Source organism: Rhodoblastus acidophilus, assembly GCF_025961575.1.
In the GTDB taxonomy this organism is placed as follows: domain Bacteria; phylum Pseudomonadota; class Alphaproteobacteria; order Rhizobiales; family Beijerinckiaceae; genus Rhodoblastus; species Rhodoblastus acidophilus_C.
On the sequence record NZ_JAOQNX010000006.1, the window covers coordinates 113,377 to 167,359 of the forward strand.

General features: G+C 64.7%; 59 protein-coding genes and 1 tRNA gene (2 of these 60 running past the window's edge). 30 read left to right on the forward strand and 30 right to left on the reverse strand.

Features of this window, described 5'->3' with window-relative positions:
* Both scpA and M2320_RS05930 read left to right on the forward strand, forming a co-directional pair.
* On the forward strand, positions 1-17 hold the final stretch of the coding sequence (scpA, locus tag M2320_RS05925; protein ID WP_184428569.1) for a methylmalonyl-CoA mutase. The gene continues 2,143 nt to the left of window position 1, outside the view; 17 of the gene's 2,160 nt are visible here — the last part of the coding sequence; the start codon falls outside the window, past its left edge; it ends in the stop codon at positions 15-17.
* Positions 14-466 (forward strand): GNAT family N-acetyltransferase, encoded by a 453-nt coding sequence (locus M2320_RS05930; protein ID WP_184428508.1) that lies wholly within the window; start codon positions 14-16, stop codon positions 464-466. The genes scpA and M2320_RS05930 overlap by 4 nt, the downstream gene beginning before the upstream one ends.
* A gap of 6 nt (positions 467-472) precedes the next feature.
* On the opposite strand, the gene murA is transcribed toward M2320_RS05930, so the two are convergent.
* Positions 473-1,768: a UDP-N-acetylglucosamine 1-carboxyvinyltransferase gene (gene murA, locus M2320_RS05935; RefSeq protein WP_264596485.1), complete on the reverse strand. Its 1,296-nt coding sequence runs from the start codon at positions 1,766-1,768 to the stop codon at positions 473-475.
* 53 nt (positions 1,769-1,821) lie between these two features.
* Positions 1,822-1,989 carry a hypothetical protein gene (locus tag M2320_RS05940; RefSeq protein WP_264596486.1) on the reverse strand — a complete coding sequence of 56 codons (168 nt, stop codon included), beginning with the start codon at positions 1,987-1,989 and terminating at the stop codon, positions 1,822-1,824.
* A 146-nt stretch (positions 1,990-2,135) separates the two neighbouring features.
* On the opposite strand from M2320_RS05940, the gene M2320_RS05945 reads away from it, so the two are divergent.
* Positions 2,136-2,210, forward strand: a tRNA-Thr gene (locus M2320_RS05945).
* 70 nt (positions 2,211-2,280) lie between these two features.
* On the opposite strand, the gene M2320_RS05950 is transcribed toward M2320_RS05945, so the two are convergent.
* A complete protein-coding gene (locus M2320_RS05950) occupies positions 2,281-2,622 on the reverse strand; it encodes a hypothetical protein (RefSeq protein WP_264596487.1) in 342 nt (113 codons plus the stop codon).
* A 153-nt stretch (positions 2,623-2,775) separates the two neighbouring features.
* On the opposite strand from M2320_RS05950, the gene M2320_RS05955 reads away from it, so the two are divergent.
* The 6 genes from M2320_RS05955 to M2320_RS05980 all read left to right on the forward strand — a co-directional run bounded on the left by M2320_RS05955 (position 2,776) and on the right by M2320_RS05980 (position 7,939).
* Entirely contained in the window at positions 2,776-3,864 is a 1,089-nt protein-coding gene (locus M2320_RS05955) for a sulfate ABC transporter substrate-binding protein (RefSeq protein WP_264596488.1), read from the forward strand.
* Between the two features lie 60 nt (positions 3,865-3,924).
* Positions 3,925-4,896 (forward strand): ABC transporter permease, encoded by a 972-nt coding sequence (locus M2320_RS05960; protein ID WP_264596489.1) that lies wholly within the window; start codon positions 3,925-3,927, stop codon positions 4,894-4,896.
* 14 nt (positions 4,897-4,910) lie between these two features.
* Positions 4,911-5,939, forward strand: coding sequence for a sulfate ABC transporter permease (locus tag M2320_RS05965; protein WP_264596490.1), 1,029 nt, complete (start codon positions 4,911-4,913; stop codon positions 5,937-5,939).
* Positions 5,936-6,955 (forward strand): sulfate/molybdate ABC transporter ATP-binding protein, encoded by a 1,020-nt coding sequence (locus M2320_RS05970; RefSeq protein ID WP_264596491.1) that lies wholly within the window; start codon positions 5,936-5,938, stop codon positions 6,953-6,955. The genes M2320_RS05965 and M2320_RS05970 overlap by 4 nt, the downstream gene beginning before the upstream one ends.
* 96 nt (positions 6,956-7,051) lie before the next feature.
* The gene (locus M2320_RS05975) at positions 7,052-7,492 is read left to right on the forward strand and encodes a YeeE/YedE family protein (RefSeq protein WP_264596492.1); all 441 of its coding nucleotides are present in this window, start codon (positions 7,052-7,054) and stop codon (positions 7,490-7,492) included.
* A 3-nt stretch (positions 7,493-7,495) separates the two neighbouring features.
* Positions 7,496-7,939 (forward strand): DUF6691 family protein, encoded by a 444-nt coding sequence (locus M2320_RS05980; RefSeq protein ID WP_264596493.1) that lies wholly within the window; start codon positions 7,496-7,498, stop codon positions 7,937-7,939.
* 142 nt (positions 7,940-8,081) lie between these two features.
* Here the strand turns inward: M2320_RS05980 and epsC are convergent, their stop codons facing one another.
* Complete coding sequence (epsC, locus tag M2320_RS05985) at positions 8,082-8,927, reverse strand: serine O-acetyltransferase EpsC (RefSeq protein WP_264596536.1); 846 nt, start codon at positions 8,925-8,927, stop codon at positions 8,082-8,084.
* 92 nt (positions 8,928-9,019) lie between these two features.
* Complete coding sequence (cysK, locus tag M2320_RS05990) at positions 9,020-9,997, reverse strand: cysteine synthase A (RefSeq protein ID WP_184428516.1); 978 nt, start codon at positions 9,995-9,997, stop codon at positions 9,020-9,022.
* A gap of 368 nt (positions 9,998-10,365) precedes the next feature.
* On the opposite strand from cysK, the gene M2320_RS05995 reads away from it, so the two are divergent.
* Positions 10,366-11,319, forward strand: coding sequence for a family 2A encapsulin nanocompartment shell protein (locus M2320_RS05995; RefSeq protein ID WP_184428517.1), 954 nt, complete (start codon positions 10,366-10,368; stop codon positions 11,317-11,319).
* Between the two features lie 67 nt (positions 11,320-11,386).
* The gene (locus tag M2320_RS06000; RefSeq protein ID WP_264596494.1) at positions 11,387-13,294 is read left to right on the forward strand and encodes a family 2A encapsulin nanocompartment cargo protein cysteine desulfurase; all 1,908 of its coding nucleotides are present in this window, start codon (positions 11,387-11,389) and stop codon (positions 13,292-13,294) included.
* A gap of 61 nt (positions 13,295-13,355) precedes the next feature.
* On the opposite strand, the gene M2320_RS06005 is transcribed toward M2320_RS06000, so the two are convergent.
* Complete coding sequence (locus M2320_RS06005; RefSeq protein ID WP_184428519.1) at positions 13,356-13,880, reverse strand: Lrp/AsnC family transcriptional regulator; 525 nt, start codon at positions 13,878-13,880, stop codon at positions 13,356-13,358.
* A gap of 165 nt (positions 13,881-14,045) precedes the next feature.
* On the opposite strand from M2320_RS06005, the gene M2320_RS06010 reads away from it, so the two are divergent.
* Positions 14,046-14,942, forward strand: coding sequence for a TonB family protein (locus M2320_RS06010; RefSeq protein ID WP_264596495.1), 897 nt, complete (start codon positions 14,046-14,048; stop codon positions 14,940-14,942).
* Positions 14,943-14,947: 5 nt separating this feature from the next.
* Here the strand turns inward: M2320_RS06010 and M2320_RS06015 are convergent, their stop codons facing one another.
* Genes M2320_RS06015 through M2320_RS06030 form a run of 4 tightly spaced genes read right to left on the reverse strand, consistent with a single transcriptional unit; the run spans position 14,948 to position 18,871 of the window.
* Positions 14,948-15,745, reverse strand: coding sequence for an ABC transporter permease subunit (locus M2320_RS06015; RefSeq protein WP_264596496.1), 798 nt, complete (start codon positions 15,743-15,745; stop codon positions 14,948-14,950).
* Positions 15,742-16,659 (reverse strand): ABC transporter permease subunit, encoded by a 918-nt coding sequence (locus tag M2320_RS06020; RefSeq protein WP_264596497.1) that lies wholly within the window; start codon positions 16,657-16,659, stop codon positions 15,742-15,744. Before M2320_RS06020 ends, M2320_RS06015 begins: the two co-directional genes overlap by 4 nt.
* A complete protein-coding gene (locus tag M2320_RS06025) occupies positions 16,656-17,774 on the reverse strand; it encodes an ABC transporter ATP-binding protein (RefSeq protein WP_264596498.1) in 1,119 nt (372 codons plus the stop codon). Before M2320_RS06025 ends, M2320_RS06020 begins: the two co-directional genes overlap by 4 nt.
* Complete coding sequence (locus M2320_RS06030; protein WP_264596499.1) at positions 17,774-18,871, reverse strand: polyamine ABC transporter substrate-binding protein; 1,098 nt, start codon at positions 18,869-18,871, stop codon at positions 17,774-17,776. Before M2320_RS06030 ends, M2320_RS06025 begins: the two co-directional genes overlap by 1 nt.
* A 189-nt stretch (positions 18,872-19,060) precedes the next feature.
* Here M2320_RS06030 and M2320_RS06035 point away from each other — a divergent pair, with 189 nt between their 5' ends.
* The 7 genes from M2320_RS06035 (at position 19,061) to M2320_RS06065 (ending at position 25,658) form a co-directional block, all read left to right on the forward strand.
* Entirely contained in the window at positions 19,061-19,249 is a 189-nt protein-coding gene (locus M2320_RS06035; protein WP_264596500.1) for a hypothetical protein, read from the forward strand.
* 188 nt (positions 19,250-19,437) lie between these two features.
* Positions 19,438-20,445: a hypothetical protein gene (locus M2320_RS06040; protein WP_264596501.1), complete on the forward strand. Its 1,008-nt coding sequence runs from the start codon at positions 19,438-19,440 to the stop codon at positions 20,443-20,445.
* Between the two features lie 217 nt (positions 20,446-20,662).
* Positions 20,663-21,730 (forward strand): hypothetical protein, encoded by a 1,068-nt coding sequence (locus tag M2320_RS06045; RefSeq protein ID WP_264596502.1) that lies wholly within the window; start codon positions 20,663-20,665, stop codon positions 21,728-21,730.
* On the forward strand, positions 21,730-22,836 hold the full coding sequence (locus M2320_RS06050) for an AAA family ATPase (RefSeq protein ID WP_264596503.1): 1,107 nt from the start codon (positions 21,730-21,732) through the stop codon (positions 22,834-22,836). Before M2320_RS06045 ends, M2320_RS06050 begins: the two co-directional genes overlap by 1 nt.
* Positions 22,829-24,160 carry a vWA domain-containing protein gene (locus tag M2320_RS06055; protein ID WP_264596504.1) on the forward strand — a complete coding sequence of 444 codons (1,332 nt, stop codon included), beginning with the start codon at positions 22,829-22,831 and terminating at the stop codon, positions 24,158-24,160. The genes M2320_RS06050 and M2320_RS06055 overlap by 8 nt, the downstream gene beginning before the upstream one ends.
* Before the next feature lie 130 nt (positions 24,161-24,290).
* Entirely contained in the window at positions 24,291-24,575 is a 285-nt protein-coding gene (locus M2320_RS06060) for a YARHG domain-containing protein (RefSeq protein ID WP_264596505.1), read from the forward strand.
* A gap of 264 nt (positions 24,576-24,839) precedes the next feature.
* On the forward strand, positions 24,840-25,658 hold the full coding sequence (locus tag M2320_RS06065; RefSeq protein WP_184428572.1) for a ferredoxin--NADP reductase: 819 nt from the start codon (positions 24,840-24,842) through the stop codon (positions 25,656-25,658).
* Between the two features lie 138 nt (positions 25,659-25,796).
* Here M2320_RS06065 and M2320_RS06070 read toward each other — a convergent pair whose 3' ends face one another.
* The 3 genes from M2320_RS06070 to mbfA all read right to left on the reverse strand — a co-directional run bounded on the left by M2320_RS06070 (position 25,797) and on the right by mbfA (position 28,256).
* Positions 25,797-26,204 (reverse strand): hypothetical protein, encoded by a 408-nt coding sequence (locus M2320_RS06070; RefSeq protein WP_264596506.1) that lies wholly within the window; start codon positions 26,202-26,204, stop codon positions 25,797-25,799.
* A gap of 208 nt (positions 26,205-26,412) precedes the next feature.
* Positions 26,413-27,285: a metallophosphoesterase family protein gene (locus M2320_RS06075; RefSeq protein WP_264596507.1), complete on the reverse strand. Its 873-nt coding sequence runs from the start codon at positions 27,283-27,285 to the stop codon at positions 26,413-26,415.
* Positions 27,285-28,256: an iron exporter MbfA gene (mbfA, locus tag M2320_RS06080; RefSeq protein ID WP_264596537.1), complete on the reverse strand. Its 972-nt coding sequence runs from the start codon at positions 28,254-28,256 to the stop codon at positions 27,285-27,287. The genes M2320_RS06075 and mbfA overlap by 1 nt, the downstream gene beginning before the upstream one ends.
* 97 nt (positions 28,257-28,353) lie before the next feature.
* On the opposite strand from mbfA, the gene M2320_RS06085 reads away from it, so the two are divergent.
* The 4 genes from M2320_RS06085 (at position 28,354) to M2320_RS06100 (ending at position 32,860) form a co-directional block, all read left to right on the forward strand.
* Positions 28,354-28,854 (forward strand): NUDIX domain-containing protein, encoded by a 501-nt coding sequence (locus tag M2320_RS06085; protein ID WP_264596508.1) that lies wholly within the window; start codon positions 28,354-28,356, stop codon positions 28,852-28,854.
* Positions 28,855-28,941: 87 nt separating this feature from the next.
* Positions 28,942-31,692, forward strand: coding sequence for a phosphoenolpyruvate carboxylase (ppc, locus tag M2320_RS06090; RefSeq protein ID WP_425540655.1), 2,751 nt, complete (start codon positions 28,942-28,944; stop codon positions 31,690-31,692).
* Positions 31,693-31,769: 77 nt separating this feature from the next.
* Complete coding sequence (locus M2320_RS06095; RefSeq protein WP_264596510.1) at positions 31,770-32,561, forward strand: DUF1217 domain-containing protein; 792 nt, start codon at positions 31,770-31,772, stop codon at positions 32,559-32,561.
* A 65-nt stretch (positions 32,562-32,626) separates the two neighbouring features.
* A complete protein-coding gene (locus M2320_RS06100) occupies positions 32,627-32,860 on the forward strand; it encodes a hypothetical protein (RefSeq protein WP_264596511.1) in 234 nt (77 codons plus the stop codon).
* A gap of 70 nt (positions 32,861-32,930) precedes the next feature.
* Here M2320_RS06100 and M2320_RS06105 read toward each other — a convergent pair whose 3' ends face one another.
* The 7 genes from M2320_RS06105 to M2320_RS06135 all read right to left on the reverse strand — a co-directional run bounded on the left by M2320_RS06105 (position 32,931) and on the right by M2320_RS06135 (position 36,447).
* Positions 32,931-33,218, reverse strand: a complete 288-nt coding sequence (locus M2320_RS06105; protein WP_184428536.1) for an HdeA/HdeB family chaperone — start codon at positions 33,216-33,218, stop codon at positions 32,931-32,933.
* A gap of 29 nt (positions 33,219-33,247) precedes the next feature.
* Entirely contained in the window at positions 33,248-33,556 is a 309-nt protein-coding gene (locus tag M2320_RS06110) for an HdeA/HdeB family chaperone (RefSeq protein WP_184428537.1), read from the reverse strand.
* A gap of 268 nt (positions 33,557-33,824) precedes the next feature.
* Complete coding sequence (locus M2320_RS06115; protein ID WP_184428538.1) at positions 33,825-34,301, reverse strand: ATP F0F1 synthase subunit B; 477 nt, start codon at positions 34,299-34,301, stop codon at positions 33,825-33,827.
* Between the two features lie 10 nt (positions 34,302-34,311).
* Entirely contained in the window at positions 34,312-34,866 is a 555-nt protein-coding gene (locus M2320_RS06120; RefSeq protein ID WP_184428539.1) for a F0F1 ATP synthase subunit B', read from the reverse strand.
* Between the two features lie 110 nt (positions 34,867-34,976).
* Positions 34,977-35,207, reverse strand: coding sequence for a F0F1 ATP synthase subunit C (locus M2320_RS06125; RefSeq protein WP_088519258.1), 231 nt, complete (start codon positions 35,205-35,207; stop codon positions 34,977-34,979).
* 51 nt (positions 35,208-35,258) lie between these two features.
* Positions 35,259-36,020: a F0F1 ATP synthase subunit A gene (locus M2320_RS06130; RefSeq protein ID WP_184428540.1), complete on the reverse strand. Its 762-nt coding sequence runs from the start codon at positions 36,018-36,020 to the stop codon at positions 35,259-35,261.
* A 70-nt stretch (positions 36,021-36,090) separates the two neighbouring features.
* On the reverse strand, positions 36,091-36,447 hold the full coding sequence (locus M2320_RS06135; protein WP_264596512.1) for an AtpZ/AtpI family protein: 357 nt from the start codon (positions 36,445-36,447) through the stop codon (positions 36,091-36,093).
* A gap of 296 nt (positions 36,448-36,743) precedes the next feature.
* Here M2320_RS06135 and M2320_RS06140 point away from each other — a divergent pair, with 296 nt between their 5' ends.
* Both M2320_RS06140 and M2320_RS06145 read left to right on the forward strand, forming a co-directional pair.
* A complete protein-coding gene (locus M2320_RS06140) occupies positions 36,744-37,322 on the forward strand; it encodes a TMEM175 family protein (RefSeq protein WP_264596513.1) in 579 nt (192 codons plus the stop codon).
* A gap of 153 nt (positions 37,323-37,475) precedes the next feature.
* On the forward strand, positions 37,476-37,907 hold the full coding sequence (locus M2320_RS06145; protein ID WP_264596514.1) for a nuclear transport factor 2 family protein: 432 nt from the start codon (positions 37,476-37,478) through the stop codon (positions 37,905-37,907).
* 10 nt (positions 37,908-37,917) lie between these two features.
* Here M2320_RS06145 and M2320_RS06150 read toward each other — a convergent pair whose 3' ends face one another.
* A complete protein-coding gene (locus M2320_RS06150; RefSeq protein ID WP_264596515.1) occupies positions 37,918-38,313 on the reverse strand; it encodes a NifB/NifX family molybdenum-iron cluster-binding protein in 396 nt (131 codons plus the stop codon).
* A gap of 78 nt (positions 38,314-38,391) precedes the next feature.
* Between M2320_RS06150 and M2320_RS06155 the strand changes: the two genes are divergently transcribed.
* Positions 38,392-38,682 carry an HNH endonuclease gene (locus M2320_RS06155; protein WP_425540652.1) on the forward strand — a complete coding sequence of 97 codons (291 nt, stop codon included), beginning with the start codon at positions 38,392-38,394 and terminating at the stop codon, positions 38,680-38,682.
* 14 nt (positions 38,683-38,696) lie between these two features.
* On the opposite strand, the gene M2320_RS06160 is transcribed toward M2320_RS06155, so the two are convergent.
* The 9 genes from M2320_RS06160 to M2320_RS06200 form a co-directional block, all read right to left on the reverse strand.
* Positions 38,697-40,385, reverse strand: coding sequence for a methyl-accepting chemotaxis protein (locus M2320_RS06160; protein WP_264596516.1), 1,689 nt, complete (start codon positions 40,383-40,385; stop codon positions 38,697-38,699).
* 65 nt (positions 40,386-40,450) lie between these two features.
* The gene (locus M2320_RS06165; RefSeq protein WP_264596517.1) at positions 40,451-43,903 is read right to left on the reverse strand and encodes a chromosome segregation SMC family protein; all 3,453 of its coding nucleotides are present in this window, start codon (positions 43,901-43,903) and stop codon (positions 40,451-40,453) included.
* A gap of 81 nt (positions 43,904-43,984) precedes the next feature.
* A complete protein-coding gene (locus tag M2320_RS06170) occupies positions 43,985-44,491 on the reverse strand; it encodes a DUF992 domain-containing protein (RefSeq protein WP_264596518.1) in 507 nt (168 codons plus the stop codon).
* Between the two features lie 62 nt (positions 44,492-44,553).
* On the reverse strand, positions 44,554-46,134 hold the full coding sequence (cysN, locus tag M2320_RS06175) for a sulfate adenylyltransferase subunit CysN (protein WP_264596519.1): 1,581 nt from the start codon (positions 46,132-46,134) through the stop codon (positions 44,554-44,556).
* 1 nt (position 46,135) lies between these two features.
* Positions 46,136-47,041 (reverse strand): sulfate adenylyltransferase subunit CysD, encoded by a 906-nt coding sequence (gene cysD / locus M2320_RS06180; RefSeq protein WP_184428550.1) that lies wholly within the window; start codon positions 47,039-47,041, stop codon positions 46,136-46,138.
* Positions 47,038-47,790 carry a phosphoadenylyl-sulfate reductase gene (locus M2320_RS06185; protein WP_264596520.1) on the reverse strand — a complete coding sequence of 251 codons (753 nt, stop codon included), beginning with the start codon at positions 47,788-47,790 and terminating at the stop codon, positions 47,038-47,040. The genes cysD and M2320_RS06185 overlap by 4 nt, the downstream gene beginning before the upstream one ends.
* Positions 47,783-48,304 (reverse strand): DUF934 domain-containing protein, encoded by a 522-nt coding sequence (locus M2320_RS06190; protein ID WP_264596521.1) that lies wholly within the window; start codon positions 48,302-48,304, stop codon positions 47,783-47,785. The genes M2320_RS06185 and M2320_RS06190 overlap by 8 nt, the downstream gene beginning before the upstream one ends.
* Positions 48,291-49,961 carry a nitrite/sulfite reductase gene (locus tag M2320_RS06195; RefSeq protein WP_264596522.1) on the reverse strand — a complete coding sequence of 557 codons (1,671 nt, stop codon included), beginning with the start codon at positions 49,959-49,961 and terminating at the stop codon, positions 48,291-48,293. The genes M2320_RS06190 and M2320_RS06195 overlap by 14 nt, the downstream gene beginning before the upstream one ends.
* A gap of 68 nt (positions 49,962-50,029) precedes the next feature.
* Positions 50,030-50,350 (reverse strand): DUF2849 domain-containing protein, encoded by a 321-nt coding sequence (locus M2320_RS06200; RefSeq protein ID WP_264596523.1) that lies wholly within the window; start codon positions 50,348-50,350, stop codon positions 50,030-50,032.
* A 264-nt stretch (positions 50,351-50,614) separates the two neighbouring features.
* On the opposite strand from M2320_RS06200, the gene hpnA reads away from it, so the two are divergent.
* The 4 genes in view from hpnA to hpnD are tightly spaced (at most 5 nt apart) and all read left to right on the forward strand, a layout consistent with a single transcriptional unit that may run on beyond the window.
* Positions 50,615-51,616 carry a hopanoid-associated sugar epimerase gene (gene hpnA, locus M2320_RS06205; RefSeq protein ID WP_264596524.1) on the forward strand — a complete coding sequence of 334 codons (1,002 nt, stop codon included), beginning with the start codon at positions 50,615-50,617 and terminating at the stop codon, positions 51,614-51,616.
* Positions 51,613-52,755 (forward strand): glycosyltransferase, encoded by a 1,143-nt coding sequence (locus M2320_RS06210; RefSeq protein WP_264596525.1) that lies wholly within the window; start codon positions 51,613-51,615, stop codon positions 52,753-52,755. The genes hpnA and M2320_RS06210 overlap by 4 nt, the downstream gene beginning before the upstream one ends.
* Positions 52,752-53,621, forward strand: coding sequence for a squalene synthase HpnC (gene hpnC / locus M2320_RS06215; protein ID WP_264596526.1), 870 nt, complete (start codon positions 52,752-52,754; stop codon positions 53,619-53,621). The genes M2320_RS06210 and hpnC overlap by 4 nt, the downstream gene beginning before the upstream one ends.
* A 5-nt stretch (positions 53,622-53,626) precedes the next feature.
* Positions 53,627-53,983 carry the beginning of a presqualene diphosphate synthase HpnD gene (gene hpnD, locus M2320_RS06220; protein ID WP_425540654.1) on the forward strand. It continues 465 nt past the right edge of the window, so 357 of the gene's 822 nt are visible here — the first part of the coding sequence; it begins with the start codon at positions 53,627-53,629; the stop codon falls past the right edge of the window.

Sequence of the window (53,983 nt, forward strand, 5' to 3'; positions counted from 1 at the left end):
AAGCCGCCGCGGAATGAGCGAGAGCGCCGCGGCGCAGGACCATGAATTTGTCGTCGCCTCGGAAAAGGACGAGGCGGCGCAAATCATTCTGATGGCGGGCCTCAACGCGTATAACGAGGCGCAGGTCGGCCCGGACCCGGTGCGCGACCCAGACAATCATGTCTATATCGTCGCCCGCGATCGAAACGGCCGCGTGCGCGGCGGCGCCCAGGGCGTGGCGGTCGGCGCCTGGCTGGCGCTGGACACGGTCTGGGTCGAGGACGCGTTCCGCATGCGAGGTCTCGGCACGCGCGTGCTCGACGCCGCAGAGGCGGAAGGCCGCCGGCGCGGCTGCAAATGGGCGGTTCTCGCCACTTTCGACTACCAGGCGCCGGATTTTTATTCGCGGCGCGGCTATGTCGAATATGCCCGCATGGAGGATTTTCCCTGGGGGCACACGCGCTTTCAGTTGCGCAAGGAACTTTGACGGCGTTCAGCCGCCGGCTGAAATCCGCTCCACCTCGGCGCCGCACAGGCTGAGCTTGCGCTCCAGCGCCTCGAACCCGCGATCCAGGTGATAGACGCGCTGGATCATGGTTTCGCCTTCTGCGGCTAGCGCCGCGATCACCAGCGAGGCGGAAGCGCGCAGGTCCGTCGCCATCACCGGCGCGCCCTTGAGCACCGGCACGCCCTCGACCACGGCGCTGTCGCCGTCGAGTTTGATCCGCGCGCCGAATCGGGCGAGTTCCTGCACGTGCATGAACCGGTTTTCGAAAATCGTCTCGGTGATCCGCGACACGCCGTTGGCGCGCGTCATCAGCGCCATGAACTGCGCCTGAAGATCGGTGGGGAAGGCGGGGAAGGGGGCGGTTTCGACGTCCACCGGCAGGATCGGCCCGCCATTGCGCGAGACGCGCACGCCCTCATTGGTCGATTCGACATGCGCGCCGCTCTGGACGAGCACATCGAGCGCCGCCTGGAAATCATGCGCCTGCGCGCCTTCGAGCAAAACATCGCCACCGGTCATGGCGACCGCCATGGCGTAGGTGCCAGCTTCGATTCGGTCGGGCAGGACGCGGTGCTTGGCGCCGTTCAGCCGCGCCACGCCGGTGATTTCCACCGTGGACTGGCCTGCGCCGGTGATTTTCGCGCCCATTTTGTTGAGAAGTTCGGCAAGGTCGATCACTTCGGGCTCGCGCGCGGCATTGTGCAGCACGGTGGTCCCCTGCGCCAGGGCGGCGGCCATCAGCGCCACATGGGTGCCGCCCACGGTCACCTTCGGAAAGGTGATCTCGGCGCCGCGCAGGCCCTTGGGCGCCTTGGCGACGGCATAGCCGCCTTCGATCTCGATCTGGCCGCCGAGTTTTTCGAGAGCCATGAGCAGCAGGTCGACCGGGCGGGTGCCGATGGCGCAGCCGCCAGGCAGGGAGACCCGCGCTTCGCCGCAGCGGGCGAGCAGGGGCGCGATCACCCAGAACGAGGCGCGCATGCGCGACACCAGTTCGTAGGGCGCCGTGGTGTCGACGATCTCGCGCGCGGTCATATGCACGGTTTGGCCGGCCTCGCGGCCCTCGCCCTGACGGCGCCCGTCGATGGAATAATCCGCGCCCTGATTCGAGAGAATGCGCACCAGCAGGCTGACGTCGGCGAGTCGGGGCAGGTTTTCCAGCGTGACGGTGCGGTCGGTGAGCAGTGAGGCGATCATCAGCGGCAGGGCCGCGTTTTTGGCGCCGGAAATCGGAATGGTCCCGTTCAGTTTCGCGCCACCGACAATGCGTATGCGATCCATCCGTCCTCGCTCACGGCGCTTTTGCGCCTCCAAATTTTGGGGCTCTATAGCGGCTATTCGCTCTCGGGGCCAGAATTTCCGCTCGATTCGGGTCGACGCCCGCGCGCCTGCGCCTTGCGGCGCTTGAGATTCTCGCGCAGGGCTTCGGCGAGTCGCTGCTGTTGCGCCGCTTTTTGCGGCGAGAGGGGCGGCGTCTGTTTGGGTTTGTCGGGATCGGACATGGCCTGACTTTCTGGGCGTTTCATAAGCCGGCGTCCAGCTTTGTTCAAGGAAATGCAGAAAAAGGCGAAACCGGCGCTTGCCATGACGCTTTCGCTATGGCAGAAACCGCGCACTCCGGGGCGCACACAACGCGACCGAGACATCAGCTGCCGTAGCTCAGTGGTAGAGCACTCCCTTGGTAAGGGAGAGGTCGAGAGTTCAATCCTCTCTGGCAGCACCATCTTTCCACTTTAGAAAAGACAATCGACCGAAGGATCTGAGTTGCACGGTTCCTTAGCCCTGTGCGCGCCTCATTCGCACAGCGCGTAGCTCGAAGACCGAATGCAGGCGCGATAGGCTTCCTGCCGTGCGAGCGCTTCCTTTTGCAGGCATTGGTTGAATTCGGTCGAGCCTTCGGTGAGTCCGGAGGAGGCGCATTTTTTTGCGTCTTGTTCGTGTGCGATCTTTTCGCGGTCAGCGAGCGTGGTCGAGTGACAGGCGGCCAGCGAAGCCGCAAGCGAGGCCAGCAACGAAAGCTGCACAACGCGCCGGGCCTTATCATTCGTGAAGAAACGCATCGGCGGCTCCCGTCCAACGACGCCGTGACCGGACAAACTTTGATGGAGCTTAGCAGAATTTTCGCGCGAGTTCATTGATTGCCGTCGGGCGAGAGGCCCGGTCGGTCGACCGAAGAGCGGGAAAGGAGGTCGTTGGCGGGCTTGAGTTTTTGAAGTTGACTTTTTTTATAGACAAAATAAATTTCTTAGACCAAGGCAAGACTCTCCCTCTCACGACAAGGATCGCCCATGCCGATTGGTCTCAAGAATCGTCTCGCCGGCGCCGCGCTGGGCCTGCTGGTCCTCACCGGCGCCGTCTCCGCCGCCGACGTTCGCCTCCTTAACGTCTCCTATGATCCCACCCGCGAGCTTTACGCGGCGATCAACTCCGCATTCTCCGCCAAATGGAAGCGCGAAACCGGCGACAACCTTACGATCGAGCTGTCCAACGGCGGGTCGGGCAAGCAGGCGCGCTCCGTCATCGACGGGCTCAATGCGGATGTCGTCACCTTGGCGCTCGGCTCCGACGTTTCCGCGGTCGAAAGGGCTGGTCTGATCCAGCCGGGCTGGCAAAGCCGTTTCCCGAACAATGCCGCGCCCTACACCTCGACCATCGCCTTCCTGGTCCGCAAGGGCAATCCCAAGAACATCAAGGATTGGAGCGACCTGCTGCGCCCCGACGTGCAGGTGATCACCGCCAATCCGAAAACCTCGGGCGGCGCGCGCTGGTCGTTCCTGTCGCTGTGGGGCGCGTTCGCCAACGCGAAGACGCATGATTTCTCCACGGCTCAGGGCCAAGCGGAGGCGCAGGCCGCCGCCGCGCAGGCGAAGGACTTCCCGATCTACAATGACGCGCAGGCTCGCGCCAAAGTCGCCGAAATCTTCAACAAGCATGTGCCGGTGCTTGACACCGGGGCGCGCGGCTCGACCGTGACTTTCGCGCAAAAGCAGATCGGCGACGTGCTGCTCAATTGGGAAAACGAGCTTTGGCTCGCCAAGGACGAATTCGGGCCGGAGAAATTCGATATCGTCTATCCCTCGGTCTCGATCCTCACGGAGCCTCCGGTCGCGGTGGTGGACAAGGTCGTGGACCAGCGCGGCGCCCGCAAGGTGGCGGAAGCCTATCTCGCCTACCTCTACACGCCCGAAGCCCAGGATGTGATCGGGCAGCTGCACTATCGGCCGCGCGATCTCGCCGCCTTGGCCAAATACAGCGCCGACCTGCCGAAGATCCCGTTCTTCACCATCGACGAGACTTTTGGCGGCTGGACCAAGGCGCAAAGCACGTTCTTCGCCGACGGTGGCGTGTTCGACCAGTTCTACAAGCCGACGAACTGATCGCCGCATCGGCGCGCCGGCCGCATCGTTCGGCCGGCGCGCAGGCTGGAGCCCTTTTATATGACCTTTGAAACGGAATTCGCCCGTGAGCCGGTCGCGCCGGCCCCGCGCGCCCGCAGCATCTTTCGCCGCCGAACCACGCGCGTCATTCCCGGTCTGCCGCTGACGCTCGGCTACACGCTGTTCTATCTTTCGGCCCTGGTGCTGCTGCCGCTGGCGGCGCTGGCGCTGAAGGCGGCGCAGATGAGCCCGGCGGAATTCATCCGCGTGATCAGCGATCCCGTGGTCACCGCCTCGCTGCGCCTGACCTTCTTCGCTTCGACCACGGCCGCGCTGATCAACGCCGTGTTCGGCCTGATCGTGGCCTGGGTGCTGGTGCGCTATGATTTCCCGTTCCGCCGGCTGTTCGACGCCATCATCGACTTTCCCTTCGCCCTGCCGACGGCGGTGGCCGGTCTGACTTTTGCCAGTCTGTTTCTGAAGGACGGCTGGCTCGGCGGTCTTGGTCCGCGCGTGGTCGCGGGCGTCAACGCGCTCGCGGGATGGCTCGGCGCCGGACCTCTGCTTAATCCAACCGCGCTGGACTGGCTGACTTTTCCCTATACCGGGCAGACCGCGGGCATTGTCATCGTGCTGGTGTTCGTCGGGCTGCCCTTTGTCGTGCGCACGGTGCAGCCGGTGCTGCTGGAATGGGACCCGGAATACGAAACCGCCGCGCGCAGCCTGGGCGCCTCGCCCCTGACCGTGTTTCGGCGGGTGATCTTTCCGGAAATCCTGCCGGCCTGGGTCTCGGGCGTCGCCCTCTCTTTCGCCCGCGCCGTCGGCGAATATGGCTCGGTCATCTTCATCGCCGCCAACATCCCCGGCAAGTCGCAGATCGCGCCCTTGCAGATCGTCACGCGGCTCGATGATTTCCAATACGCGCAGGCCGCCGCCATCGGCGTGGTCCTGCTGGCGATCTCCCTGTTGGTCCTGCTGGTGATCAACGGACTCGAATCCTTCTCCCGCCGCCACGAGCGGGCGGCGGTCTGACCCGGAGTTTTGATATGGCCGGCGCCCCTATCGCCAAGACCGTTCTGACATCGGCGAGACCCGCGCCGCCCGCCCATCCGGCGGTGCGCGCGACGCTGATCGTGCTCGCGGTCTCGTTTCTCACCATCTTCATCCTGCTGCCGCTGATCAATGTCTTCGTCCAGGCCTTCGCCAAGGGCTGGGAAGGGTATCTCGCGGTGTTCTGGCCGCCGTCGCCCCCTGAAGGCGCGACTCTCACCGCCGTCCAGACCCGCAAGCTCGCGGAGGCCGCGGTACAAACCTCGCGCACCTGGAGCGCCATCGGCCTCACCCTGCAGGTGGCGGCCATCGTCGTGCCCCTCAACATCGTCTTCGGCCTCGCCGCCGCCTGGGCGACGACCAAATTCCAATTTCGCGGCCGCGCCCTGCTGCTGTCGCTGATCGACCTGCCCTTTTCGGTGTCGCCTGTGGTCGCCGGTCTCGTCTTCGTGCTGCTGCTCGGCCGCAACGGCATTTTCGGCGACTGGGCGACGCATCTCACCTGGCCCGACCCGTTCTCGCTGCGCTGGGTGGGATTTGAAAACGGCTTTCCGCTGGCCTTCGCGCGCGATTTCACCGGGGTGATCTTCACGCCTTTGGCCATCGTGCTGGCGAGCATTTTCGTCACCTTCCCCTTCGTCGCGCGTTCGCTCACGCCGCTGATGGAATCGCAGGGCGCGGAGGAGGAGTTGGCGGCGCTGTCGCTCGGCGCCTCGGGCTGGCGCACGTTTTGGAAGATCACCGTTCCCAATGTGAAATGGGCGCTGCTTTACGGCGTGATCCTGTGCACAGCGCGCGCCTTCGGTGAATTCGGCGCGGTCTCCGTGGTGTCGGGCCATGTCGACGTCAACGACACCATGCCGCTGCGCATCGAAAAACTCTGGAACGAATACAACAACCAGGCGGCCTTCACCGTGGCCTCCGTGCTGGCGCTGCTCGCCGTCTTCACCCTGATCGCCAAGACCGCGATCGAATGGAAGACCGCGCGCGACCTCCAGCAGCAGCATCAAGGGCAGGCGCAATGACCATTGAAATTCGCGACATTTCCAAGAGCTATGGCCAAAACCAGATTCTCCGCAACATCGACTTGAAGATCAATTCCGGCGAGCTCGTCGCGCTGCTCGGCCCCTCGGGCTCCGGCAAGACCACGCTGCTGCGGGTGATCGCCGGCATCGAACAGGCGGATGCGGGCTCCGGCCCCGTGCTGTTCGACAATGTCGACGTGTCCGACGTCGACCTGGGCAAGCGGCGCATCGGCTTCGTCTTCCAGCACTACGCCTTGTTCAAACATCTCAACGTTTTTGAAAACGTCGCATTCGGCCTGCGCGCCAAACCGCGCCGCGAGCGGCCCAACGAGGCGCATATCCGGGAAAAGGTGCAGTCGCTGCTCGACCTGATCCAGCTCGGCAATATGGCGCAGCGTTTTCCTTCGCAGCTTTCGGGCGGGCAGCGCCAGAGGGTGGCGCTGGCGCGCGCGCTCGCGGTGGAGCCGCGCGTTCTGCTGCTCGACGAACCGTTTGGCGCGCTGGATGCGACGGTGCGCCGCGAGTTGCGCCGCTGGCTGCGCCGCCTCCACGACACCATCCACGTCACCACGATTTTCGTCACCCATGATCAGGAGGAAGCGCTGGAAGTGTCCGACCGGGTCGCGGTGATGAATGGCGGGCGCATCGAGCAATATGGGCCGCCGCAGGAAGTCTACGAGAAACCGGCGAGCGCCTTCGTCTTCAAGTTCCTCGGCAATTACAATTTGTTCCAGGGACGCGGGCAGGGGGCGGGCGGAGAGGCGCTTGTGCGTCCCCATGACATCGTCATCCATCGCGACGCCGATGCGGCGGGCGAGGGCGCGCAGCCCGGCGTGGTCGCCCATATCGGTTTCGGCGGCCCTGTGGTGAAAGTGGAGCTGGAGACCAGCGACAAGTCGCGTGTCGATGTCGAGGTGACCGCCCCGACCTTCCGCGACCTCGATCTCAAGCGCGGCGAACGCGTGTTTTTCGCTCTGCGGACGCAGCAGGAATATGCCCACGATTTCGTCATCTGATGCACCGGCGTTTGCGAGATCACGGAAACTGTGCTGACGGCAGGGGCTTGTCGCTCCTGATCACATAGTTTAGTATTTCCGTAGAAAATCTCTAACGTGAGCGTTCTCTTGCAGATCGACTGGGCGCATTTCACTCCCCTTTCCGCTCTGGCCGGCGGCGCGCTGATCGGGCTGGCGGTGGCGCTGCTGCTGTTGCGCGAAGGCCGCATCCTCGGGGCCTCCGGCATTTTCGCCGGCTTGGCGCAGCCGCGAGCCGATTTTGACTGGCGGTTGGCGTTCCTGGCCGGTCTGGTGGCGGCGCCCGCCTTGGCCGGGCTGCTGTTCGGCGTCAACGCGCCCCGCATCGCCGCCTCGCCCAATGTGCTGATCGTCGCCGGCTTTCTGGTCGGGTTGGGCGCGCGGCTGGGCAATGGTTGCACCAGCGGCCATGGAATCTGCGGACTGGCGCGCCTGTCCAAACGCTCACTGGCGGCGACGGCGACTTTTATGGCCGCTGGTTTCGCCACGGTGTTCGTCTTCCGCCATCTCTTGGGGTGACCGATGAAACTGCTCGTCCCCTTGCTGTCCGGCCTGTTGTTCGGTCTCGGCCTGTGTCTCGCGGGCATGACCGATCCGCAGAAAGTTCTGGCTTTTCTCGATATCGGCTCCGCGTTTGGCGGTCCGGGCTGGGACCCCTCGCTGGCGCTCGTGATGGGCGGGGCGCTCGCCGTGGCCTTCGTCGCCTTCCGTCTCGCCGGGCGCGGATCTTTTGCAGCGGCGCCGCCTGTGCTCCAGCGTATCGATGGCCGGCTTTACGCCGGCGCCGCGATTTTTGGCGTGGGCTGGGGGCTGGTCGGCCTGTGCCCCGGTCCCGCCCTCGCGGACCTGGGTTTTGGCGACGTCCGCGCGGCCTTGTTCGTGCTGGCGATGGCGGCTGGCGTTCGCGCCGCCCATTTCGTGCTGGCCCACGCCAGGAGCGCGCGGCTGGCGGCCGAGGACAGCTGATGGCCTTCGAAATCCTCGACCCGCTGCCGCCGTTGAAGGACATGTCGCCGGCGCGGCGGGCTCTTTGCGCGCTCGTCGTTGTCGCCACCCTGGCTTTTCTGGTCTGGGCTTGCGCGACCGTGCGCGAGGCGCGGGAGAAAACTCAGATTCCCGCGCCGTCGACGAAAATGTCCTCGGTCGCCTTGGCCTGCATGATGACGGCGCCTTCCGGCACGCTGTGCGTCAGCCAGACATTGCCGCCGATCGACGCGCCCTTGCCGATGGTGATGCGCCCGAGCACGGTGGCGCCGGCGTAAATCACCACATCGTCCTCGACGATGGGATGGCGCGGATAGTTTTTGAGCAGCTGCCCCTCGGCGCCCGTTTCAAACCTTTTGGCGCCAAGCGTGACCGCTTGGTAGAGTCGCACATTTTTGCCGATGATCGTGGTCTCCCCGATCACAACGCCGGTGCCGTGGTCGATAAAAAAGCCTTCGGCGATCTGGGCGCCGGGATGAATGTCGATCCCGGTCTCGGAATGGGATTTTTCCGCGATGATGCGGGCCAGCATGGGAACGCCGAGCCGGTAAAGCTCATGGGCGACGCGATGGCGGATGATCGCGGCGACGCCGGGAAAGCAGAACACCACCTCGTCAACGGTTTTCGCCGAGGGGTCGCCGTTGAAGGCGGCGAGCACGTCGGCGTCGAGCAATGCGCGCAGGCGCGGCAGGCTTTCCGCGATTTCGCGGATGATGTGGGTCGCGTGACGGGTCAGCGCGTGCGCGGCGCCCTCGCGCTCGCCGGCCAGCCGCAGCTCCAGCTCGATCTGCCGGCGCAGCAGCGACAGGCTTTCCGAAAGTTTCAGCGCGACGAAGGAATCGACCTCCCGGGCGCGCAGGCCCGGGGGACCGAAATGTCGGGGAAACAGGGCCGAGACGATGCCCTCCACCGCCGCGACCGTTTCGGCGCGCGACGGCAGGTTGGGAGGAGTCCCGCGGTAACGCCGCATTTGCGACGTCGCCCGCAAGGCCTGGAGTTCGGCGACGATCCTTTCGATCGCCAGATCGTCGCCGCCGTCTTCGAACCCGGTTTCGACGCGATTCACGCGGCCAGACCCTTCTCGTTGAACACCCCTTCAAACAGGGCGGACGTCAGATAACGCTCCCCCGAGTCGGGAAGAATCACGACGATGGTCTTGTGGGCGTTTTCCGGCTTCTTCGCCAGCCGCGCCGCCGCCGCGACCGCCGCGCCGGAGGAAATGCCGGAGATGATGCCTTCCTCGCTGGCGAGGCGGCGCGCGTAGCGGATCGCTTCGTCATTGCCGACCTGCTCGACCGCGTCGATCAAGGAGAGGTCGAGCACGCCGGGAATGAAGCCGGCGCCGATGCCCTGGATCTTGTGCGGGCCGGGCTTCAGTTCGAGGCCGCTGCGCTTCTGCGTGATCACCGGGCTCGCCTCGGGCTCGACCGCGACCGACTGGATCGCCTTGCCCTTGGTCAGCTTGATGTAACGGGAAACGCCGGTGATGGTGCCGCCGGTGCCGACGCCGGACACGACAATGTCCACGGCGCCGTCCGTGTCGTCCCAGATTTCCGGGCCGGTGGTCTTTTCGTGGATGGCGGGATTGGCCGGGTTCTTGAACTGCTGCAGCAGCACGTAGCGGTTCGGGTCGGACGCGGCGATTTCTTCCGCTTTCGCAACGGCGCCGGACATGCCGCGCGGGCCCTCGGTGAGCACCAGCTTGGCGCCGAAGGCGGTGAGCAGTTTTCTGCGCTCGAGGCTCATGGTCTCCGGCATGGTGAGCGTGAGCGGAATGCCGCGCGCGGCGGCGACAAAGGCCAGCGCGATGCCGGTATTGCCGGAGGTGGGCTCGACCAGCTCCTTGCCCGGGCCGAGCAGGCCCTTCTGCTCGGCGTCCCAGATCAGCGCGGCGCCGATGCGGCATTTCACTGAGTAGGCGGGGTTGCGGCCCTCGATCTTGGCGAGAACCGTGGCCGGGGCGTGGTCGATGACGCGGTTGAGACGGACCAGGGGCGTCTTGCCGATCGAGAGGGAGTTGTCTTCGAACCATTTGGGCATGTCGGACTCCAATGCGACGGTGGGAGGATGAAATTATTCTATGGACTTTATCAACTGTAATGGCAAAGGCAAAGCCCCTTCTGCGCATCCCCGGTGCTCCCGGCCGCAAAGCAAAGGAGCGCGGCGCCTGAAAGGCAAGCGCGACGAAACGTCGCGGTCATGAAATAGTCGCGACACATTTTCTCAATTTCATCGGCTTGATAGAATTTATTTTTTGTATTTGTCCATCAGAAAACGGCTTGTCCGAGGAAAAAAATCGAACTAAACCTCTGCTTCAGGCAGATGAATCGCAAAGGAGAATGATTTTTTCTTTTAATGAAAAAATTTTCTCTTACATCGCCGCGTCTTTGCTTTAGCGCGAGGATCATATGTCCGACGACGTCGAAATCCGCAGAACCTTAAGCGAGTCCGCCGCACGGCAACTCGCCAACGCCACCAAGACACGAGCGCAATGGTCGGGCATCACCCCGCGCTGGCTGGTCTCCTTCCTGCCCTGGACCCCGGTCGAGGCCGGCATCTACCGCCTCAACCGCGTCAAGGAAGGCGCGGTCCTCACCGACGCCGACGTGCAGTGCTCGCCCGCCCGCGACCGTGACGCCGACCTGCCCGAGACCTTTGTCGATTACGAGGATGCGCCGCGCGAATATTCGCTGAACGCGGTCACCACCGTCCTCGACGTGCAGACCCGCGTCTCCGATCTCTATTCCCACCCCTACGATCAGATTCAGGAGCAGTTGCGCCTGCTGATCGAGAAGGTGAAGGAAAAGCAGGAAAACGAGATCATCAACAACGCCGACTACGGCCTGCTCGCCAATGTCGATCCGCGCCAGATCATCAAGACCCGCACCGGCGCGCCGCAGCCCGACGATCTCGACGAGCTCATCACCAAAGTGTGGAAGGAGCCGGCGTTCTTCCTGGCGCATCCACGCGCCATTGCGGCTTTCGGGCGCGAATGCACCCGCCGCGGCGTGCCGCCGCCAACCGTGACCCTGTTCGGCGCGCCCTTCGTCACTTGGCGCGGTCTGCCGCTGGTTCCCTCCGACAAGCTGCCCATCGACGAGAACGGCAAGTCGAAAATCCTGCTGCTGCGCACCGGTGAAAAGCGCCAGGGCGTCATCGGCCTGTTCCAGCCGGGCATTCCCGGCGAGGTCGCGCCGAGCCTGTCGGTGCGTTTCATGGGCATCAACAGGAAGGCGATCGCCTCCTACCTGATCTCGCTCTATTGCTCGACCGCCGTGCTCACCCACGACGCGCTGGCCGTGCTCGAAGACGTCGAGATCGACAAATATCACGACTACAAGGACACTTACGCCAAGAAGTGAGTGTGACGGCGGCGCGCGTTCGCGCGCGCCGCCTTTCCTTCCGATCGATTCGATGCAGGACAGAACAATGCCGCTCGGCCTTTCCGCGTCTGAACTTTCTCCCGGCGACGCGCCGGACTCGCCCGCTTCCGGCTTTCCGGATCCGGCCCTGATCGCCCGCATGGCCAACGCCTTCTTCCAGGCGCCGCCGACCCCCGCCGGCGCCGATCCCGGCGTTCCCGTGGCGCCGCCGAGCCCGTCGATGATTCCCGCGCCCGATCTGGCGACTTCGGTGGCGCCTTTTACGCCCGCCAATCCGCTGGTGGGGCCGCCCGACCTGCCGCCCTCGACCATTCCCTCCATCGTCCCGACGCCGAACCTGACCCTGCCGCATGCGCCGAGTTTTTCGGCTTTGCCGGGCGGCTATGGCGAGCCGCCGCTGCCCGGCGCTTCCGTGGGCGCCGTGGGCGCGCCGTTCCAGCTTGGCGAATCAGCGCAACTGGTCCCCGAGGCGCATCGCGCCAACCCGGGCGGGTTGAACGCCGACTCACCCTATTTCCTCTCCGAAACCGCGTTTGCGCAGGCGCCCGCCGCCTCGGCTCCCGCGCCCGCCCCGGCCTCGGCTGCGGCCGAACCGCCGGCGGCCTCGGTCCCCGCCGCGCCGGCGTCGGGCGGTTCGCCGGAGAGCGTCGCGCCCGAGAGCCTCGCGCCAAAGGGGAGCTATTCCTTCCTCGAACTCGATCTGCGGCCGCTCGTCGCGCCAACGCGCGGCGCGGTCGGCTTTCCGCTTGATCCCGAGACGATCAAGCGCGATTTCCCGATCCTCAACGAGCGGGTGCATGGCAAAAGGCTGGTTTGGCTCGACAATGCCGCGACCACGCAAAAGCCGCTCGCCGTGATCGAGCGCATCTCGGATTTTTACAAGCACGAGAATTCGAACATTCACCGCGCCGCCCATGCGCTGGCGGCGCGCGCCACCGACGCCTACGAAGCCGCGCGCGAAAAAGTGCGCCGCTTCCTCAATGCGCCTTCAGCCCGCGATATCATTTTTGTGCGCGGCGCCACCGAAGGCGTGAATTTCGTGGCGCAGAGCTGGGGGCGGGCCAATGTGCAGGAGGGCGACGAAATCCTCGTCACCCATCTGGAACACCACGCCAATATCGTGCCCTGGCAGCAGCTTTGCGCGCAGACCGGGGCGAAGCTGCGGGTCGCGCCGGTGGATGACGACGGCCAGGTCGATCTCGCCGCCTATGAAAAACTCTTGGGGCCGAAAACGAAAATCGTCGCCTTCACGCAAGTCTCCAATGCGCTGGGCACGGTGACGCCGGTCGCGGAAATGACCGCGCTGGCCCATCGCCACGGCGCCTGCGTGCTGGTCGACGGCGCGCAAAGCGTGTCGCACATGCCGGTGGATGTGCAGGCGATCGGCTGCGATTTCTTCGTCTTCTCCGGCCACAAGGTTTTTGGGCCGACCGGCATCGGCGCGGTCTACGGCCGGGAGGCCGTGCTCGAGAAGAATCCGCCCTGGCAGGGCGGCGGCAACATGATCGCCGACGTCACGTTCGAGCGCACCCTGTTCAACCCGCCGCCGGAGCGTTTTGAAGCCGGCACCGGCAATATCGCCGACGCCGTCGGGCTGGGCGCCGCCATCGACTACGTCGAAAACCTCGGCATGGCCAATATCGGCGCCTATGAGCACGGGTTGTTGGAATATGCCACGGCCAAGATGGTCGCCGTGCCGGGCCTGCGCATGATCGGCACGGCGCGCGAAAAGGCCAGCGTGTTGTCCTTCGTGCTTCAGGGCAAGGAGCCGATCGAAGTCGGCAAGGCGCTGGACAAGGAGGGGATTGCGGTGCGCGCGGGCCACCATTGCGCGCAGCCGATCCTGCGCCGCTTCGGCCTGGAGGCGACGGTGCGGCCGTCGCTCGCCTTCTACAACACGTGCGAGGATGTCGATCTGCTCGTCGACGTGCTGCACGCCCTGGCGCGGAAGTAAGCGCCTCAAAAGCCCGTTCGGTGAACGCCGAACGGGCTTTTCGTTCGAAAGGTTTTGGGACTCAGACCGGCCGCAGGGCGATCACCCGCTCCGGCTGCCGGCTGAAATTCTCCGCGACCGGGGCGTCCGGGGCGAGATCGAGCGGCAGGGCGGTGGTCGACTTGATCTGCTGCAACTCGAATCGCGAGGTCACGCTGCGCAGCGGCATGATCGCGGTGAGTCGCTTGTAGAAGGCGTCGTAAGCGGAAATGTCGGTTGTGACCACTTTCAAGGCGTAATCGACTTCGCCCGCGAGTCGGCTGAACTCCAGAACCTCGGGCATGGCGGCGACGGCGCGGACGAAGGCTTCGAGCTTCTCCGTCGAATGCTCGCCGGCCTGGATGGAAATGTGGACGGTCAGACCCAGGCCGACCTTCGCCGGGCAGAGCAGGGCGACGCGCTTCCTGAGAATTCCCAGCGTTTCCAGCTTTTGAATCCGCTTCCAGCAGGGGGTCGCCGACAGCGCCACCCGGGCGGAGATGTCGGCGACGGTGACGGTGGCGTCCTCCTGGAGAATTTTCAGGATATGAAGGTCGATGCGGTCCATGGAAACGGCTCCGGAGCAATGCAGTTTATTTAGTCTATGAATTTAGTATAATATGTCAAACGGAAACGCCAGGGATTCCTTTCGTCGTGCGCCGAAACCGGCGCCGCAATCGCTCTCAATCGAGAACCGGATTTGCCTCTCGGCTGATCCGTGGCAAAGTCGGCCATGACTTTTTCAGCATCTCCCGACGAACGTTTGTTCGAGCGGCCACGGCCCACAGGGCTGGCGGCCCGGGGCCGCTTCGCCTTGATCGTCGTGATCTGCTTTCTGCTTCACGCCACCCCGATCTGGTATTTCATCCATTTCGACCGCTCGCAGGAACCGGAGCCGGCCGAGCAGGAGATTCCCGTCGAGGTCATCGTCGAACCGCCCAAGGAGCCGGAGCCGCCTCCGCCGCCGCCCGAGAAGGAGAAGGAGAAGAAGCTCGACGAGACCATCGCCACCGACGCGCCGCGCCCGGCCAATGAAGAAAAGGTCGAGCGGAAGGACGCGCGCGACGACGTCTCGCATTCGCCCAAGACCACGAGCACAGAGCCCGCCCCCAGCCCGCCAGCCGCCGCTCCCGCAAAGACGGAGGCCGCGCCCGCGGCGGAGCCGATGGAATTGGACCCCAATGGCGCGCCGGTCGCGGCCAAGCCCGCGCCCGAGCCGCAGGAGACGCAACAGGCGCCTCAGCCCGCGCCCAAGTCGGAGACGCAAAAGAAGCCGGCGAAGGACCCGATGTCCGCTTTCGCCGCCTTGCCGGACTACAGTTTCGCGCCCGTGTCCAAAAAGACGCCCGTCGCCACGGGCAAGGCGGCGTCGACCTATCTTTCGATCGTCTACGGCATGGTGATGTCGCGCATTCATTACCCCGAAGGTGCGGCCGGTCATGGGCGCACCATCGGCGAGATTATTTTCGGGGTCGACGGCGCCGGCCGTCTGGTCGGCCAGCGCGTCATCAAGTCGAGCGGGTCGCCGGAACTGGATCTCGCCGCCCTCGCCGCCATCCGCGCCGCGGCGCCCTATCCGCCGCCGCCGACGGGAAGCGGGATCACCCTGAACCTTCATTTCCGTAGGTAGCGGCGTCAGGCTCCGCGCCGGCGAAACATGGTGCGCAGCAGCGACAGCGCGGCGACGAGGCTGACGATCAGGATGATGAGCGTTCCCAGGGCGTTGATCTCGGGATTGAGGCCCAGCCGCACTTTTGAGAACACCACCATGGGGAGCGTGGTCGAACTGGGGCCTGAGACGAAGGAGGTGATGACGAGATCGTCGAGGCTCAGCGAAAACGCCAGCAGCCAGCCCGAGAGCAGGGCGGGCGCAATCAGCGGCAGGGTAACGAGGAAAAACACGCGCAATGGCCGCGCGCCAAGGTCAGCGGCCGCCTCCTCGAGCGACACGTCGAGTTCGCTGACGCGGGTCTGGACCACCACGGCGACAAAGGCGGTCGAAAACGTGATATGCGCCATGACGATGGTTTGGACGTCACGATGCGGCCAGCCCGTCGCCGATTCCAGCGCCACGAACAGCAGCAGCATGGAAATCGCCATGATGATTTCCGGGATCGCCAGGATCGCGATCACCAGGCCGGAAAACAAGGTGCGTCCCGGGAAACGGCCGAATCGCGCCAGCGCATAGCCGACCATCGTCCCCAGCACGGTCGCGCCTGTGGCGCTGAGCAATGCGACTTCGAGCGAAATGCGGGCGGCGCGCAGGATTTGCTCGTCCTGGAGCAAAGCGGCGTACCATTTGGTCGAAAACCGCGACCAGACCGTGACGAGTTGCGATTCGTTGAAGGAATAGACGACGATCCAAAGGATCGGGGCATAGAGGAAGATCAGCGCCAGCGCCGACATCCCCTTGACGATCTTTCCCGCGCTCATGGCTTGTCGCTCATGGTCTTGACGCCCTTGGCGCGGTGGTGTTGCAAGGCCAGCAGCGGCGCGACCAGCAAGGCGATCAGCGCCACCGCCACGGTCGAAGCCACCGGCCAGTCGCGATTGCTGAAGAATTCGTTCCACAGCGTCGCGCCGATGGTGAGCGTGTCGGGACCGCCGAGCAGCGCCGGGACGATATATTCGCCGACCGCCGGGATGAACACCAGCAGGCTGCCCGCGACGATTCCCGGCGCGGAGAGCGGCAATGTCACCTCGCGGAACACGCGAGCCGGTTTGGCGCCGAGATCTCTGGCGGCTTCGAGCAGCGACCAGTCCATTTTTTCAAGATGCGCATAGAGCGGCAGAACCATGAAGGGCAGGTAGCCATAGACCATGCCGACCGCGACGGCGAAATTGGTGTTGAGGATCATCAGCGGCTTGTCGATCAGGCCGAGCCAGATCAGGACGCCGTTGATCACGCCATTGGGCTTCAAAATGCCGATCCAGGCGTAGATGCGGATCAGGAACGAGGTCCAGAACGGCAGCATCACCAGCAGCAGCAGCGGCGCCCGCCAGTTCTCCCGCCGCGTGGCGATGAAATAGGCGAGGGGATAGCCGAGCAGCAGGGTGAAGACGACGGTCACCGCCGCATTGCGCAACGACGAGGCGTAGGCGATGAGATAGACGGGATCGCTGAAGATGAGCTTGTAATTGCCGACATGCAGGGTCAGCACCAGCGCGCCGTCCTCGGCCCAGGAGATCAGCGGTTCGTAGGGCGGAATCGCCACAGCCGCGGTGGACAGGCTGATCTTGGCGACGATCAGGAACGGCGCCAGGAACAGGGCCCCAAGCCAGATGAAGGGAATGGCGATGACGAGGAAGCGCCCGAGCGCGCGCTTTCGCGTTTCCGAAACACTCATTTGTCGAGCGCCACGCCGGCGCCGGCGTCAAAGCCGATGCGCACCGTTTGTCCCGGCGAAAACCGCGTCCCGACATTGGGCGCGGCGACCCGCACCAGAAAACCGCTCGGCAACGCCACGCGGTAGAGCATGGACTCGCCGAGATAGGCGACTTCCCGGACCACGCCGTCGGAAAAATTGTCGGCGGCGAGATGTTCGTCTGGCGGCGCGATGCGGATTTTTTCTGGCCGCACGCCGAGCGCGACCTGATGGTGGTCGAGCGCCGCCAGATCCTGCGCGACGCGCAAGGGACCGCCCCAATGCGCGCAATCCACGCGCCAGCCGTCCGGGCCATGCGCCGCCATGCCCTCGAACAGGTTGATCGAACCGATGAAGGTGGCGACGAAGCGGGAGTGCGGATATTCGTAGATTTCGTGGGGCGCGCCGACCTGCACGACCCGGCCCTTGTCCATCACCGCGATGCGGGTGGACATGGCCATGGCCTCCTCCTGGTCATGGGTTACCATGATGAAGGTGACGCCGACCTGTTTTTGGATGTTGATCAGCTCGAACTGGGTGGCTTCGCGCAATTTCTTGTCGAGCGCCGACAGCGGTTCGTCCAGCAGCAGCACTTTGGGCCGCTTGACCAGCGCCCGGGCCAGCGCCACCCGCTGTTTCTGCCCGCCGGACAGCTGGTTCGGCTTGCGTTGCGCAAAGCCCGACAATTGCACCAGTTTGAGCGCATTGGCGACGCGCTCCTCCAGATGGTCCCGCGAAAGCCCTTCGCTGCGCAGCCCGAAGCCGATGTTCTGCGCCACGCTCATGTGCGGGAACAGCGCATAGCTCTGGAACATCATGTTCACCGGCCGCTCATAGGGCTGCAATTTCAGCAGGTCGATCCCGTCGAGTTCGACCGCGCCCCGGTCGGGGAATTCAAAGCCTGCGAGCATGCGCAACAGAGTGGTCTTGCCGCAGCCTGAGGCGCCGAGCAGCGAAAAGAATTCGCCGCGAAAAATGTCCAGGCTGACGTCGTCGACAGCGGCGAAACTGTCGAACGACTTCACCACATTGCGGATGCGCAGTTGCGGGACCGCGGCGGCGTCGGCCCACGGGCTGTCTTGAGGCGCAGGGATCATCAATGTCCGGTCTTGATCTCGGTCCACAGCCGGGTGCGCAGGCGATCCGTGGCGGGATCGGAGGCCGTGATCGTGAACAGGGTCTTTTCCACCTCCGGCGAGGGGAAGATCACGGGATCGGCGGCGGCCTCCGGCGAGACGAACGGCTTGGCGTCGGCATTGCCGCTCATCGCGTAGACTTTTGACGAGGTTTTTGCGATTTCTTCCGGCTGCATGATGAAATTTATGAATTTAAGGGCGGCTTCGGGATGCGGCGCGTCCTTGGGGATCGCCAGCACGTCAATGTAGCGCTCGGCGCCCTCCTTGGGGATGACCACGGAAATGTTCACCCCCTTGCCGGCCTCGATGGCGCGATGCTTGGCGACTTCCATGTCGGACGAATAGCCCCAGGCGAGGCAGATATCCCCGTCGGCCAGCGCATTGATATATTCGGAACTGTCGAACCGGCGCACCGAGGGGCGGATCTGCTTCAGCAGATCGGCGGCCTTTTTCAAATCCTCGGCTTTTTTGGAGTCCGGGTTGAGCCCGAGCCACAGCAGCGCCGGCGGAAACACCTCGGTCGGCGAATCCATGATGGAGACGCCGCATTCCTTGAATTTCTCAACCACTTTGGGGTCGAACACCATGCGCAGGCTGTCGAGCGGCGCTTCGGGCATGATCTGTTTGATCTTGTCGACATTGTAGCCCATCACCACAATGGCCGAGAGCCATGGGACGAGATGGGCGTTGCCGGAATCCTGCGCCTCCATCCGCGCCAACAGGCCTTTGTCGAGATGGCCGTAATTGGGGAGTTTGGATTTGTCGAGCGGCTGGTAGAAACCGGCCTTGATCTGGCGCGCGGCGAAGGGAACGAGGGTGGGGACGACGATGTCATAGCCGGAATTGCCGGCGGATAGCTTGCCTTCCAGCGTTTCGTTGGCGTCGTAGAGGTCGTAGCTGACCTTTATGCCCGTGGCTTTCTCGAAGGCCGGCACCGTGTCGGGTGCGATATAGTCGTTCCAATTGTAAATGTTCAGGACGGCGTCGGCGGCGCTGCCGGGCGCCGCGCCGACCATGAGCGCGGCGACGCCAGCGAGAAGGGTTTTTGTGATGTTCATGTCCGACCTCGTTTGATGCGCGCGCCGCGCGCGGCTTGACAATATGAGGGTATAGCCGATCCCGTCGAGCCCGATTTTCAGTGTTTCCCGCAAGGGCAGGGGGTGCGCGAATCTGTCCAATCGAATTTTAACGATTGATTCGCTACAGGGGCCGCCAAACCGAGATAAAATCAATTTTGGGGAACCGACGTGTTGAATTCCGACATCCGCGACCGTTTGGCCGCCGCACAGGCTTTCCGCTGGGAGGTCGCCCAGACCCTGTCCGACATGGCCGAACGCTTGCGCAATTCCGACGGGCGCGAACAGGAGGACGAGGGCCCCACTCTTTTCGCCGAATGGCTGCGGCGCGGCGCCGAGGGCGGCCGCGACATCGAGTGAGTCGAGGGAACTCCAGAGCGCCGCGTACGTTTTGCGCTTGAACGCGACGCTCTTGCCGATCAGGTCGATCTCGGACAGATTTTGCTGGCATGGGGCGTGAAGCGAGCCGGAGACGATCGCTTGACAGTCTGCACAGCAACAACAGCCTTGGCGACGCGGTCCCGCCGCACATTCCGGGAATTGGCGTCGTGACAGAGCGCCGTCCCCTGACCCATCACGAAATCCTGCGGCTGATCGAGCCCTTCACCCGGCGCGGCCGCCATGTCGATCTCGCCGCCAGCGACCGCGGCGAGCGCCGCCTGGTCTTCAAACCGGTTGCGCATGACAGTGAAGCCGACGCTTGCGCCGGGGCAAGCGAGGCGCTTATGCTCGAAGACCTGCGGCCCAATGTCTGGCGGCTGACGCGCACAATGATCCTAAAGACGGGCGAGGCGGCCAGGCTCGCCACCGAAGGTTCGGACCTCGCAGAGTTGCTGGACCGGATCGAAGCCGTTGCGCCTGAAAAGCATTTCAAGGACGTCGGCGGCGTGCGGCTGGCGCGCAGCTACCGTCTGGACCCGACCGCCCGCACCCCGAGCGCTCCGGTCGTGATGGCGCTCACGGCGGCCGAAGCGCGCTTGGACGGCGTCACCCTGAAAATGAAGAGCAGCGCCGCGGAAGGCTATCCGGCGGAAATCGAACTCCTGCCGCAGGGCGCCCAGCCCCATGACCTGCCCGACGATCTGCTCGCGGCGCTGGGCTGGGACTGGAAGGTGCTGCGCCGGCGCGGCGCCGGCTGGATCGGCGCCCTGCGCGCGCCGGGTCGCGAACCCGAACGCAGCAAGCGCGTCGAGATGGCTTTGGAGGCGGGCGTGGCGCATCTGACCCGGACTCTGGCGGAGCCGCCGCGCCTTTTTCACGAACGGTTCGTTTGGGCGCGCTGGCTGGTGGTGATCAGGCGCATGACCCCGGCGCTGCTGCTTGCGGCCCTGCTCGCCGCGGGCGTCGCCTTGGCCTTCGCCGACATTCCGACGGACACGCCGCTGGCGCGGTTCCTGTTGGCCATGCCGGGTTTCATGTTCTACGGGATTTTCGCCCTGCGGGAATTGCCGCGGCTCGAAGTTCCGCCGCCGCCGCGTCCGTCCAGCGCGCCCTCATGGTTTCCCACGCGGGCGAGCCTTGAGGCCCCGGAGGTGGCGGGGGCTCAAAACGCCTGAGCGACGGCGCCCGCGGCCTCCGGGGAACCTTACGGCGACGCGGTCGTTCTCACACTGAACCACCGCGACGCACTTGCTCAAAAGGCCGAAATCAGACAGATTTTGCTGGCATGGGGTGTGAAGCGAGCCGGAGACGACCGCTTGATTTGCACAGCAAAAAAACCACAGCGAAATCGCGGACGTGCAGAGCGGGCCGCCTGTTCAGGGACTTGGCGGCGTGACTGAGCGGCGCCCCCTCACCCACCACGAAATCTTGCGGCTGATCGAGCCGTTCACCCGGCGCGGCCGCCATGTCGATCTCGCCGCGAGCGACCGCACCGAGCGACGCCTGGTTTTCAAGCCCATCGCGCATGGCGACGATGCCGCGCTTCGCGCCACGGAAGTGCTTCAGCTCGACGACCTGCGCCCGAATGTGTGGCGTCTAACCCGCAAGACGGCGCTGCCGACCGGCGAGACTGCAAAACTGGTCGCCGAGGGCCCCGACCTCGGCGAAGTGCTGGAGCGCATCGAGAGCGTTCCCCTGCAGGCGCATTTCGTGGAGGTTGGCGCGGTCGTTTTTGCTCGGAGCTATCGCCTGGAGCCGGCCGACTCTTCTTCCGGCGCGCTAAAAGTGCTCACGACGGCTGAAGCGCGTTTGAACGGGCTCACTTTGTCGGTCAAGACCAGCACCGCGAAAGGCTATCCGACTGAAATCGAGCTGTCGCCGCAGGAGGATCAGCCCGAGGAACTGCCAGACGACCTTCTCGCGGCCCTCGGCCGGGACTGGAGCGTGCTGCGCCGTCGGGGCGTGGCTTGGGTCGGAACCCTGCGCGCGCCGGGCCGCGAACCGGACCGCAGCCGCCGCATTGAAGCGGCGCTGGAACGGGGCGTGGCGCATCTGGCGCAGACGCTGGCCGAGCCGCCGCGCCGGTTCCACCAGAAATATGCGCGCGCGCGGTGGGGGGTGGCGTTCCGGCGCACGATCCCGCTTCTGGGCGCCACGGCGCTGCTCGCCGGCGCCTTGGCGATGGTGTTTGTCGACCTTCCCCAGGACTCGCCGCTGGGCTTGATGATGTTTAACGCGCCGCCGATCCTGCTGGCGACGCTGTTCACCATGCAGGAAATCCCGCGGCTGGAAATTCCTGCGGCGCCGCGCGCGTCCAGAGCGTCCTCCTGGTTTCCCCAACGGGGTCAAAACCCGCCCCAGAGCCCCGAAGATCTCAACACGCCCGAATCCGTCAAGAATTCTGAAAACGCCGAGAGTTGTCAAAATGTAGATCGAAACGTCTTGCCAAGCGAGGTCTGATGCGCGGAAATCCGATGAATATCCCTCCGGTCTCGATCGCCACGGCCAAGGCCGCCCTGATCGAGCAATATGCCGACCCGGTGCTCCGCCGCCGCGCCACCATGCTGTGGGGCACGCGCGGCGTCGGCAAATCGTCGATCGTTCGTCAGGTCGCCGACCATTTCAAGATTCCGCTGATCGACTTGCGCCTGACCACGATCGAGCCCGTGGACATTCGCGGCGCCATCTATGCCGACGACGCCTTGGCCAAAACCGTTTGGTTCCCGCCAGAATTCCTGCCCAATGCCGAGACGCCGGAAGGCATATTGTTTCTCGACGAACTGACCGCCGCCGACCAGCGGCTGCAGATTTCGGCTTATTCGCTGATCCTCGACCGCCGGGTCGGCAATTATGTCCTGCCGGAGCGTTGGCAGGTGGTCGCCGCCGGCAACGCCAGTTTCCACGGCGCGGTCAGCCACGACATGGGCACGGCGCTGGCCGACCGCATGTTCCACTTCAACGTGCAGACCGCGATCGACGCGTTTCTCGACCACGCCAGTTCGAAGAATTTCGCGCCGGAGGTCATGGCTTATCTCAAGGTGCGGCCGGACAAGCTGGACGACACCCAGGCGCAACTGGCGGCCGACCATCTGATCGGCGCGAGCCCGCGCGGCTGGGAGGATATTTCCAATGTGCTGAAGTCCGGCCTGTCCAATGCGGCGAAACGCGTGTTCGTCCAGGGCCGCATCGGCGCCGCCAACGCCGCCGAGTTTTTTGGCGTGCTCAAGGAAATTCAGGCCGGCGCGGACGTGATGCGCCTGCTGGCGGCCCGGCCGGGCGCGGAAACCGTCGCTTTGCTGCCCAAGACCCTCGACGCCCTCTATGGCATGATCTACGGCCTGCTCGCGGCCAGTACCGACGAAACGATCCTTGCGCGCGCGGTGGAGATCGTCGGGCAATTGCCGGAAGCCCGGGGAGGCGGGCTGCCGCTGCGCGAGGCGCAGACGCTGGCGATGGAGCTGCTGATGCAGCGCGCCCTCGCCACCGGGCTTGAGGCGGCCGTCCTCGACAGCCCCACCTATCATCGTTACGCCGAAGCCCGCCGCCGCGATGGCGTCGATGCCTGAGGATCACAGGGGCATTCGCGCCATCCAGCGCATGGTGGAGTTCGCGCCCTCCACCGGCGGCCTGGCCCTCTGGGTTCGCCACCAGAACAGCGACGATCCCGCCGCGCCCATGGTGATGACCGACGGCGAGACCCTTTTGTACGGTCCCGCCTTCGAGCGGCTGCCTTTGCCCGAGCAGACCGGATGGGTGGCGCATGAGGTCCTGCATATCGCCCTGCGCCATCCGCAGCGGGCGCTCGAATTGCGGCGGCTGCTCAGCGATGTCGACCTGCGGCTGTTCAACATCTGCGCCGACGCCATCGTCAACAGCACATTGTCGCATCTGAACTGGCTGAAGCTGCCGCCAAACGCGGTCTTTCTCGACCAGCTTCTGGCGCAGGCGCTGGAGCGCAAGCAGGATGTCGAGACGGCCCTGCTCGAATGGGATGTCGAGCGGCTCTATCGCGCCATCGACGACCGCAAGGACAACAGCGGCCAGCAACAATCCAACAGCGGTTCGAAGACCAGCGAGGCCCAGTCGCCGGATGGCGGTTCGCCGCAGCAGGGCGGCAGTCCGTCGCAGCCGAGCCCGCGGCAGGACGGGCCACGCGCGGCGCAGGTGCGGGCGATGGGCGGGCAGACGGAGTCCGATCTCGCGCCGGGCCCCGAGGACGAGGCGCCGGAAACGGAGGCCGAGCAGTCCCGCGAATGGAGCGAGCGCCTGCTGCGCGGCCATACCGGCGACGGCGATTTCTCCATGCTGCGCGCCTTGATCGCCGATCTGCCGCGCACCCGCACCCCCTGGCGCCAGCTGTTGCGCACGCGGCTCGCCAAGGGGCTGTCGCGAAAACAGTCGCTGTCTTGGTCGCGGCCGACGCGCTCCTATATCGCCAACCAGGGCCGCGCCGGCGACAAGCGCATGCCCTTCGAGCCCGGCCATTGCGCCAACAAGATGGAGCCGCGCCTCGCGATCATCGTCGATGTCTCCGGCTCGATCGACGACAATTTGCTCGAATGTTTCGCCAATGAGATCTGCGCGATCAGCCGCCGCCAGGAGGCTGGCCTCATCCTGGTGATTGGCGACGACCAGGTCCGCCGGGTCGAAGTCTTTCAGCCGGGGCGTCTCGACCTTGGACATGTGGATTTTTCCGGCGGCGGCGGCACCGATTTCACGCCGCTGCTGGAATGCGCCAATCAATATCGTCCCGATATCGGCGTGGTCCTGACCGATCTCGAGGGCCCCGCGCGCTTCCAGCCGGTCTGGCCGGTGATCTGGGCGGTTCCGGAGGCGAACGCCCTGGCGCAGGCGCCCTTCGGCCAGAAGCTGACGCTGGAGCACGGGTAGACCCAGCACGCAACGTCCAGGGGGCGCCCTTGACTTGCGACAATGCGGTTTTCTGCGTTTCGTTGATGCTGACCTCGGGATTGCGCGCGCCATCTCGGAGATCGCGGCGCGTCCGAGCGAGGAGGGCGTCATGTCATCCGCGTCGAAATTCATTCTGACAGGTGTGATCATCACGTTCGCCGTCACGCTTGTGCCGGGGGCGCTGAAACCCGCGCGGGCCCAGGCGGGCCTGTCATGCGGCGAGCTTTGGTATGCGCGCAACAAGATCTATGCGCGCAATGGCTATTGCTTCAAGACGCCGCGCGCCATTTCCGTGTTTGGCGAGGGCTGTTTCCCGCCCTTTGGCCGTTTGAGCGGCTGGGAGAAAGATCGGGTCGACGAAATCCAGATGTGGGAGGCCCGCAAGGGCTGCTGATCCGCGAAAGACCTGGCGCGAACCTGGGGCGCGTCCACGACGAATTTTGCCGTGCTTGCGCGAGCGCAAGCTTTGGTCAAGCCCCGGCTTGCATTCCGCGGCGCCGCGTTATAGACCAATTCCATGGAATTTCGTTGTCCGCTCGGCCAGCGAACGGGGTCTATGCGGAAGCGCACCCGCCTTGCTTTACTCTTTCGCGACTGATCCTATCTAAGCTCCGAGCCAATGCGCGGGCGCGGCGGAGCCACAGGAGACCGCATGACGATGACCAATGCTGAAGCCACCGCCGCCGTCCCCAAGAAGAAAGCCGGCGGCGCCTTCAATCGCGAGACCGTGCTGGAGGTCCAACACTACACGGACCGTCTGTTCCGCTTCCGCACCACGCGCGATCCGGCCTTTCGCTTCATCAACGGCCAATTCGCCATGATGGGCCTCGAAGTCGATGGCAAGCCGCTGCTGCGCGCCTATTCCATGGCCAGCGCCAATTATGAGGAAGACCTGGAATTCTTCTCCATCAAGGTCCCGAATGGCCCGCTGACCTCGCATCTCGCCCATCTGAAACCCGGCGACGAGGTTTTGGTCGGCCGCAAGCCCACGGGCACGCTGGTGCAGTCGAACCTGCTGCCGGGCAAGCGCCTCTACATGTTCTCGACGGGCACGGGCATCGCGCCCTTCTCCAGCATCATCAAGGACCCCGAGGTCTACGACCTCTACGATCATCTGATCCTGATCCACGGCTGCCGCGAGATCGCCGAGTTGAAATATGGCCTCGACATCGTCGAAGCCGCCCGCAACAACGAGTTTTTCGGCGAGATCGTGCAGGAAAAGCTGCTGCACTATCCGACGGTCACCCGCGAACCCTACAAATATCAGGGCCGCTGCACCGATCTGATGGAAACGGGAAAATTGTTCGCCGATCTCGGCCAGCCCATGATCAATCCCGAGGAGGACCGGGTGATGATCTGCGGCAATCCCGGCCTGCTGCGCGACCTCGTCCAGATGCTGGAAGCGCGCGGATTCAGGGAAGGTTCGGGCGGCGAACCCGCGTCCTATGTGATCGAAAAGGCGTTCGCCGAGACCTGAATTCAGTGAGCCGCGGAGCGCATTCGGAGAACTTCGGTTCACCGAATGCGCTTTCTTTGACGCATTTTCTTCACGCGAACCTGCGTTCGCTTCGTTCGAAAATGCTCAAAAAAAGCCCCCGCAGTTTGGCGGGGGCTTTTATTCGTCGTGCATCCAGAATTCGGAAATCACGTCCGGTTCGTGCAAAGGAATGGATTTTCGCGCCAGGAATCGTGGCCATTCCTCGTCGCTGAGATCGGTGGCGCAGCGGCCCGCGAATTTCACCAGCGGCGTGCGGATCAATGCGAAATCCGCACTCATCGCGACAAGCGCCCCCTGGGCGTTCATCTTGCGGGGATCGATGTCGCCGGACAGGATTTTTGGCGCATTGGGGTCAAACCATTCGACCACCGGTCTGGTGTCGAAAAATGGACGTAGGAGTGCGGAAGTCCAAATCTCCTCTTCGATGTCACGGACTTCGATCTCATAGCCCTTGTCGGCAAGCGCCTGTTTGTAAGAGAACGCGCTTGTTTCGCCAGGCTTCACATAGAACGTGATTTTCGGCATGGGAAATCTCCCTGACATTGCGCGATCAACTATGCAAGAATGGCGCCGCGCGATGCGTGACAATACTTGCGTTGGACGACGGGAATATGAACCGCCTTGGCGCGCCGGTGCGTTGCTCTTCGGTTCTACTGCCGAAAATCCTGAAGTTTCCGGGCGTCCCGCGGATCAACGCAGGGTGCGTCCTTCCGTTCGGCGCCGCACAAAATCTTTAATGCGGTTGTTGCGTCGCGATAACGTGGAACTGGCCGTCCGCCCCCAACTGGCGGATAGACACGTGCAGGCGCCGTAAATTTGGATCGATGTCGATCAAATAATAGGCAGCGCGTCGCGTGGGATTGCGGCCGATCGACGAGGCCGAGCCGATCCCGAGCACGGGAATGGGGCCGGCGGGTCCCATCGTGCTTTTTCGCGTGATGCTGTGGGCGTGGCCGTGCAGCACGAGCTCCGCGCCATGTCGCGCCAGAACGTCGGCGAAGTCGTGATGGTCCTGAAGGTTGCGGATCGCGCCGCCGCCATCGACGGGGGGGTGGTGCAGCAGCACCACGCGCATGTCGCCGCGCGTCGCCTCCAGCATGCGCTCGAGCCGGTCCAGTTGCGCCGCGCCCAGTTTTCCCGCGGCGACGAAGGGCAGTGTCGGAATGCCCGAGCACAGGCCGATGATGGCCACGCCCTCGCGCCGGCGCAGGAACGGAAATGTTCCGTCCTCGTCGTCGCCGGTGATCCAGGGGCGCCATTCGCGCACCATGTGGCGGACGGAGGCGCGCAGATAGGCGTCGTGATTGCCAGGCGCCAGGCTCACCTGGGCGGGATCGCCGAGCGTGCGCATCCATTGCGCGGCGAAGGGAAATTCGCCGGGCAGCCCGATGTTGCAGATGTCGCCGGTGAGCGCGACGTGGTCGGGCCTGTGGGCGCGCAAATCGGCGACCAGCGCGGCCAGGGCGTCCATATTATGGGCGCGATGGCGCCCGCGTCGCCAATTGATGTAGCCGGTGGCCCGTTTGCCCAGGAGTTCCCGCCATTTGGGCCGGGGCAGGGGGCCGATGTGGGGGTCGGAGAGGTGGGCGAGCCGAAAGACAGACATTACGCGCCGCCAATCAAAATGCCGGTGAGAAGGACGACGACGCCGCCGACCACGATCTGCCCCACCGCCTTGAGGAAGGGCGTGTCCATGTAGCGCGCCCGGATCCAGGCGATCGCCCAGAGTTCGACGAACACGACCACCGCCGCAATGCTCGTGGCCGTCCAGAAGGCGTTGGGCCAGGAATCCGGCACGAGATAAGGCAGCGTATGCCCGAGCCCGCCCAGCGTGGTCATCACGCCACAGACGGCGCCGCGTAAAAGCGGCGCGCCGCGTCCGGTGATCGAGCCGTCGTCGGACAGGGCTTCGGCGAACCCCATGGAAATGCCGGCGCCCAGCGAAGCGGCGAGTCCGACCAGAAAGGTGGAGAAATTGTTGTGGGTGGCGAAGGCGGCGGCGAACAGCGGCGCCAGCGTCGACACCGAGCCGTCCATCAGCCCGGCGAGGCCCGGCTGCACATATTGCAGCACGAAGAATTTATGCGCGGTGCGGCCTTCCTCGTCGCGCGCGGTTTCGGTGAGGATCGCTTCCGAAAGCGCGTTGGCCTTCTGGCCGTGGCTGCGCTCGACCAGCGCGAGGTCGCCCAACAGCTTGCGCACGCCCACGTCCTGCGAGGCCTCGGCGGCCTGGACATAAAAGCGCTGGGCGTCCTTCTCCATCGCTTCCGCCTGGGCGCGGATCGTGTCGAGCGGCAGGTTTTTCAGCAGCCAAGTCGGGCGGCGGCTGTAATAGCCCGCGACATCCTCCCGGCGGATGGCCGGCAGGTTCTCGCCGAAGCGCTGGCGGTAAATGTCCAGCAGCTGCCGGCGATGGCCGTCTTCTTCCTCCGCCATCTCGGCGAAGACTTTCGAGGTCGCCGGGTAACGCTCCAAAAGTTCTTCGGAAAAGGAGATGTAGATTCGGCTGTCTTCCTCTTCCGAGGCGATGGCGATCGCCAGGATTTCACGCTCGGTCAGGTCCGAGAATTTCTTCAGGGCCAATCGTTTCTCCTTGCGCGGCGCGGCGGAATTCTGTTTGAAATTTGGCAGGATTTTCGCCGCATGATCGCGCGGATCAGGATGGGGGTGTGGGATGACCTGTGCGGAAATTACGGGAGAGACGGTTCCGGCTCAAGCCCCTTGGCAGCGCTTCATCCGTTTGGGACAGCGCGTCGCCGGTTTGCTGTTGCGTCCCAAGACCTTGGGCGTGCGCGCCGTGGCGCTCGACGACCAGAATCGCGTCTTTCTGGTGCGGCACACCTATTTGCCCGGTTTTTGTCTCCCTGGAGGCGGCGTCGAGGCGCGCGAAACGGCGTTGCGCTCGCTGGAGCGCGAACTCGACGAGGAGGGTGGGCTGGAGACCATCGGCCCCGCGCGGCTCATCGGCTTCTATTACAACCCCAAACACTCCTCGCGGGATCATGTCGTGCTCTATCTCGTTCGGGTGCGGCAGACAAAACCGCGCCCGGCCGATTGGGAGATCGCCGAATGCGGATTTTATCCGCTCGACGCGCTGCCGCAACACACCACCCCGGCGACCCGCGCCCATATCCAGGAAGCATTGGGATTTTCGCAGCCCTCATCGCATTGGTGAGATCAGGGCGCGCCCGCCCTTGCCGAACCATCCGACTTTCGTATGATGGGACGCCGCGTCGTGCGGCGGCTGCATGATCGGGACGAGATGAACGACACGACGCCAGTGGAACGCGCCAAGGAAGAAAGCGCCAAGCTGGCGCCTCTGTTCTCCGACATTCGCCTGCTCGGGCAAATCTTGGGCGAGACCGTCCGTCAGCATGAGGGCGACGCGGTGTTCGCGCGCATCGAGCGCATCCGCCGCCTTTCGGTTGCGGAAACGCGCGGCGGCGCCAAGGCGGCCGCCGAACTCGACGAACTGCTGCGCGGCTTGACCAATGCCGAGGCGGTGGTGGTGGTGCGCGCCTTCACCTATTTCTCTCATCTCGCCAATATTGCGGAAGACCGGCATTTTCTGCGCCGCCGCGCCGCCCATGCCGGCGACGTGCAGCCCGGAAGCCTCGGCCATGCCTTTGCGCGGCTCGAGGCCGCCGGCGTGGCGCCGGAACAAGTCTGCGCGGCGCTCGAAGGCGCCTATGTGTCGCCGGTTTTGACCGCGCATCCGACCGAAGTGCAGCGGCGCTCCACGCTCGACGCCGAACGCGACATCGCCGACCTCCTGCACGCCCGCGAATTCTGCCGCGGCGAGGCGGAGCTTGCTGAAAATGAAGCGCAGCTTGCCGCCCGCGTCACCCAGCTCTGGCAGACGCGCATCATCCGCACCTCCAGCCTCACGGTTCACGACGAGATCGAAAACGCGCTGCTCTATTACCGCTCGACCTTTTTGAAGGAGATTCCGAAGCTTTACGCCGACCTGGACCGCCGGCTCGGCGCGCCCGCGCCGTCGTTTTTCCGCATGGGCAATTGGATCGGCGGCGACCGCGACGGCAATCCCAATGTCGTCGCGGAAACCCTGAAAGACAGCGTGCTCCTGCATTGCGAGACGGTGCTGCGCCATTATCTGGTCGAGGTTCACCGGCTCGGCGGCGAATTGTCGATGTCCGACATGGTGACGCCCTGTTCGCCGGAGCTCAAGGCGCTGGCCGAGGCCTCCGGAGATCACAATCCGCATCGTGACGACGAAAATTATCGCCGCGCGCTGATCGGCGTTTATGCCCGCGTCGCCGGCACATTGCGCGCCCTCACCGGCGGCGAGGCGTTGCGCCATGCGGCGACGCCGGGCGCGGCCTATGCGCGTCCGGAAGAGTTCCGCGCCGATCTGCTGGTCATCCGCGATTCGCTTCGGGCCCATCATGGCGGCCCTTTGGCGGCGGGGCGGCTCGCCCGGCTGATCCGCGCCGTGGACGTGTTCGGCTTTCACATGGCGACGACCGACCTGCGCCAGAATTCCGACCGGCACGAGGCGACCTTGCGCGAACTGCTCGCCGCCGTGCGCATCGAACCCGATTATTCGGCTTTGCCCGAGCCGCAGAAGATCGCGCTGCTGCTGCGGCTGCTGGCCGACCCGCGCCCGCTGCGCGCGCCCGACCGGGTCTATTCCGACGACGCCCTCAGCGAACTCGCTGTGCTCGAAACCGCGCGCGACCTCCGGGAGAAATTGGGACCGGGCGTCATTCGCCACGCCATCATCAGCCACACCGAGAGCGTCAGCGACCTGCTGGAGCTGATGCTGCTGCAGAAGGAATGCGGGCTGCTGCGCGGCGCGCTCCACGACAGCGAGCAGGCCAAACTGGGCCTCATCGTCACCCCGCTGTTCGAAACGATCGAAGACTTGCGCGCCGCCGAAAAGATCATGCGCGATTTCTATGCGCTCCCAGGCGTCGCCGATCTGATGCGGCGCTCGGGCGGGGTGCAGGACGTGATGCTCGGTTATTCCGATTCCAACAAGGACGGCGGCTATCTCACCTCCAACTGGGAGCTTTACCGCGCCTCGACGGCGCTCGCCGCCCTGTTCGATTCGCTGCCCGGGCTGCGCCTGCGGCTGTTCCACGGACGCGGCGGCGCGGTGGGGCGCGGCGGCGGCCCGTCCTACCAGGCGATTCTCGCGCAGCCTCCGGGAACGGTGCGCGGACAGATCAGGCTCACCGAACAGGGTGAGGTCATCAACGCCAAATACGCCAATCCCGAGATCGGCCGGCGCAATCTCGAAACGCTGATGGCGGCGGACCTCGAAGCGACCCTTCTCGCGGACGGCTGCCACCCGCCGCCCGAATTCCTGGAGGCCGCCGCGACCTTGTCCGAGGCGTCGATGCGCGCCTATCGCGCGCTGGTCTACGATACCCCCGGTTTCGTCGATTATTTCTACGCGGCGACCCCGATCGCCGAAATCGCCGAACTCAACATTGGTTCGCGCCCGGCCTCGCGAAAGGCGACCCGCCGCATCGAGGATTTGCGCGCCATTCCCTGGAGTTTTTCCTGGGGGCAGAGCCGCGTCGCTTTGCCGGGATGGTACGGGTTCGGCGCGGCGGTCGAAGATTTTTTGGCGAAGGGCGGCGCGCCGGCGCTGCTCCAGCGCATGCATGCGGAATGGCCGTTCTTCCGCACGCTGCTCTCCAACATGGACATGGTGCTGGCTAAAGCCGATTTTTCCATCGCCCGGCGCTATTGCGAACTGGCGCCCGATGCGGCCTTGGCGCGGCGCATCTTCGCCGCCATCGAGGCCGAGGCGGAGCGCACCGTTGGCGCGCTCAAAACCATCACCGGCGACGAGGCGCGGCTCGCCGACAATCCGGCGCTCGCCCGCTCCATCGCCCATCGCTTTCCTTATATCGCGCCGCTGAACTACCTTCAGGCCGATCTGCTGCGCCGCTGGCGCGAGGGCGACCATGACCGAAAGGTGCGAATCGGCATCCTGGTGGCGATCAACGGCATTGCCGCTGGTTTGCGCAACACGGGCTGAGCGCGCTTCGCGCTCAGCTTGACGCAAGTCTTTGGACCTAAGGTCAGCGCGCCGCCATCCGCGACCGCGAGACCGAGATGAGCACTTTCACCGACTATCTGAGCATCGCCAACAATCTGGGCCGCTACCAGACGATGACGGCTGCCGATCCGACCGTGGCGCAGGCCACCAAATATTTCCAGGCCAATATCGGCGCGATCACGACGCCGGCGCAGCTCGTCAACAATCCGCGGATTTTCAATTATGTGATGAGCGCCTTCGGCCTGAGCGACATGACCTACGCCAAGAGCCTGATCCAGCAGGCGCTGGAGCAGGGGACGTCGAGTTCGAGCGCGCTGGCGGTGAAGTTGAACAACCCGAACATCACGGCGCTGGTCAAGGCGTTCGATTTCTCGACCTATGGGACGGCGACGACGGCGCAAAGCTCCGCAAGCTCAGACGTGGTCGACAAATATGTCATGCAGACTCTGGAGACCAACCAGGGCAATACCAACCCCGGCGTCCAGCTTGCGCTTTATTTCCAGCAAAACGCCTCGAAGATCACCGACGGCTATTCCATTCTCGCTGACAAGAATCTGTTGAGCGTCGTTCAGACCACGCTCGGCATTTCCAGCTATACGTCGGCGCAAAGCGTCGACAGCCAGGCCGCGCAATTCGACAAGCTTCTCACCTATTCGGACTTTCAGGATCCGGCCAAGGTGCAGACTTTTCTCGAGCGCTTCACCGCCGAATATGACGTCCAGAACCCCACGGCTTCGAGTTCGACCTCGTCGGTTCTCTCCTTGTTCGATGCCTCGAGCTCGTCGTCGAGCGGGATCAGCATCGATCTCATGATGAGCATGCAAAATCTGAGGCTTGGCGGCTCATAAGGCGGATCGCCGGGAACATTGGTTCCTTGAGACCGTTCAGACTCTCTCAAAGAGGGAGTCCGAGCATGAGGACAACTCGAAGCCTTGCCGTCGCCGTTCTGGCGCTGCCGCTCACCGTCTCAGGGGCGCCGGCGCAGGGCATCCATATCGGCCCTGGCGGAGTCGGGGTCGACATGGGCGGCGACCATCACCGCAGGGTCATCAGGGAATATGAAGACGACGACGGCTGCACCATCCGCGTCATCCGCTACCGGCGTGGGGACGGCGACGTCGTGACGCGCCGCGAGCGCCGCTGCTGACCTCCACAAAATGGAACAGGCCGAGGTTCGCCCCGGCCTGTTCAAACCCGTTACATCGACGCGCTTTGGCTCAGTCGATGATCTTCTTGATGGTGGCCATTACCGGCTCTTTCTTGTGCGCTTCGCAATGCCGCTTGATGATGTCGTAATTGTGCTTGGCGGCGCGCAGGTCGAGCGTGGCGTTGTTGAACTCGGCGTGGAAATAACCGCTCAGCCAGGAGGCGATGAACGCCTGGTCGTCGGCGCCGGCGTTGAGATATTCTCCGCAGGTGATCTGCGAGAGGTCGAGCACCACCTGGGCCTTCGCCGGGACGGTGGCGGCGAGCAACGCGCCCGCGAGAAAAAGCTGCTTCTTCATGGCGAATCTCCGAATCACATCCCGCGCGATTATTTGTTCTTGGTTGCCGCCTGAACCGCCTGGTAAACGGCGGTCATCACCATTTCCTTGGGATTGGCGGCGCAGAACTTGCGGATGTTGTCCATATTGCGGTGATAGGCCTTGAGGTCGATCCAGGTGTAGCCAGCCTTCTGGTTGAACCATCCGCTGATCCAGGCGGCGGTCGCGTCGCCATCGTCGGCCGGCATGGCGACGAATTCGCCACAGCTGATGCGGTTCATGTCGATCGAAACCTGGGCCGAACCAACGGTCGGGGCCAGGGCCAGTGCCGTAGCCAGGCACAAAACGGTTTTTTTCATGGCTCTCCTCAAGGAAGCGCGCGGGAAGAACATCTTCCGTCGCCAAGGATTGTTCTGTCGGGTGACTGACTTATCCCAGGTATATCAATGCATAAGAACGTGCGGACGAAGTCATTCCGTTTGACAGCGCAGGGATATAAGCACGGCTTCGCTCCTTTCGCTAGGGTCAGGGTCGGACATTCGCGCGAGAGGCGCCTAAGCAGATGGTATCAAAAAGAAAAAAGCCGGAGCGACGCCCCGGCTTTTCAATTCGCGATGTGGATCGACCTCAGTTCATCAGCGTCTTCACGCTGGCGAGTCCCTGGTCGATGAAGCTGGCCTGGTTGCCCGATGTTTTCAGGACGGTTTCGGCGGCCTTCACGGCGGCGTCGGTCGCGGCGGAGCGCACTTCGGCGACGGCCTGGGCCTCGGCGAGCGCGATCTTGTCGTCCGCCTGCTTCTTGCGGCGAGCGATATAGTCCTCGAGACGGACCTGCGCCTCCTTGGCGAGCGCCTCGGCCTCGGTCTTGGCCTGGGCGACGATGGAGGCGGCCTGCGCCTCGGCTTCCGCAGTCTTGGCGGCAAAGCTGTCGAACAGGGCCTGGGCCTCGGCGCGCAGACGCGACGCCTCCGCGAGTTCCTTCTCGATGCCTTCGATGCGGCCATCGAGTCCCTTGGCGATCATCTTGTGCACGCCGATATAGGCGAAGAACAGGACCAGAAGGACCGCGCCGACGAAGAAATAGAATTCAGCATCAAATTCCATTTTCGTCTCCTCAGGCCTTGGTCGCGGCGACGGCGGCGGCGACAGCCGCGGCGTCGGCCGGCTTGCCGGTCACATGCTGCAGGATGGCGTGCGCCACTTCGGTGGCGATGCCTTCGACATTGGCCATGGCGGCGGCCTTGGTCTCGCCGATCTTCTTTTCGGCTTCGGCGAGCTTGGCGCCGAGTTCGGCTTCAAGCGTTCCGCGCGAAGCGTCCGCGGCGGCGGTCGCCTCGGCATGGGCCTGCTGGCCGAGCGCCTGCGCCTTGGCCTTGGCTTGCGCGAGCGTCGCTTCATGCGCGGCGGCGGCGGCGGCCGCATCCTGCTGCGCCTTGTTGGCGGCGGCGAGGTCGTCGCTGATCGTCTGCTTGCGGTTGGTGAGAATGCCGGCGACGCGCGGCAGGGCGATTTTCGACATCAGCACATAGAGCGCGCCGAAAATCAGCGCCAGCCAGATGAGCTGGGGCGCGAAATAGGTCGAGTCGAAGGGCGGGAACACATCTTCGTGGGCGTGACCGGCGGGAACCTCGGTTCCGGCGGCGTGCCCTTCAGCGCCTTGCGTGGCCATATACGTTCCTTGGGTCGTCTTGAGAGGCGTTTTCAAGCGAGATCATCGCAGGCGGAAAACGCGGGAACCAACAGGAAAGACGCGCCCCGGCGAACCGGGGCGCGAAAAGATTACTTCGCGACGAACAGCAGGATCAGCGCGATGAGGAAGGCGAAAATGCCCAGACCTTCGGCGAGCGCCGTGCCGATGAACACGCGGCCGAACTGGCCGTCCGAGGCCGACGGGTTGCGCAGCGCGCCCGAGAGGAAGTTGCCCCAGATCGCGCCGACGCCGATCGCGGCGGCGCCGACACCGATCGCCGCGAGGCCGGCGCCGATAAGTCTAGCTGCTTCAGAACCCATCATAATACTCCATTTAATTGTGGGCGACCATTTGTTGTTGAGATGAGATTATCAGTGGCCCGGGTGAAGCGCGTCATTGATGTAGACGCAAGTGAGAACGGCGAAGACGTAAGCTTGCAGCACCGACACCAGCAGTTCGAAGGCGGTGAGGACGGTGATGCCGAGCAGCGGCAGCGGCGCGAGATAGGCGTAGCCGGCGCCGAGCAGCATGACGCAGAAGCCGCCGAACACGACCAGCATGATGTGGCCGGCCAGCATGTTGGCGAAAAGACGAACCGAGAGCGAAACCGGCCGGGAGATGAACGACAGGATTTCGATGATGATGATGAAGGGCAGCAGAACCGGCGACACGCCCGACGGCTTGAACAGGCCGAACCAGTGGAAGCCGTGCTTGTAGATGCCGTAGACGATGGTCAGCAGGATGATCGAGAAGGCCATGCCCGCGGTGATGATGATCTGCGCCATCACCTCGTAGGTGTAGGGCCACAGGCCGATCAAATTGCAGGCGAGCACGAACATGAAGATCGTGAACACCAGCGGGAAGAACTTCATGCCCGCTTCGCCGCAGGTCGAGCGCACCATGTCGGCGACGAATTCGTAGGCCAGTTCGGCGGAGGCCTGGAGGCGGCTGGGGACGATCTTGCGGCTGGCTGTGCCGATCAGCATAACGATGATCACGGCGGCCGCGGCGATCAGCATGAACAGCGCGGAATTGGTGAAGGAGCCGTCCACGCCAAAGAAATCAAGGGGCTGCAGCACCTTGACATGAAACTGGTGGATGGGATCGACCGCTGAGGCGCCGGCTTCCGACATGTTCCGTCCTTCGATTTTGGCGGGTTAAGCCGCCGTCCTGCACTTTGCGCGGGCTGACCCGCCATCCTGGTTATTGCCGCGGCGGAGGATCGCCGTCGCGGGACGTCGGCGTCTTCGCCGCCATCCGATAAACATTGTTGAACCCCGCGGCGACGCCGAATCCCGTGAGCAGGACCAGCAGCCATGGGGTCGTCCCCAGCCATCGGTCGAGGAGCCAGCCTATCAAGGCGCCCACGACCGCGGCCGAGACAAATTCCGTGAGCACGCGAAAGCCGAGACTCATCGCGCGCCCGAGGCTCTTGTCGGGACCGGCGTCGGAGCGGCGACGCTCCTCGGCGGTTTCCACGTCCCGTCTCGCCTGAAGGTCGCTCGCCAGCCGTGCAAGCCGCGCCTTCATGTCGGCGTCATCGTCAGACCCGTTCTGCATCGTGCTCCCCGCCGATTCACAAGAATTGCGTTGTCAGGGAAGGCGCCTTCGCCTCGAACTAAAGGTCGTCTGAAGCGCCATCCGATGGAACCGGACTCCGGAACGCCTTGCCGCGTTCCGCCCTTCTTGAACCGGGCGCACCATATTGACGGCCCTTTCGGCTGTCAAGATTAGGACGGTATTTCTTGTCGCGCGTCAAGTTGTTGTAAATAAAGGGAATAAGCGCGTTTTTGACGGGGGCGCCCGAAGGTCTAGGCGCAGGCCCGCCATTTGGGCGCCTTGAAAAGGAGGACGATGTGTCTAGCGAACGGCTGAAGGCGTTTTCGGATGGCGTGATCGCCATCATCATCACCATCATGGTTCTGGAGTTGAAACCGCCCCATGGCGAGGATTTTTCGGCGCTGGCGAAGCTTTGGCCGACCTTTGTCGCCTATGTCGTCAGCTTCACCTATGTGGCGATCTATTGGAACAACCATCATCACCTGTTCTACCTGGTCGAATCGATCGACGGGGCGACGCTGTGGGCGAATCTGGTCCTCCTGTTCTGTCTGTCGCTGCTGCCCTTCGCCACGGCCTGGGCGGCGGAAACCGAATTCGCCGCGGCGCCGATGGCGCTTTACGGAGCTGATCTGCTGGCTTGCGCGACGGCTTATCTGGTGCTGGTTCGCACGCTCTTGCGCGCGCAGGGCGCCGGTTCCAAGCTGCACGCGGCGATCGGCGACGATCTCAAGGGCAAGGCGTCCCTGGCGCTCTATCTCGCAGGGATCGTCGCCAGCGCGTGGAAGCCCTGGGCCGCCGGCGCCTTCTATATTGCGGTCGCGGGAATGTGGCTGATTCCGGACCGCCGCATCGTGCGGATCCTGGCGGGGAATTAGCGAATTCTGGAGCGTTTTCAGGAATCCAGGCGGTCTCGCGTCAGTTCGGGCGGTTCCTGCCGCAGGGTTTTTCGCATCCGCCTCTATCCCGGTCGCCATGACGCGGGTAAATATATAGATTGAATTCCGATTAACCGATGAGACCGTGGGCTGATGCGTCACGAACCTGAAATCAAGTCCGAGGATCGCCTTGCCGAAATCCGCGACCGGGTGGCCCAGGTGCTGGCGTCGCGGGGAGACATTGACGCCTTCCTCAGTTTTTTCCACGAAGACGCCGTGTTCCACATGACCGGGTCCGTTCCGAGCTTTCCCTTTGCGGGCGTTTACGCCGGAAAAGGCGCGATTCGGACGATGATCGAGCGAATCGATGTCGAAGTCGAACACACGGGTATGAAAATCCTTCATTTGCTCATTGAAGACAACAAACTGGCGTTGCTGCGCAGCGTCTCGCTGCGGCATCGCGGCACCGCGGCGCGGACCGATCTGATCGTCAGCAATTTTGTCACGTTCGAGGACTTGAAGGCGGTCGAAATTCAAGAGCATTTCGACACGCTCTCCTACGCCTCGCTCGCCAGCGACGATTGAAGCCGCGGCGTCAATGCCGTGAGAAAAAGTCCCGCAGCTTGCACAGGCTCGTGGTGATGTCGAACCGTTGGTCCGGCAAGTCCTCGCCCGCGATCAGCTTTGTCAGCGCCAAGGCCGGATCGGGTTCGCCGGTCAGGACCACATCGGCGCCGCGCTTTTTCATGTGCCGCACAAAACCGTCCCCGGCGCTGCCGGCGATCATCACCTCAACGCCGTCGAGCGGGTGCGGGGCGTTGTCGTCCTCGATGTAATGCGGCGTCTGCTCCTTAGTGAGCGTGACGCGGGCCGGTTCGGGCAGGGGGCCGCCGGGCCGGTGTCCAGCGAGATCATATACAAACCATTGCTGCGCCTTGCCGGCGTGGCCGCTCACTTCTTTCCAGTCTTTTGTTGCAATGGCGACTTTCATGGCGTCTTGCTCTCTTTTGTGTCGCAAGGCGGGTCAACAACCCGCCTTGCCGGGCTTTTGGGCAGAAGAGAGCACATTTTGCGCCAGATGAAAGCGGGGATTTGCGCGCTCTGTGGGCGGCCGCTCGGCGCGAGGGTCGAGGCGCATCATCTCATTCCCAAGACGTTTGGCGGGCGCGAGACCGTCGCCTTGCACCCGATCTGTCACCGGAAAATCCACACGACGCTGTCGGAACGAGAGTTGCGCGACCGCTATCACACGCTCGAGGCGTTGCGCGCCCAGCCGGACATCACCCTGTTCCTGCGCTGGATCGCCGACAAGCCGGTTGATTTTTACACGCGGACGGCAACGGCGCGGAGCCGGCGCTAAAAATTCCGCTATGCCTAACCCGCGCGCAGCGCCTGGCTCAACTGGCCGAGCTGCAGGTGCAGTTCAGCCGCCTGGCCGCGCATGTCGCGGGCGGATTCGGCGACTTCCTGCGACTTGCCGTCGGCGGCCAGCGCCTGGTCCTGCAAGGCCGTCATGCTCCGCGTCAGCTCGCCGACCAGATTGAGCGTGCCCGTGATCGCCTCGGCGATCTGGTCGACGGCGCAGCTTTGCTGGTCGAGCGTCGTCGCAATCGCCCCGGCCGTCGAATCGATGCGGCCGATGGTTTCCTCCACGGTCCGGTTGGAGGCGATCGAGGCGTCAGCGCCGCGCTGGATGGCCTGGATCCGGCGGGTGATATCGTCGACGGCCTTTTTGGTGGACTCGGCGAGCGTCTTCACTTCCGTCGCCACCACGCCAAATCCCTTGCCAGCTTCGCCGGCGCGCGCCGCCTCGATGGTGGCGTTCAATGCGAGCAGGTTGGTTTGGTTGGCGATGTCCTCGATCAGGGCGACGACGTCGCCGACCTGCCGGGACGCCTCGCTTAATTCATGCATGGCGACTTTGGCCTGCGCCGATTCGGCGACGGCCACGCTGGAGAATTCGGCGGCGCGCGACACCTGCGCGAGGATTTCGCGGATCGAGGCGGACAATTCTTCCGCCGCCGACGCCGCCCCCTGAACGTTTTGCTCGACCGTGCGCCCGGCTTGCGCGCTGGTCGCCGCCTGGTCTCGGGTCGCGCTGGAGAGGGCGTGCAGGTCGCGCGACACCAGCTCGAATTTTTTGGCCTGGTTGTCGATCGCGCCGGCGGCGCCGCCCACACGCGCTTCGAAATCCGACGCGAGCTTTTGCAGGGTTTCGCGGCGCACCCGCTCCGCGTCGGCGCGGCGATCTCGCTCGGCGGCCGCGTCGCGCGCCAGTTTTTCGCGCAACAGATCGCGAAATTCGGCGACGGCTCGCGCAATCTGGCCGATTTCGTCGCCGCGCGCCTCACCGGCGATCGCCGCATCGAGATCGCCCCGACGCAATTGCTCCATCGAGTAGGTCAAACTGTTGAGCGGGCGGCCGATGGCGCGCTGGACGAAGAAGGCGATGATCGCCAGCGTCGCCATGGCGGCGCCGACCGCGGCGATCAGCAGGCGCGAACTGCGCGCCAGCGCGGTCTCGATGTCGCTGACGTGAAATCCCGTGCCGACGATCCAGTCCCAGCCCGGAACAAGCTCGGAGTAACCGAGCTTGAGTGAGGGGGCCTGTTCGCCCGGCTTCACCCAAAGATATTTGGTGAGGCCGCCGCCGTCCTTTCCGTGGTCGATCAGTTCGCGGACAAAGGGGACGCCGTTGGTGTCCTTGAGGTCGATCAGGTTTACGCCCTCGCGCTTCGGATTGGGCGGAAGCAGGACGTTGACGCCGTCGGTGCGGTAAATGAAGAAATAGCTGTCCTCGCCGAAGCGCACCGGCCGCAGCGCCTCCACCGCCCGGGCCTTCGCCTCATCCTGGGAGAACTCGCCCTTTTCCGCTCTCTGGCGGATCGAATCGATGAAGGACTTGGCGGTCTCGACCTCGTTTTTCAGCTGAAGCTCCTTCTGATCCAGAAGGTTCATGCGCAGGTTGTAGTAGGAGAACACGCCGCCGCCGCCGATGCAGACAAAAGCCAGCGCGACAATGCCGCCGATGCGGGTCGAAATGGAGTTAAGCTTAAGCGCCACAGACCGATCCCCCTCTTCGGGGCGAATGGTGCGCTTCAGGTCTTGTGCGAAACTTTCCGAGGGGCCTAACCGGCCTCCAACAGCCGCTCAGCTTGCGCCAGCTCCACCGAAACCAGTTGCGACACGCCGCGCTCCGCCTGAGTCACGCCGAACAGCCGGTCCATGCGCGCCATGGTGATGGGATTGTGAGTGATGGCGATGAAGCGTGTGTCGGTCTTGCCGCGCATGTCCTCCAGCAGATCGCAGAACCGCTCGACATTGGCGTCGTCGAGCGGCGCGTCGACCTCGTCGAGCACGCAGATCGGCGAGGGATTGGTGAGGAACACGGCGAAAATCAGCGACATCGCGGTCAGCGCCTGCTCGCCGCCCGACAGCAGCGACATGGTCGCGGGTTTCTTGCCCGGCGGCTTCGCCATGATTTCGAGGCCGGCTTCGAGCGGGTCCTCGGATTCCACGAGCTGAAGCTCGGCCGAACCGCCGCCAAACAGCACGGTGAACAGCGCGCGGAAATGCCCGTCGACCTTTTCGAAGGCGGCGAGCAGGCGCTCGCGGCCCTCCTTGTTGAGCGCGCCAATGGCCGCGCGCAATTTGCGGATGGCTTCGGTGAGGTCGGCCTGTTCCTGCGCCAGTTTCTGGTGCTCGGTCTCGACCGCCGCAAGCTCCTCCTCGGCGCGCAGGTTGACGCCGCCGAGGCGTTCGCGGTCCGCCTTCAGGCTGGCGAGCTTTTGTTGGACGCGTTCGATGTCGGCGGTTTCGTCAGCCTCGGCCACACCCGCCATTTCGAGCAGCGCGTGGGGCGCGCATTGCAATTCCTGAACGATGTTCTGGGTGAGGAAGGCCAGACGCTGCTGCGCGGCTTCGGCCTGGGCCTCCAGGCGCGCGCGGTTTTCGCGGGCGGAAGACATCACCTCCAGCGCGGCGCGGGCGGCGCGGTCGGCCTGTCCGAGCGCGGTTTCCGCGAGCGCGCGGGCGTCCGCTGCGTCTTTCAGCTTTTGCTCGGCCTCCTCGATGCTGGCGGTCAGCGTGCGGCGCTGCATCTGGAATTCGTCGGGCGCCTCGGCGAGCCGGTCCATTTCCTCCTGCGTCTCGACCAGGCGGTCCTGAATCTCCTCTTTCTGCGCCAGCGACCGGGCTTTGCGGTCGGCCCAGGATTTTCTTTCCTTTTCGATGGCTTCGCGGCGGCGCAGGCGCGACTCCGCCTCGCGCGCAAAACTCTGCAAGGCGGCGCGGGCTTCGGAGGCGGCGGCGCGGTCGAGCGCATTCGCGGTCCGCGCGGCGTCGCGTTCGCCCAGCAGCGTGGCGGGCTCGGGCAAGTCGTCATAGGCTTCGCGGGCCTGGGCCAGGCGCTCCTGCGCCTCGTCGCGCATGTCCTGGGCGCGACGGCGGGCGTCCTCCAGGCTCGACAGCCGCGACAGCAACTGGCCCTGGCGCCTTTCGGCGGCGCTGGCGGCCTCGCGCGCTTCCGAAAGGTTTTTTTGCGCCATGCGCGCGGCGAAGCGGGCGCGTTTTTCCGCTTCGACCGCCTCGGCGACGGCGTTCTCTGCAGTCTCCATCTGTTCGCGGAGAGCGAACAGCGCCTCGCGCGCGGCCTTGGCCTCCACTTCGAGGTCTTCGAGCCGGTTCTTTTCGCTCAGACGGCGCGCGGCGGCGGTGGGGGCTTCGGCGGCGCGGACAAAACCGTCCCAGCGCCACAGGTCGCCCTCGACGGACACCAGCCGCTGCCCCGGTTTGAGGCGGCTTTGCAGCAGGCGGCCTTTTTCCCGGGGAACCACGCCGATCTGGGCGAGGCGCCGCTTGAGCACATCCGGCGCCTGCACTTTTCCTGAGAGAGCAACGGCCTCATCCGGGAGAGCGGGGTCGCCCAGGCCAAAGGAATGTGCCCAGAAGGCGGGGGCGTCGTCGTCGGTCGAGGCCTGCAAATCCTCGCCGAGCGCAGCGCCAAGGGCCGCCTCGAACCCTTTTTCGACGACGATTTCTTCGATCACCGCCGGCCAGGCGCCGTGTTCGGTGCGCAAAAGGTTGGTCAGGGTGCGCGCTTCCGTCTCTAGAGCCTGTGCCTTGCGCTCGGCCTCCTTGAGCGGGTTGCGTAGAAACGTTTCTTCGTCGCGGGCGAGGGCAAGGGCGCTTTCGGCGGCGAGCGCATCCTCTTCGGCCTGGGCGGCGGCGTCCATCAGCCGCTCGGCCTCGGCCAAAATTTCGGCGAATTCCGAATCCTCGCCGGCGCCGTCGCGCAGCGCTTCGATTTCTTCGATCAGCCGGTTCAGTTCGGCGTCGTAACGGGCAAACGCCTGTTCCTCGCGCCGCGCCGAGTCGGCCAAGGCCTTGCGCTGCGCCTCGACCCCGGCAAAAGCGTTTTGCGCGGCTTCCAGCGCGGCTTCGGACAGTTTGAGTTTTGATTCCGCCTCCTCGCAGCGCAGCCGCGCCTCCTCGGCGAGGTCGGCCTCGTCCTCGCCGGCGCCCGAAAGGTCCTCTTCTTCGGCGAGCAGGCGCTCCAGCGCGGCGGCGGCGTCGTCGTAATGATGGGTCTCGCGGCCCATGTCGTTCGAGAGTTGGGCGAAGCGGCGCTCCAGCTCCAGCCGGCGCGATTGGGCCCGCTTTTCCTCGCCCTCCAGCGCCTCGCGGGCGAGAACCAGGCGTTGCAGCGCGGCGGCGGCTTGCGATTCGGCGTCGCGCGCCTTGGGCGCCTCCAGCGCGGCTATGGCTTGCAGGCGGGCGGTTTCGGCCTGGTTGCGTGTGGCCTCGGCGACATCGAGCACATTGGCTTCGACGGCGGCCTTGGTTTCTTCCGCCTCTTTGGTCGCGCCGCGCAAGGCGATCAGGGCGACGAGCGCCTCGTGCTTGCGGATTTCGGCGGCCAGCGCCCGATAGCGCGCCGCCTGTCGCGCCTGGCGGCGCAGCGATTCGGTCTGCGCGCCGATCTGGCCGATCACATCCTCAAGGCGAACGAGGTTTTCCTCCGCGCCCTTGAGGCGCAGTTCGGCCTCGTGGCGGCGCGAATGCAATCCGCCAATGCCGGCGGCTTCCTCGAGAATGCGGCGGCGGGCCTGGGGTTTGGCGGAAATGATCTCGCCAATCTGGCCCTGCCGGACCAGAGCCGGCGAACGCGCGCCCGAGGAGGCGTCGGCGAACAGCAATTGCACGTCACGGGCGCGGACTTCGCGGCCGTTGAGCTTGTAGGTCGAGCCTTCCTCGCGCTCGATGCGGCGAGTGATCTCCAGAATGTCGGAATCGTTGAAGGCGGCGGGCGCGGTGCGGGCGCTGTTGTCGAGCACCAGCATGACTTCGGCATGGTTGCGGGCGGGGCGCGCGCCGGAGCCGGAGAAGATGACGTCGTCCATGCTGGAGGCGCGCATCTGCTTGTAGGCGTTTTCGCCCATCACCCAGCGCAGGGCTTCCACGAGATTCGACTTGCCGCACCCGTTCGGCCCGACCACGCCCGTCAGGCCCGGCTGGATCGCGAATTCCGTGGGCTCCACAAAGCTCTTGAAGCCGGTGAGGCGAAGTTTGTCGAATTTCATGGGCTGTTCCAGAGTGGAACAGAGCGCCACAGCGACGGCGGAATCAAGTTTTGCGCGCGCGAAAACTGGGGAAAAGAGGCGTCAATCGTCCCAGCGGTCCCAGAAGCGCCGAGGCCGCGTCTCGGGGGCGGCCCGGAGCGTGACCCTCGAGACGCCGGCGGCGACATTGACTCCCACATGGCCTTCGAGCGCGACCGGTTGCAGCGTGAAGCTGGAATCGTTGTCGCCGGTGAGGACATTGACCCCCACGCCGCCGCCCGCGGAGGCCTGCGCGCCGAGGCCGGAATAGGAGCCGGCGAGCGCGCCGGGCGGCACCGAAGTCGAGGGCGCCAGCACGACCCAGGCGAGCTTGCCGCGCGCCACGGCGCCGAGCGCAATGCCATAGGCGTCGATGCGCCCCTTGTAGAACACCTCGGGTCCGCCATTCGCCGGAACGAAGGCGCAGCGCATGTCCTGCCGCTGCATCACGATCATGGCGATGCTCGCGGAAACCTCGCACGTCAAGGCGCCCGCCTCGATCGGCGCGGCCAGAGAGGGCTGCGTGGCGAGGGCGGCCGCGCCAACAAGGGCGAAACGAACGGTTTTCATCAATGCGCTCCAGCAATCAAAGCGCACCCTAGCCGATCAGACCCAGCCTGAAAACCTCGATTTCAAATGCCGGCCCCGTCGGGGGTGACGTCATCCTCGGCCTTGCGTTTCGCCATGGCCTGGCGGAAGTCGGCGTACCATCCCCGCACCAGCGGGCGGAACGCCGCATCGGCCAGCGCCAGCGCCACGGCGCTGGAGGTCGGGGCGCCAAAAATCTTGGCGCCGATGCCGACCAGCGCGCCGCCGGCGAGCGCCGGCAGCAATTTTTCCGCGACGTCCTTGCTCAGACGCGCCCAGTCGATCCCCTCGTCCTCGGTCGCCGGCTCCTCCTCGACGGTCCGGCTCGGCTCGATCATGCCGAAGGCGACGGTCTCGTTGGTGATGCGGTCGATCAGGATGAAGCCGCCGAGATCGCGGCTGTCGCGATAGAGGCTGATCGGAAGGGCGCGGTCGAAACGCAATTGCGCCGTGGCGATCTCGTTGAGCGCCAGCGGCCGTCCCGGACCCGGTTCGAACGTGTGGATGTCGAGCAAATGCCGGACGTTTGTGATCGTCGCATTGGCCGTGCGCGCCCCGAGCTTGACGATATAGGATGCGCCCGGGTGCATGTCGGTTTCAGCGGTCCACAGCAGCCGCGCCTCCACCGTGGAATCCACCGCCGGCTGCCGGTCGACGGCGGCCAGAATGTCGCCGCGAGACACGTCGATTTCGTCGGCGAGGGTGATCGTCACCGATTGCCCCGCCAGAGCGACGGGCAAGTCGCCGTCCTGCGTGACGATGCGCGCGACCGTGCTGGTGCGGCCCGAGGGCAAGGCGACCACGGCGTCGCCGGGCTTGATCGAACCGCTGGCGACCCAGCCTGAAAAACCGCGGAAATCGAGATTGGGGCGGTTGACCCATTGCACGGGAAACCGGAACGGCGCCTCGGCCGCCGCGTCGCCGCCCGCGTCAATGCCTTCGAGCAGCGGCAGCAGCGGTTCGCCCTGGAACCAGGGCGTGCGTTCGGACAAGGCGGCGATATTGTCGCCGTTGAGCGCGGAAATCGGGATCGGCGCGATGGTCCGAAACCCGAGATCCCGAGCCATTTCGCGATAGGCGGCGACGATTTCGTTGAAACGGGCTTCGCTGTAATCGACGAGGTCCATCTTGTTGATGGCCAGCGCCACGTCGCGCACGCCGATCATCGAGACGATGAAGGAATGCCGCCGGGTCTGCGGCAAAATCCCTTTGCGCGCGTCGATCAGGATGATGGCGAGGTCGGCGGTCGACGCGCCGGTCGCCATGTTGCGGGTATATTGCTCATGGCCGGGCGTGTCGGCGACGATGAAGGCGCGCTTGTCCGTCTTGAAATAGCGGTAGGCGACGTCGATGGTGATGCCCTGTTCGCGCTCGGCGGCGAGGCCGTCGACCAGCAGCGCGAAATCGAGCGCGCCGCCCTGGGTGCCGAATTTTTTCGAGTCGCGGTCGAGCGCGGCGAGCTGGTCCTCCGCGATCATCTGCGAATCATAGAGCATGCGCCCGATCAGCGTCGACTTGCCGTCGTCGACGGAGCCGCAGGTGATGAAGCGCAGCAGCGCCTTTTCCGGCGCGGCGGAATGGAGGGCGGGCGAAAGGACTTCGGCTTCGGCGACGTGCGCGTTCATGTCAGAAATAGCCTTCCTGCTTCTTCTGCTCCATCGAGGCGGAGCCGTCGTGATCGATGATGCGGCCCTCGCGCTCGCTGGTTTTCGACGCGCGCATTTCCGCGATGATGTCGGGCAGGGTGGCGGCGGTGCTTTCCACAGCGCCGGTGAGCGGATAGCAGCCCAGCGTGCGGAAGCGGACGCTCAATTCCTCGACCTGTTCGCCGGGGCGCAGCTTCATGCGCTCGTCGTCGCGCATGATCAGCGCGCCGTCGCGGCGCACCACCGGGCGTTTTTTGGCGAAGTAAAGCGGGACGACCGGAATGTCCTCTTTGGCGATGTAATCCCACACGTCGCTCTCGGTCCAATTGGACAGCGGAAACACGCGAAACGATTCGCCGGGACGCTTGCGGGTGTTGTAGAGCCGCCAGGGTTCGGGGCGCTGGTTTTTCGGGTCCCAGCGATGTTCGGGGGAGCGCAGCGAGAACACCCGTTCTTTCGCGCGCGATTTTTCTTCATCGCGCCGGGCGCCGCCGAAAGCGGCGTCGAATTTATATTTGTCGAGCGCCTGCTTCAGTCCTTGAGTCTTCATCACGTCGGTGTGCAGACGCGAGCCCGAGTCGAACGGATTGACGCCGGCCTTCACCCCGTCCTCGTTGATATGGACGAGCAGCTCCAGGCCCAGCTCCTTCACGCGCTGGTCGCGAAAGGTGATCATCTCCTGGAACTTCCAGGTCGTGTCGACATGGAGCAGCGGAAACGGCGGTTTCGACGGATAAAACGCCTTCATGGCGAGGTGCAGCAGCACCGCCGAATCCTTGCCGATCGAATAAAGGAAGACCGGCCGCTCGCATTCCGCCGCGACCTCGCGGAAAATGTGGATCGATTCCGCTTCGAGCTTTTGCAGATGGGTCAAAGGCGCGTTCATTGCGCAGCTTCCTTCTCGCGCGAGACACGGCCTTCGGCGGAGACGTGCAATCCGCATTCCTTCTTGTCTTCGCTCTCCCACCACCAGCGGCCGGCCCGTTCGGGCTCGCCGGGTTCGATGGCGCGGGTGCAGGGCGCGCAGCCGATGCTGACAAAGCCTTTTTCGTGCAGAGCGTTCACCGGGACCTCGTTCGCCTTGGTGTAGGCGACGACGTCGTCACGCGAAAAATCGAACAGTGGATTCGCCTTGAGCAGGCCTCGCTGGGCGTCCCATTCGATGAAGCCGGCGTTGGAGCGATGGGCGTTCTGGTCGCCGCGCAGGCCCGTCACCCAGACTTGCGCGCCCGCCAGCGCGCGCGCCAGCGGCTCGACTTTTCGAACCTCGCAGCAGGCTTTTCGCATGTCGAGGCCGTAGTAAAAACCGTTGATCCCCTGGTCGGCGATCAGCGCCTCCACCGCCCGCGCCTCCGGATACAAGGCTTTTATGCGCAGCGCGTATTTTTCCTCGGTGCGCTGCCACAGTTCGTAGGTCTCGGGGAACAGGCGGCCGGTGTCGAGCGTGACCACGTCGACATCCGCTTTCGTTTCCGCCAGCGCATGGATGATCGCCTGATCTTCGATGCCCAGGCTCGTGGTGAAGACGATGCGGCCCGCGACCGCTTTTCGCAACGCGCGCAAACGGTCGGGAAGCGTGGCGCTGGCGAAGGCTGCGTTCAGCGGCTCGACGAGGGAGAGCAAGGATTCAGACATTTGCGGCTCCGGCGCGCCGCGCGGCGCGGCGTTGTTCCAAAATGTTGGCGACGGCGCCATAATTGTAGCCGCGCTGGTAATTGAGGCTGATGCGGGCGGCGGCGGCGAGCCATTGCTCCACCGGCTGGCGCTCGGCGCTGGCGTCCGGCAGTTCGATCTCGTCGAAACCGCAGGCGAGCGCGTGCGGGAACTGGTCGGAAACCAGCGGGCCGCTGGCGCGCAGCAGGCCGGAAAACCCGCGTTCGCGCAATTGCCGCGCGATGGAAAAGCCGCGACCGTTGTATCCCGTGGGGAAGGCGATCACGACCAGCGCCAGGGCGCCGAAATAAGGCTCCAGCGCCGCAGCCCGCTCGGTATTGTCGATGGCGACGCCGATCTGCTGGCCGGGCCGGCGCGCGGCGAGCGCATCCTGCAACAGGGCCGAGGGAACGATCACCTTGTCGGCGCTGATATCGAGCGTTTCGACGCGCGTCCAGAGGTCGGCCTTGGCGCCCTCGCGATCAAGCAGCAACATCGGCGATCTCCTTGAAGGCGGCCTTGAACGGCGCGAGGCCGATGCGGCGGTAGGTTTCGATGAAGGTTTCGCCTTGCTGGCGTTCCGCGAGATAGACGGAGACCACCTTGTCGACGGCCTCCGGGACATATTCGGCGGGCACGCCGGGCCCTAAAAGTTCGCCAAGCGCGTAGTTTTCGCTGGGGTCGCCGCCGACGGTGATCTGGTAGGACTCGACCCCCTTCTTCTCCAGCCCGAGAATGCCGATATTGCCGACATGGTGATGGCCGCAGGCGTTGATGCAGCCGGAAATCTTGATGCTGACTTCGCCGATCTGCTTCTGCTTCTCCGGATCGGCGAAGTGATGCGACAGGACCTGGGCGATCGGGATCGACCGCGCCGTGGCGAGGCTGCAATAATCAAGGCCGGGGCAGCTGATGATGTCGGTGATCCGCCCGATATTCGCGGTGGCGAGATCATGGGCCTTGAGCGCCTCGTAAACCTCCGCGACATCGTCGAGCTTCACATTGGGCAGGACGAGGTTTTGCGCATGGGTGACGCGCAATTCGTCGAACGAATATTTTTCCGCGAGGTCGGCGACCGCCCGCATCTGTTCGGAGGTGATGTCGCCCGGCGTTCCGCCGATCGGTTTCAGCGAAATCGTCACCGCCGTATAGCCCCGCTTCTTGTGGCGGAACAGATTGTGTTCGACGAAGCGCGCCAGTTCGGGGTCGCGGATCTGCGCGTCCTCCAGCTTGCGCGACACTTCGGGGAGGTCCTCATAGGCCGGCGGCGCGAAATAGGCGGCGATGCGCGCCTGTTCCTGGGGGTCGGCGTTCACCCTGGCCTTGTCGATGTGGGCGAACTCTTCTTCAACCAGGGCCCGCAACGCCTCGATGCCGAGCTCGTGCACGAGAATCTTCAGGCGCGCCTTGAACTTGTTGTCGCGGCGTCCTTCGAGATTGTAGACGCGCAGCACCGCCTCGAGATAAGCGAGCAGGTCTTCGCGGGGCAGGAACTCGCGCAACACCTTGGCGGCGAACGGGGTGCGGCCGAGACCACCGCCGACGAGGATTTCATAACCGGTCTCCCCGCTCGCGGGGTCGCGCACGATGCGCACGCCGAGGTCGTGCGACTTGACCACGGCGCGGTCGTGCGTCGCGCCGGACACCGCGATCTTGAACTTGCGGCCCAGCCATTCGAATTCCGGATGCAGGGTCGACCATTGCCGGATCAGTTCGGCGATCGGGCGGGGATCCTCGATCTCGTCATGGGCGACGCCGGCGAAATGATCGGCGGTGACATTGCGGATGCAATTGCCGGAGGTCTGGATGCAATGCATCTCCACATCGGCGAGCAGGCCGAGGACGGTCGGGACGTCCTTGAGCTTCGACCAGTTGAATTGCAGATTGGTGCGGGTGGTGAAATGCCCATAGCCGCGATCATATTCGTCGGCGATGCGGGCGAGCTGGCGCAATTGCCGGGCGTGCAGCGTGCCGTAGGGAACGGCGATGCGCAGCATGTAGGAATGCAGCTGGAGGTAGAGGCCGTTCTTCAGGCGCAGCGGCAGGAATTCCGCATCGGTGAGCGACCCGTCGATGCGGCGCGCGACCTGGCTGGCGAATTGGGCGACGCGCTCGCGCACGAGCCGTTCGTCGAATTCATCATAGCGATACATGCGACCTCCTCCGAGGCAGTCTGGCTGTATTGACGCGTCTTGCTGGCGCGAACCTCGCGCGAGACGCTCTAGATTTGAAAATCGGCCTGCTTGCCGAGGTCGGGGCGGGTGCTCGGCCCCAAAGCGCGGATCGCCTCGCGGATGTGGCGCGGAACCGGCGCGCCGTCGCGAAGCTCCACATCGACCAGCGTGGCGCCGACGACCCGCGCGTGGAGAAACTCCCGCGCGGCGAAAGCCTCCAGCGCCTGTGCTGCGGCGTCGTCCTGGGCGACCTTGGCTTGGCGCGGGTCGCGGCTCCAGCCGTCGGCCGTGGCGAACACGACATCGCCCTCGAGCAGGTCGTTGGCGACGAGAATAACGGGTAAAGGCGGACGCTTGACGGCGGCCATGGGCACCTCGCGAGTTTCTTCGCGGAAACTAGCGGCGCTCGCATCACCTTTCAATGTGGGGTAAGAGAATGAAAATGGCTATTTTCACCCACATTGGGGAATAATAGTCTCTGTGATGATTGGATGAACGCTTATGGGTAGGAAAATTTCCTTCGTGCTTGGGCGTGGATGGCGGCGAGGCTTTCCGCGTTGGGGTCCGGCCTCGCCTGTGCTAGGAGGTCGTCCGGCGTTCGGCCGCGAGGTTTGCGGGAAGGGGACGAAACCATGAGTTCTGGCGGCAAGGTTCTAGTGACCGGCGCGACCGGGTTTGTCGGCGCGGCGGTGGCCCGGGCGCTGATCGCGCGCGGCGAGGACGTCGTCCTGCTGGCGCGCAAAAACTCGCCGCGCGGCAATGTCGAGGGCCTGGACGCCCAGGTCGTGATCGGCGACCTCCGTGACGCCTCGTCGCTGAGCCCGGCCTTTGCGGGCGTGGACCGGCTCTATCATGTCGCCGCCGACTACCGTCTGTGGGCGCCCGATCCCAACGAGATCATCGAGGCCAACCGGACCGGCGTGGCCAATATCATGGGCGCCGCCCTGCGCGCCGGCGTGTCGCGGATCGTCTACACCTCCTCGGTGGCGACGCTAAAACTCAACGAAGAGGGTTTTCCGGTCGACGAAACCTCGCCCGCCACGCCGGAACAAGCCATAGGCGCTTATAAGAAGAGCAAGACCATCGCCGAGCGCCTCGTCGAAAAGATGATCTCCGAGCAAGGCCTGCCCGCCGTGATCGTCAATCCCTCCACCCCCATCGGCCCGCGCGACATCAAGCCGACGCCCACCGGCCGCGTGATCGTCGAGGCCGCCAATGGCAAGATGCCCGGCTATGTCGACACCGGCCTGAACCTCGTCCATGTCGAGGATGTCGCGGCGGGCCATCTCGCCGCCATGGACCGGGGCCGGATCGGCGAGCGCTACATTCTCGGCGGCCAGGATGCGCCTTTCGGCAAATTCTTGGCGGAAATCTGCGAAATGGCGGGCCGTCGCCCGCCCATGCTCAAGATTCCGCGCGCGCCGCTGTTCCCCTTCGCCCGCGCCGCCGAATTTCTGGCGGGCTTCACCGGCAAGGAACCCTTCGCCACGGTGGACGCGTTGCGCATGTCGAAATACCGCATGTATTTCTCCTCGGCCAAGGCGGAGGCCGAACTCGGCTATACGGCGCGCCCCTATGCCGACGCCATCGCCGACGCGCTCGCATGGTTCCGCGAAAGGGGCATGGTCAAGTGATCGTTCTCGGCATTCTCGTCCTGGCGATCTGGCTGGTTCTGATCTTCCTGCGCGGAAAATTCTGGGCCTGCCTCGACACGGATTTCGACAGCCCGCGCGTGCTGACGAGCTGGCCGTCCGTGGTCGCCATTGTTCCCGCCCGCGACGAGGCCGCGCTGATCGCCAAGAGCCTGGGGAGCCTGCTGGCGCAGGAGTATGGCGGCGATTTCCACGTCGTGCTCGTCGACGACCAGAGCAGCGACGGCACGGCCGACATCGCCCGCGCGCTGCCCGGCGCCGAAATCCTGACCGTGATCGACGGCGCCGCCCCGCCGCCGGGCTGGACCGGAAAAGTCTGGGCGATGGAGCAAGGTTTTAGAGCCGCCCGCGAAAAATTCGCGCCGCGTTTCGTGCTGTTCACCGACGCCGACATCTTTCATCAACCGGATTCGCTGCGCATGCTGGTGGCGCGCGCCGAAGCCGACGCCATCGGCCTGACCTCGCTGATGCCGCTCCTGCGCTGCGAGAGCATCGCCGAAAAATTCTTGGTCCCCGCCTACGTCTATTTCTTCCAGATGCTCTATCCCTTCCGTTGGGCGTGCGACGCGCGCAAGCGCACCGCCGCGGCGGCGGGCGGCTGCATGCTGGTGCGTCCCGACCTGCTGATGACGGCAGGGGGACTCGAAAGTTTCAAGGGCGCGCTGATCGACGATTGCGCCCTGGCGCTGCGGATGAAGACGGTCGGCCCGGTCTGGCTCGGCCTGACCAAGCGTGTGCGCAGCCTGCGCCCCTCTCCGAAAATCGGCGACATCGGCCGGACCATCGCGCGCTCGGCCTATGCGCAGCTCAAATTCTCTCCGGCCCGTCTTGCGGCCACGCTGGCCGGTATGGCGCTCGCCTTCCTCGCGCCGGTTTGGCTGGCGCTGACCGCGCCCGGCACCGCCGGTCTTCTGGGCGCGCTCGCGCTTGGCCTGATGATCGCGAGCTTCATGCCGATCAACCGTTTTTATGGCCTCAACCGGGCTTGGGCGGCGCTCTTGCCGCTGATCGCCGGGGTTTATATGGTCTATACGGTCCGCTCGGCGCTCGACGATCGGCGTGGGCGCGACGGCATCGGAAAAGGCGAGGCGCAAGGCCGCGCCGGGAAAGGGCAGGCATGAACGCGCAAGCCAGTGTGACGGCGGAGAGCCTGCGGTCGGGCAAGACCGGCGCCGACGAGAATTTTCCCGTCGCGTCCTTGCTGATCGACGCGCCGTTGCGGCCCATCGTCCTCGCCTTCTACGATTTCGCCCGCTCCGGCGACGATGTCGCGGACAGCCCGACGCTCTCGCCGGCGCAAAAGCACGCCCTGCTCGACCAGATGGACGATTCGCTCATCGGCAAGAGCGACGCCGAGCCGCTCGGCGTCAAGCTGCGCGCTGCGCTCGCAGAGCGCCGCGTCACCAACCAGCACGCGCGCGACCTGCTCAACGCCTTCCGCCTCGACGTGGACAAGAACCGCTACGCCAGCTGGGACGACCTCATCGATTATTGCCGCCTCTCCGCCATGCCGGTCGGGCGCTTCATGCTCGACGTCCACGGCGAGAGCAAAGACCTGTGGCAGGCCAATGACGACATTTGCGCCGCCCTGCAAATCAACAACCACCTCCAGGACTGCGTGAAAGATTTTCAAAATCTCGACCGCGTCTACATCCCGCATGACGCCCTCGCGGCGGCCGGCGCGCGCACCGAAGAGCTGAGCGGCGCCAAAAGCTCGCCGGCGCTGCTGTCCTGCTTGCAGGCGTTGGCGCGCAAAAACCGCGACCTGCTTGAACGCGGCGCCGGTCTTGGCGGCGCGGTCAAAAATTTTCGCCTCGGCCTGGAGATCGCCGTGACCGTCGCGCATGCGCGCAAAATCGCGGACTTGCTGATCGCCAACGATCCGCTGTGCGAAAAGGTGCGGCTGAGCAAGGGCGAGATGATCGGCGGCGCGCTGGCCGCCGCCGGCCGCGCCGCCGTATCGCGTTGGACCGGGAGAGCGGCATGAGCCTGATGACCCACGAGGCCGCGCGCGAGACGGCCCGCAACAGCTCGTTCTACCGGGCGATGGCGATCCTGCCGCGCGCGCAGCGCGACGCCATGTTCGAAATCTATTCCTTCTGCCGCGCGGTCGACGACATCGCCGACGGCGAGGGGACCCGCGAGGAAAAGACCGCCGCGCTCGACCTTTGGCGCCGCGACATTCGCGCGCTCTACGAGGGCGACCACGCCGGGCTGGCGGAAAACCTGATCAACGCGCTGCGCGACTTCAGCTTCGAGCAGGACGATTTTCTTGCCGTCATCGACGGCATGCAGATGGATGTCGACGAGCACATCGTCGCCCCCGATGCGCAAACGCTCGACCTCTAT

What these genes read in the sequence shown, in the direction of transcription:
- M2320_RS05930 (WP_184428508.1), top strand. Translation starts at nt 14, where the DNA reads ATGAGCGAGAGCGCCGCGGCGCAGGACCATGAATTTGTCGTCGCCTCG.
- murA (WP_264596485.1), bottom strand. Translation starts at nt 1,768, where the DNA reads ATGGATCGCATACGCATTGTCGGTGGCGCGAAACTGAACGGGACCATT.
- M2320_RS05940 (WP_264596486.1), bottom strand. Translation starts at nt 1,989, where the DNA reads ATGTCCGATCCCGACAAACCCAAACAGACGCCGCCCCTCTCGCCGCAA.
- M2320_RS05950 (WP_264596487.1), bottom strand. Translation starts at nt 2,622, where the DNA reads ATGAACTCGCGCGAAAATTCTGCTAAGCTCCATCAAAGTTTGTCCGGT.
- M2320_RS05955 (WP_264596488.1), top strand. Translation starts at nt 2,776, where the DNA reads ATGCCGATTGGTCTCAAGAATCGTCTCGCCGGCGCCGCGCTGGGCCTG.
- M2320_RS05960 (WP_264596489.1), top strand. Translation starts at nt 3,925, where the DNA reads ATGACCTTTGAAACGGAATTCGCCCGTGAGCCGGTCGCGCCGGCCCCG.
- M2320_RS05965 (WP_264596490.1), top strand. Translation starts at nt 4,911, where the DNA reads ATGGCCGGCGCCCCTATCGCCAAGACCGTTCTGACATCGGCGAGACCC.
- M2320_RS05970 (WP_264596491.1), top strand. Translation starts at nt 5,936, where the DNA reads ATGACCATTGAAATTCGCGACATTTCCAAGAGCTATGGCCAAAACCAG.
- M2320_RS05980 (WP_264596493.1), top strand. Translation starts at nt 7,496, where the DNA reads ATGAAACTGCTCGTCCCCTTGCTGTCCGGCCTGTTGTTCGGTCTCGGC.
- epsC (WP_264596536.1), bottom strand. Translation starts at nt 8,927, where the DNA reads ATGCGGCGTTACCGCGGGACTCCTCCCAACCTGCCGTCGCGCGCCGAA.
- cysK (WP_184428516.1), bottom strand. Translation starts at nt 9,997, where the DNA reads ATGCCCAAATGGTTCGAAGACAACTCCCTCTCGATCGGCAAGACGCCC.
- M2320_RS05995 (WP_184428517.1), top strand. Translation starts at nt 10,366, where the DNA reads ATGTCCGACGACGTCGAAATCCGCAGAACCTTAAGCGAGTCCGCCGCA.
- M2320_RS06000 (WP_264596494.1), top strand. Translation starts at nt 11,387, where the DNA reads ATGCCGCTCGGCCTTTCCGCGTCTGAACTTTCTCCCGGCGACGCGCCG.
- M2320_RS06005 (WP_184428519.1), bottom strand. Translation starts at nt 13,880, where the DNA reads ATGGACCGCATCGACCTTCATATCCTGAAAATTCTCCAGGAGGACGCC.
- M2320_RS06010 (WP_264596495.1), top strand. Translation starts at nt 14,046, where the DNA reads ATGACTTTTTCAGCATCTCCCGACGAACGTTTGTTCGAGCGGCCACGG.
- M2320_RS06015 (WP_264596496.1), bottom strand. Translation starts at nt 15,745, where the DNA reads ATGAGCGCGGGAAAGATCGTCAAGGGGATGTCGGCGCTGGCGCTGATC.
- M2320_RS06020 (WP_264596497.1), bottom strand. Translation starts at nt 16,659, where the DNA reads ATGAGTGTTTCGGAAACGCGAAAGCGCGCGCTCGGGCGCTTCCTCGTC.
- M2320_RS06025 (WP_264596498.1), bottom strand. Translation starts at nt 17,774, where the DNA reads ATGATCCCTGCGCCTCAAGACAGCCCGTGGGCCGACGCCGCCGCGGTC.
- M2320_RS06030 (WP_264596499.1), bottom strand. Translation starts at nt 18,871, where the DNA reads ATGAACATCACAAAAACCCTTCTCGCTGGCGTCGCCGCGCTCATGGTC.
- M2320_RS06050 (WP_264596503.1), top strand. Translation starts at nt 21,730, where the DNA reads ATGCGCGGAAATCCGATGAATATCCCTCCGGTCTCGATCGCCACGGCC.
- M2320_RS06055 (WP_264596504.1), top strand. Translation starts at nt 22,829, where the DNA reads ATGCCTGAGGATCACAGGGGCATTCGCGCCATCCAGCGCATGGTGGAG.
- M2320_RS06060 (WP_264596505.1), top strand. Translation starts at nt 24,291, where the DNA reads ATGTCATCCGCGTCGAAATTCATTCTGACAGGTGTGATCATCACGTTC.
- M2320_RS06065 (WP_184428572.1), top strand. Translation starts at nt 24,840, where the DNA reads ATGACCAATGCTGAAGCCACCGCCGCCGTCCCCAAGAAGAAAGCCGGC.
- M2320_RS06070 (WP_264596506.1), bottom strand. Translation starts at nt 26,204, where the DNA reads ATGCCGAAAATCACGTTCTATGTGAAGCCTGGCGAAACAAGCGCGTTC.
- M2320_RS06075 (WP_264596507.1), bottom strand. Translation starts at nt 27,285, where the DNA reads ATGTCTGTCTTTCGGCTCGCCCACCTCTCCGACCCCCACATCGGCCCC.
- M2320_RS06085 (WP_264596508.1), top strand. Translation starts at nt 28,354, where the DNA reads ATGACCTGTGCGGAAATTACGGGAGAGACGGTTCCGGCTCAAGCCCCT.
- ppc (WP_425540655.1), top strand. Translation starts at nt 28,942, where the DNA reads ATGAACGACACGACGCCAGTGGAACGCGCCAAGGAAGAAAGCGCCAAG.
- M2320_RS06095 (WP_264596510.1), top strand. Translation starts at nt 31,770, where the DNA reads ATGAGCACTTTCACCGACTATCTGAGCATCGCCAACAATCTGGGCCGC.
- M2320_RS06100 (WP_264596511.1), top strand. Translation starts at nt 32,627, where the DNA reads ATGAGGACAACTCGAAGCCTTGCCGTCGCCGTTCTGGCGCTGCCGCTC.
- M2320_RS06105 (WP_184428536.1), bottom strand. Translation starts at nt 33,218, where the DNA reads ATGAAGAAGCAGCTTTTTCTCGCGGGCGCGTTGCTCGCCGCCACCGTC.
- M2320_RS06110 (WP_184428537.1), bottom strand. Translation starts at nt 33,556, where the DNA reads ATGAAAAAAACCGTTTTGTGCCTGGCTACGGCACTGGCCCTGGCCCCG.
- M2320_RS06115 (WP_184428538.1), bottom strand. Translation starts at nt 34,301, where the DNA reads ATGGAATTTGATGCTGAATTCTATTTCTTCGTCGGCGCGGTCCTTCTG.
- M2320_RS06120 (WP_184428539.1), bottom strand. Translation starts at nt 34,866, where the DNA reads ATGGCCACGCAAGGCGCTGAAGGGCACGCCGCCGGAACCGAGGTTCCC.
- M2320_RS06125 (WP_088519258.1), bottom strand. Translation starts at nt 35,207, where the DNA reads ATGGGTTCTGAAGCAGCTAGACTTATCGGCGCCGGCCTCGCGGCGATC.
- M2320_RS06130 (WP_184428540.1), bottom strand. Translation starts at nt 36,020, where the DNA reads ATGTCGGAAGCCGGCGCCTCAGCGGTCGATCCCATCCACCAGTTTCAT.
- M2320_RS06135 (WP_264596512.1), bottom strand. Translation starts at nt 36,447, where the DNA reads ATGCAGAACGGGTCTGACGATGACGCCGACATGAAGGCGCGGCTTGCA.
- M2320_RS06145 (WP_264596514.1), top strand. Translation starts at nt 37,476, where the DNA reads ATGCGTCACGAACCTGAAATCAAGTCCGAGGATCGCCTTGCCGAAATC.
- M2320_RS06150 (WP_264596515.1), bottom strand. Translation starts at nt 38,313, where the DNA reads ATGAAAGTCGCCATTGCAACAAAAGACTGGAAAGAAGTGAGCGGCCAC.
- M2320_RS06165 (WP_264596517.1), bottom strand. Translation starts at nt 43,903, where the DNA reads ATGAAATTCGACAAACTTCGCCTCACCGGCTTCAAGAGCTTTGTGGAG.
- M2320_RS06170 (WP_264596518.1), bottom strand. Translation starts at nt 44,491, where the DNA reads ATGAAAACCGTTCGTTTCGCCCTTGTTGGCGCGGCCGCCCTCGCCACG.
- cysN (WP_264596519.1), bottom strand. Translation starts at nt 46,134, where the DNA reads ATGAACGCGCACGTCGCCGAAGCCGAAGTCCTTTCGCCCGCCCTCCAT.
- cysD (WP_184428550.1), bottom strand. Translation starts at nt 47,041, where the DNA reads ATGAACGCGCCTTTGACCCATCTGCAAAAGCTCGAAGCGGAATCGATC.
- M2320_RS06185 (WP_264596520.1), bottom strand. Translation starts at nt 47,790, where the DNA reads ATGTCTGAATCCTTGCTCTCCCTCGTCGAGCCGCTGAACGCAGCCTTC.
- M2320_RS06190 (WP_264596521.1), bottom strand. Translation starts at nt 48,304, where the DNA reads ATGTTGCTGCTTGATCGCGAGGGCGCCAAGGCCGACCTCTGGACGCGC.
- M2320_RS06195 (WP_264596522.1), bottom strand. Translation starts at nt 49,961, where the DNA reads ATGTATCGCTATGATGAATTCGACGAACGGCTCGTGCGCGAGCGCGTC.
- M2320_RS06200 (WP_264596523.1), bottom strand. Translation starts at nt 50,350, where the DNA reads ATGGCCGCCGTCAAGCGTCCGCCTTTACCCGTTATTCTCGTCGCCAAC.
- hpnA (WP_264596524.1), top strand. Translation starts at nt 50,615, where the DNA reads ATGAGTTCTGGCGGCAAGGTTCTAGTGACCGGCGCGACCGGGTTTGTC.
- hpnC (WP_264596526.1), top strand. Translation starts at nt 52,752, where the DNA reads ATGAACGCGCAAGCCAGTGTGACGGCGGAGAGCCTGCGGTCGGGCAAG.